Raw genomic sequence first — 56,991 nt, 5'->3', positions numbered from 1 at the left:
CGACGCGAATCGCTCGTCGGAGAGATCGGGGTAGAACGGCTCGAGTTGAAGCGTCGTGACCATGCCCTTGTAGGTCACCGTGCGCGAGGAGAGCGACATGAAGTAGACCTCGAGCTCACGCTCCGCACGCTTGCGAAGGCGGTAGGTCAGCCGGTCGAGGACGAGTCCGCTCAGAGGAGTGCCGTCGGCGTCGTGGTGTGTGCTGGTGACGAAGAGCTGCCAGATCGCCGGCATCGCGGCACGGGCGAGGCGACCGAGCTCTTCGGGTCGGATCGGGACCTCGCGCCAACCGAGGATGCGGAGATCCTCGGACTCGGCGATCTCGGCGATGCGCGCCACGATCGTGTCGCGTTCGACCGAGTCCGTCGGGAGGAAGGCATTGCCGACCGCGTACTGGCCGACGGGGGGCAGCTCGGCCGGCCCCACGGCACGGAGGAACTCGTCTGGGATCTGGGTGAGGATTCCCGCCCCATCGCCCGTTCCCGCGTCGGAGCCGATCGCGCCGCGGTGTTCGAGATTGCGAAGCGCGCCAAGGGCGGTGTCGATGATGTCGTGCCCCGCCGTGCCGCGGAGGGTCGCGACCATGGCCAGGCCACAGGCATCCTTCTCTGCGGCGGGGTCGTACAACCCCTGCGCGACCGGGACGGAACTGAAACGGGAGTGCGGGGGCTGTTCGGACTGTGGCTGCTGGGACAAGGAAGTGCCGTCCTCTACGTGATTACTTAAGGATCTGGGACGCCGCTGGCCCATGAAGGAGAGTGCCGCGATGCCCTGTCGGGTCGTGTCGGCTGTAGCGATGTTCGGAAGCTGAGGACGCGAGTTGCGCGACTGTCGAGTTCAGTTCGTGGATGTCGCACCGACGACGCTTGTGGCGTCTGATGCGACGGATTCTTTCTCGCGAGATTCGGTGGCCCCATCGCCTCTGAGCTCGTCGTCCGAGTAAGTGTCGCTCGATTCTACCCCAGCGCCCGCGGGCACCCACTCTGCTCCGGGGCGATACGGTCCGGGCTCGGCGCCCGGGTGCTCTCGGCGCTGGATGAGAATGATGAGGAGGCCGACCAGGATCGCGAGAAGAGCTCCCCACACGTTGGTGCGAACGCCGAAGAAGATCTCGCTCGGGTCGACGCGCATCGTCTCGAAGACGGTGCGTCCGATGCCGTACCAGATGAGGTAGACGCCGAAGGCCTTGCCCCACTGCAGGCGCAGCTTGCGCTCGAGCAAAATGATCACGGCGACACCGGCCAGGTTCCAGATGACCTCGTAGAGGAAGGTCGGGTGGAACAGGGTGCCGTCGGCGAGTCCGACAGGGATCGCCGCATTCGGCTTCGGGATCTCGAGGCCCCACGGCAGATCGGTGGGGGTGCCGAACAGTTCGTGGTTGAAGTAGTTGCCGAACCGACCCGCCGCCTGGGCAAGCAGCATGCCCGGAGCGAGTGCGTCGGCGAAGGTCCAGAAACGGATGCCGCTCAGACGGCACCCGATGTACGCGCCAACCGCTCCTCCGATCAGAGAGCCGAAGATGGCGATGCCGCCCTCCCAGACCGCGAAGACCTTCCACCACTCGATTCCTTCGCCGAAGTAGTCGCCCGGGTGCGTGAGCACGTGGTAGATGCGCGCCCCGATGATGCCGAAGGGAATGGCCCACAGGATGATGTCGAGCACGACGCCCGGCTCGGCTCCACGCGCCGTGAGACGGCGGGAGGTGAGGATTGTGGCGAGCACGATTCCCGCCAGGATGCACAGCGCGTATGCGCGAATCTCCAGCGTGTCTGCGTACTGCGGGAGCCCGAGGCTGTGCAGCCACCCGGTGAATCCGCTGATGTCGATACTGAAGCCCTGCCACGAGGGGCTGGGGATGCTAGTGGGGGCGAAGACCAACGGTTTCGACCTTTCATCGTGTTGTGCTCGTGCGGGCGCCTGTTCGCTCGCCGAAGCGGGAGATCAGACGTAAGAGGGGCTGATGCTTATTGTAGGACGGCGGGAGAGTCGCTCAGCGACCGGTGCCCGTGGCCAGTTGCGCGGCGAGGCGTGCGACCCCGGCGACGCCGTCTTCTGCAAGCGCGCGGACCAGCGCTGATCCGACGATGGCGCCATCGGCATAGCCGAGGATCTCGGCGATCTGATCTGCTGTCGAGACGCCGATGCCCACGCAGGCGCTGGTCGATCCGACGGAACGCAGGCGGCCCACGAGCTTCTCCGCCGCGAGGCCGAGTTCGGCACGAGCGCCCGTCGTCCCCATCGTGGAGACGGTGTAGACGAATCCGCGGCTGTTCTCGACCGCGAGCCGCAGGCGTTCGTCTGTCGACGTGGGAGCGGCGAGAAAGACGCGGTCGAGGCCGGTGCGGTCGCTCTCGACCAACCAGTCCGCTCCGGAGTCGACCGTGAGGTCGGGTGTGATGAGTCCGGCTCCCCCGGCGGACAGGAGGTCGTCGGCGAAGCGGGCGACGCCGTACTGCACGACCGGGTTCCAGTACGTCATGAGTAGAACCGGGGCATCGACCCGGGCCCTGATCTTCTCGACGGCCGTGAAGGCATCACGAAGTCGGAAGCCCGCGTCGAGCGATGCTTGCGTCGCCTTCTGGATGACCGGGCCGTCCATGACCGGATCGGAGTACGGGATGCCGAGTTCGAGCACATCGACGCCGTTCTCGACCAGAGCGACGGCTGCGTCGATACTCTCGTCGAGAGTCGGAAAACCGACCGGAAGGTAGCCGATGAGGGCTCCCGCGCGGGCCTGACGGCTCGCCTCGATTGCGGATGCGACGGGAGATTCGATGACGCCGGCGGCGGTCATGCGCCGGCCCCGGCATCCAGAACGCCGAAGTAGGCGCCCGCGGTCTCGACGTCTTTATCGCCGCGACCGGACAGGTTGATGAGGATGGTCGCCTTCTCGCCGAGCGTGCGCCCGAGCTCGATGGCGCCGGCGAGGGCGTGCGCCGACTCGATGGCCGGAATGATGCCCTCTGTCTGGCAGAGCAGGCGGAAGGCCTGCATGGCCGCGGCGTCGGTGACCGGCGTGTACGTGGCACGACCGATCGACGCGAGCCATGCGTGCTCCGGTCCTACTCCCGGGTAGTCGAGACCGGCCGAGATGGAGTGCGAGTCGACGGTCTGGCCGTCTTCGTCTTGCAGCATGATGCTTCGCGACCCGTGCAGCACCCCGGGGCGACCCATGGTGATGCTGGCCGCGTGACGCAGCGTGTCGACCCCGTCGCCGCCGGCCTCGAAGCCGTGGAGCGCGACCTCGGGGTCGTCGAGGAACGCGTGGAAGATTCCGATGGCGTTCGAGCCGCCGCCGACGCAGGCCACGACGGCGTCGGGCAGAGCACCCGTCATATCGATGACCTGCTGGCGAGCCTCTTCGCCGATGATCTTGACGAAGTCGCGCACCATGACCGGGAAGGGATGGGGGCCGGCGACGGTGCCCAGGAGGTAGTGCGTGTTCTCGACGTTGGCGACCCAGTCGCGGAAGGCCTCGTTGAGTGCATCTTTGAGGGTGCGCGTGCCGGTGGTCACCGGGATGACCTCTGCTCCGAGCAGGCGCATGCGGGCGACGTTCAGCGCCTGCCGTTCGGTGTCGACCTCGCCCATGTAGACGACGCACTCCATGCCGAACAGGGCTGCGGCAGTCGCCGTGGCCACGCCGTGCTGACCCGCACCTGTCTCGGCGATCAGCCGGGTCTTGCCGATGCGCTTGGCGATCAGGGCCTGTCCGAGCACGTTGCAGATCTTGTGCGAACCGGTGTGGTTCAAATCTTCGCGCTTCAACAGGATGCGGGCGCCACCGGCGTGCTCGGCGAAACGGGGAACCTCCGTGATGATGGAGGGGCGTCCCGTGTAGGTGCGGTGCAGCTCGGCGAGCTCCCGGTGGAACTCGGGGTCAGCCTTCGCGTCGTCGTATGCGGCGGAGAGCTCGTCGAGAGCCGCGATGAGGGACTCCGGCATGAACCGCCCCCCGAACTCGCCGAAGAACGGCCCGGTCTCGTCGCGCAGGTGGGTGGGGTTCGCTTCGATCGTCATGAGGATACGCTCAAGAATTCTGTGAGGGTTTCGCGAGGACTGCCGTGAGTGACGAGCGCCTCGCCGATGAGCACCACGTCTGCGCCTGACCGGCGGTAGTGAGCAACGTCGGCGGCGGTCTTCACCGCAGACTCCGCGATACGGATGGTGCCGTCGGGGATGCTGCCCGCGAGGCGACCGAAGAGATCGGGATCGAGTTCGAAGGTGGTGAGGTTGCGCGCGTTGACCCCGATCACACGGGAGCCCAGGTCGATCGCTCGGCTGAGTTCGTCGGCCGAGTGCGTCTCGACCAGCGCGGTCATGCCGAGTTCGGTAATCAGCTTGTGCAGTCGGGTGAGCGTCTTCGTGTCGAGCGCGGCGACGATGAGAAGAACGAGGTCGGCGCCGGCGGCCCGCGCCTCGAACACCTGGTATTCGAGGCCGATGAAGTCTTTGCGCAGAACCGGGATGCCGACGGCAGCGCGCACGGCGCGCAGGTCGTCGAGGGAACCCCCGAAGCGTCGACCCTCGGTGAGCACGCTGACGGCGCTCGCTCCACCCGCCTCGTAGTCACGGGCGAGAGCCTGGGGATCGACGATCTCAGCGAGAGCGCCCTTGGACGGGCTCGAGCGCTTGATCTCGGCGATCACCTTGACGCGGTCGGCGGGGGCGAGGAAGGACAGGGCGTCGAGCGGTGCCGGCGCGGAGAGCGCGGCAGCTTCGACGGACGCGAGACTCACGGTCTGCTGTCGCGTCTCAGCATCCTCGATAGCGCCGGCGAGGAGCTGGTCGAGCACCCTCTAGTGTCCTTTGCCGGCGTAGCGCGGGCTGTACGCCCCGAAGCCTGCCACCGACAGCACCTTGCCGAGGATCGCTCCCACGACGAGAAGGCCGGCAGAGGCCCAGACGAGCCACTGCACGTCGAAGAAAAAGGCGACGGTGCCGATGCTGAAAGCGATCAGCATCACGATCACGGCGGTCCAGGCGGCCGGCGAGTGACCGTGTCCAGGTTCTTCAGAAACGTTGCTCATGGAACTCCTCTTGTTCGGAATCAATAGTAGTCGAAAGGAAAAGCGCGTTCCTGTGTCCTCGCGCTACGCGGTAGGGTCTGTCCCCCGGCTCAGGCTGTCCCAGTTGTCGACCGAGGCTGCCTTCCGGCGCACCGCCGCGTCATCCGGACTCTCGTCGGCGTGGGGCGAGGCCGAGCCGGCGTCGTCTTCCTCGCTGTCGAGATCCAGCAGGTCGTCGGCGTCGAGAACGCGGCCGTCTTCGGAGGCGAAACGCACTGCCTGATAGCGGCGGCCCGAGACGGGCCAACGGGTCGTCGTGACGGCCACGGCGACGCCGAGCAGGGCCAGCAAGACGCCCAGCAGGATGGCGACGACGGGCCAGGCCGTGACGGCCTCGCTGCGCGCGATCGTGCGGATCGACTCGGTTCCGGCGACGCCCGTCGCGGTGGTCACCACGGGCGCGCCCGAGGAGACCGGGTCGACCAGCGGACCGGTGCCCGAGAGAACGATGCTGGCACCGAGGAGCACCTGGAGGACGCCGAGCACGATACGGATGACAGGACCGGCGATGGCGAGGGCTGCGGCGCTGGCCAGGCCGGCCAGGCCGAGTGCGGCCAGGGCGGGCGCGGCGGTCGCCCCGGGGACGTCGAGGCTGCGGGTCGATCCGCCATCGACCGTGACGCCGAGCGTTCCCCACGACTGCGACCACGCGAGGAAGACGAGGCCGCTCACGGCGAGCACGCCGAGGATCATCAGGCCCTTCAGTCGTGCGGATCCCTGCTTCGGCGGCGTGGCCGCATTGTCGGCGGTCGTCATACAATCCGTCGCATGGCGTTCGCGATGGCGACCGCCCGCAGAGGGGCTGCCGCCTTGTTCTGCGACTCGAGGAACTCGGAATCCGGATCGGAGTCTGCCACCAATCCCCCACCCGCCTGCACGTGGGCGACGCCCGACTCGATCGTGGCGGTGCGGATGGCGATGGCGAGATCCGCGTCACCGGCGAAGCCGAAGTAGCCGACGACACCCCCGTACACGCCGCGTTGGGCGGGCTCGAGGTCGTCGATGATCTGGAGAGCCCGGGGCTTGGGTGCTCCCGACAGGGTGCCCGCGGGGAAGGTCGCGCTGAAGACGTCAATCGCCGTGACTCCGGGCCGGATCACGCCCTCGACGGAGGACACGATGTGCATGATGTGGCTGAAGCGCTCGATGCGCATGAACTCGGTCACCTCGACGGAACCCGCCACGCAGACCTTCAGGAGGTCGTTGCGGGCGAGGTCGACGAGCATGAGGTGCTCCGACTTCTCCTTCTCGTCACCGAGGAGTTCGTGTTCCAGCTCGATGTCGCGCTCGACCGTCGCGCCACGCGGACGCGAACCCGCGATGGGGTGAGTGAAGGCGCGACCGTTGTCGACCTTGACCAGAGCCTCGGGGCTCGACCCGACGATCGTGTAGGGGGTGCCGTCCGGGCGCTCGAGGGCCAGCAGATAGAGATAGGGACTGGGATTCAGCGTGCGCAGAACCCGATAGACGTCGATGGGTTCTGCGGAGGTCTCGAGATCGAACCGCTGCGAGATCACCACCTGGAACACGTCGCCGTCGCGGATGTGCACCTTGGCGCGCTCTATGGCGTCGAGGAAATCGCCTCGTTCGGTGCGTGCGACGGGCTGGCCGACCGTATCGAAGTCGGCGTCGTCGAGCCGGGTGTCGGTGGGTTTCGCCAGCTCGGCCTGCATGTCGTCGAGGCGGGACTGCGCGTCGCGCCATTGTGCATCGGCGTCGCCGCGAGGATCCGCGAGCACGGCGGAGATCAGCTGCACGGTGCCCGTCAGATGATCGATCACGACTAGGTCGCGCACGAATCCCATCGCCTGGCTGGGCACGGAGTAGTCGGCGGGCGGGCGGTGTGGCAGATGCTCGATCTGCCGGATGGTCTCCCACCCGATGAACCCGACGAGTCCCCCCGTCAGAGGCGGGTGGCCGGGGATCATGGGCGTCTGCCAGGTGTGGAAGAGGGAGGAGAGGGCCGAGAGCGGCTGTTCGGGCAGCCCATCGGGAAACGCCTCCGACTCCGAGAGACCGAGGTCGACCCAGACCGCCCGGTCGTCGTCGCTGGTGAGCACCCCGTAGCTCGAGACGCCGATGAACGAGAACCGTGACCAGACGCCGCCCTGTCCGGCGGATTCGAGCAGGAACGAGCCGGCCCGGCCTCGAGCGAGCTTGCGGTAGACGCCGACGGGAGTCTCTCCGTCGGCGAAGAGGGTTCGCAGCACGGGCAGAACACGATGGCTGCCGAGACGTTCGTCGAACTCCTGCCGAGTCGTCGACGCGACGCGCCCGCCGATCATGCCGAGGCTCCGGCCGAGCCGACGACGGGATCGAGCGGATCGACGTCGAAGCAGGCCCTGGCACCCGTGTGGCAGGCCGCCCCGATCTGCTCGACCTGCACCAGCAGAGTGTCGTCGTCGCAGTCGAGTGCCGCGGCGCGCACGTACTGCGCGTGGCCGGAGGTGTCGCCCTTCCTCCAGAATTCCTGGCGTGAGCGAGACCAGAACGTGACGCGACCCTCGGTGAGAGTGCGGCGCAGGGCTTCGGAGTTCATGTACCCCAGCATAAGAACGTCCTTGGTGTCCCACTGCTGGATGATCGCGGGGAGAAGGCCGTCCGCAGCGAAGTTCGCGCGAGCGAGGACGGCCTCGACGTCGTCTGCTGTCTGTGTCATCGGATCAGTGCCCCGTCTTGTCTCAGTTCGTCTTTGACCTGGCCTATTGTCAGCTCGCGATTGTGGAAGACGCTCGCGGCGAGCACCGCGTCGGCGCCCGCTCGGATGGCCTCGGGGAAGTGCTCGAGACGGCCAGCGCCTCCCGATGCGATCACGGGCACGCGGCTGATCGAGCGCATCAGGCCGATCAGCTCGAGGTCGAAGCCGTCCTTCGTTCCATCGGCATCGATCGAGTTGACCAGCAGTTCTCCCGCGCCGCGCTGGATGGCCTCGGCGGCCCAGTCGAGTGCGTCGAGTGTCGTCTCTCGTCGGCCTCCGTGCGTCGTCACCACGAAACCGGATGGCACGGTGTCGCTGCGCTTGACGTCGAGCGACAGCACGATCACCTGCGCTCCGAACCTGTCGGCGATCTCGTCGATCAACGCGGGCCTGGCGATGGCGGCGCTGTTCACGCCGATCTTGTCCGCGCCGGATGCGAGGAGTCTCGCCACGTCGTCGGTCGAGCGCACTCCCCCGCCGACCGTCAACGGAATGAAGACCTGCTCCGCGGTCTTTCGCACCACGTCGTAGGTCGTCGAGCGATCGTCGACCGTGGCGGTCACATCGAGGAAGGTCAACTCGTCGGCCCCCTGCTCCGCGTAGATACGCGCCAGCTCGACCGGATCGCCCGCGTCGCGGAGGTTCTCGAATTTGACGCCCTTGACGACGCGACCGGCGGCCACGTCGAGGCACGGAATCACCCGGATGGCGACGCTCACGGTCAGATCCGGGCGGCGTGGATGGGGCTGACCAGGATCGCGCGCGCGCCGACGTCGTACAGCGCGTCCATCACGTGGTTGGTGTCTGCGAGCGGCACCATCGACCGTACGGCGACCCAGTCGGGGTCGCGCAGCGGCGAGATGGTGGGTGACTCGAGGCCCGGCGTGATCGCAGCCGCCGCATCGAGCTTCGCCAGCGGTACGTCGTAGTCCATCAGCACGTATTGACGGGCGACCAGCACGCCCTGCAGCCGACGCAAGAGGGTATCGGCGCCGGGCTTGTCGATGCCCGACGAGATGACCACGGCTGAGGATTCGAGGATCACGGGGCCGAAGATCGTGAGACCGGCCTTCTTGAGAGTCGAGCCGGTCGACACGACATCGGCGACGGCGTCGGCCACGCCGAGACGAACGGCAGATTCCACCGCGCCGTCGAGGCGCACGAGCGTCGCCGAGACGGAGTGCTGAGCCAGGAACGCCTTGACGAGTCCGGGGTAGCTCGTCGCGACCCGCCGGCCCTCGAGTTCGGACACGCCGGCGAAGCCGCCATCCGGCCCCGCGAAGCGGAACGTCGACTCGCCGAACTGCAGGGAGGCGATCTCCTTGGCGGGCGACTCGGAGTCGAGGAGCAGGTCGCGCCCGGTGATACCGATGTCGAGAGCGCCGCTGCCCACGTACGTGGCGATGTCGCGGGGGCGCAGGTAGAAGAACTCCACTCCGTTCCGCTCATCGACGAGGTGCAGCTCGCGCGTGTCGCGTCGGGTCTGATACCCCGATTCGGCGAGCATCTGAACGGCGGTTTCGGACAGGGAGCCCTTGTTGGGCACCGCGATCTTGAGCATAAGAGTCTTTCGAATTGTCGACTGGCGGGCGAGAGCCGGCGTCAGTCTGAAGAGCTATGAGAACGAACGGATGCGGCCGTGCTCACAGATGTCGGTAGACGTCAGCCGGGGTCAATCCCTTGGCGATGAGGAGCACCTGGAGGTGGTAGAGCAGCTGGGAGATCTCCGCGGCCATCTCGTCGTCGGACTCGTATTCCGCCGCCATCCAGACCTCGGCGGCCTCTTCGACGATCTTCTTGCCGATGAAGTGGACCCCGGCGTCGAGCTCGCGAACAGTGCCGGAACCGTCTGGGCGCTCGAGCGCCTTGGCGCTCAGCTCGGAGAACAGCTCATCGAAAGTCTTCACGTGAAGAGTTTAGGCGACGTGGGTGTGCTCGAGTGCCCTCTGGCGGAGCAGCTGCACCTGAGCGCCCGCGTCGTCGGCGCCGAACACGCTCGAGCCCGCGACGAAGGTGTCGGCGCCGGCCCTGGCGGCGACCTCGATGGTCTGCTCGTTGATGCCGCCGTCGACCTGCAGCCACACGTCGAGACCGCTGCGCGTGGCCACCTCGCGTGCCGCGACGAGCTTGGACATCGTCTCGGGCATGAACGACTGCCCGCCGAAGCCCGGTTCGACCGTCATGACCAGAAGCTGATCGAACTCTCCGAGCACCTCGAGGTACGGCTCGACGGGGGTGCCGGGCTTGATCGCGAGACCGGCCCGCGCACCGATCTGGCGCAGACGACGGGCCAGAGCGACGGGCTCGTCGGTGGCCTCGGCGTGGAAGGTGACCGAGAAGACGCCGAGCTCGGCGAAGGTCGGTGCCCAGCGGTCGACGTCGGTGATCATGAGGTGCATGTCGAGGGGAAGCTCGGTGACCTGGAGGAGGCGCTCGACCACAGGGATGCCGAACGTCAGGTTCGGAACGAAATGGTTGTCCATCACGTCGACGTGCACCGCGTCGGCCGACGAGATGCGGTCGAGTTCCGTTGCGAGGTGGGCGAAGTCGGCGGCCAGGATGCTGGGGTTGATACGCGCAGGCATGGTCCTCAGCTTATCCAGCGTGACGGGGCGTTCGACGGCGGCTCACGGTGTCACGCGGCTTTGCGGAAGAGCGCGATGAACATCGCGTCGGTCGCGTCGATGTGGGGCCACAGCTGCACCTGCGACGCGTCGGACGCCCGCTCGCCGGTCTCGCCGGAGATCTCCGCGACCACCGTGCCGGTGTCGAGGGCTGTGAGCCGATCTCCCCACCGAGAGAGGGCGCCGGCCACCTGGCCTCGTGTCTCGGCCACATGGGGTGAGCAGGTCACGTAGGCGAGGATGCCGCCGGGTCGCAGAGCGTCGACCGCGGAGTCGATCAGTCGCTCCTGCAACTGCACGAGGTCGGCGACATCGCGCGGGCTCTTACGCCAGCGGGCTTCGGGCCGGCGCCGGAGGGCGCCCAGACCGGTGCACGGCGCGTCGACCAGGATGCGGTCGAACGACTCCGGGTGCAGGGCGCCGATGGTCGTGCCGTCGAGCTGCAGGACCTCGGGTGGATCGTCGAGCGCTTCGAGGGCGTTGCGTACGAGTTGTGCCCGGGCCGGAACCGGCTCGTTCGCCGTGAGAACGGCCCCGCCCAGACGTGCTTCGGCCGCCAGCAGCGCGGACTTTCCCCCGGGGCCGGCGCACAGGTCGAGCCATTTCTCGCCCGGGGCGATCGATGCGGCGCGGCTCAGGGCGAGAGCCGCGAGCTGCGATCCCTCGTCTTGCACTCTGATCGTGCCGGCACGCACCTCGGCGATGTCGCTGGGGTCTCCGCCGGTGGCGGAGAAGCCGATGGGAGAACGACGCGTCGGGCGGCCGGGAATGGCGATCTCGTCGCGATCGGCCAGACCGGGGAGAGCGACGAGGCCCAGTCTCGGCGGCACGTTGTCGGAATCGAGAAGATCGCGCAGCTCGTCGTCGAGGGCATCGGCCGACACGCCCGCTGCCGACAGCGAGCGACGGAACGCGCGGATGATCCAGGTGGGGTGCGAGTATTCGGCGGCGAGACGCGAATCGTCGTCTTTGGCCTCCGCGATCACACGTTCGCGCCACGCCTCGGGTTCGCTCCGGGTGATGGAGCGCAGGACTCCATTGACGAAGCCGGTCGCCGAGCGGGAGCTCACGAGGCGGGCGAGTTCGACGGACTCGTTGACCGCGGCGTGGCTGGCGGTGCGCATTCCGAGCAGTTGATGGGTTGCGAGTTCGAGCACGTCGAGAACGGCAGGATCGATCTTCTCGACCGGCCGTCCGGCCGCCAGCGAGATGACCCTGTCGTAGTAGCCGCGCATGCGGAGCGTGCCGTACGTGAGCTCGGTCGCCAGGGCGGCGTCATTGGTGTGGAGCTTCGCGCGTGCCAGCTTCGTGGGCAGAAGCAGATTGGCGTAGGCGTCGTCTTCACGAACGGCGGTGATCACCTCGAGGGCGATCCGGCGCGCCGGCTGCACGATCTGAGAGGAGCGGGGCCTGGAGTTCATGGTGTGTCGAATCTGTTCGTAGTGGGGGTGTCTGCGACGTGAGCCTGGGCTGGAGCGAGACCGCGCCACCAGTCGGCCGCGGGCATCGGCTTCTTGCCGGCGGGGTGCACCTGCAGCAGCTCGATGGGCGTCGTCGCCGTGCCGATGAGGATTCTGCCGCCGTCGTTCTCGAGCGAGCCGGGGCTGAGAGACGCGGTGTCATAGGCGGGCGCTGCGCGCAGGATCTTGAGTCTGAGGCCGTCGACGACGGCGAAGGCGCCCGGCTCGGGCGTCGTGGCCCGGATGCGACGGAATACGACGTCGGCGGCCTCGCTCCAGTCGATGCGGGCGTGGTCGAGGGTGATCTTCGGGGCCAGCGTGACCTCGCCCTGCTGCGGTTCGGAGCGGGCGGTGCCGGCCTCGAGGTCGTCGACGACCTTCGCGGCGAGTGCCGCTCCCTCGTGGGAGAGCGCCTCGAGAAGGTGGCCCGAGGTCTCGTGGGCTCCGATGGGCCGCGAGAGGCGCGCGAACTCCGGACCGGCATCGAGGGCGGCGACCAACTGGAAGACCGAAGCCCCCGCCTCGCTGTCGCCGCTCATGATCGACCACTGCACCGGTGCCGCACCCCGCCACCGGGGCAGCAGGGAGAAGTGCAGGTTGATCCAGCCGAGGCGTGGCGTCTCGAGCAGAGGGCTGCGAACGAGCCCTCCGTACGCGACGATCACCCCGAGGTCGGGCTGCAGATCGGATACCTGCCTCGTGACGTTGTCGTCGAGTTTGTTCGCCCGGATCGTGGGAATGCCGAGTTCGGAGGCCCGGGACGCGACGGGCGAGGGAGTCAGTACGCGCTTGCGCCCGAGCGGGGCGTCCTCACGAGTAATGACCGACACGATCTCGTGACGTGCGGCGAGAATGTCGAGGGTAGGCAGCGCCACTGCGGGAGTGCCGGCGAAGACGAGTTTCATTCCATGATCTCCGTGTCGTCGAATCGAACCCTGAGCACAGGCGGAGGCCTGAAGCTGGTCTTGGTGCCGGTCGCCTTGCTCGTCTGACGCTTCGTTCGCCCGGTGGAATTGCGGATGATCGACGAGCGCAGACTTCGGGCGACCTCGGCCCCGAACGCGTAGTCGAAGCGGATCGTGGCACGAACGAGGCCGTCGCCGGCGTCGACCGGGCCGAGCACGTCAATTGTCGCTGATTCGTGCCCCTCCACCGAATCGGGCAGGGTGGAGATGGCCTGTTCGACGGTCTCGGGGCGCCCCGTCACCGTGGCGAGCCGCACCATGGGGGGAAACCGCAGAGATCGCCTGTCGGGCAGTTCGGCCGCAGCGAAACGGTGTTGGCTCCATGTGACGAGTGCGCGGGCGAGGGCTCCTCCGACGCCGACGATGATGGCCGGTGCGCGGGGAGCGGCCAGCGCGATGGCGTTCGACCACCAGCGCAGGCAGTCTTCGGCCACGGTCAGGGACTCCCGAGCGAGCATGCGCTCGCCGTCGAGGAGGAGGACGGCTCGGTATCCCCCGGCTGCCACGGGCTCGGCCCCTCGAGTGGCGACGACCAACGCCGGTCGCGCATCGACCGTGAGGTGGGGCCTCTCCCCGTCGGAGACGATGACGCGGGTTCCGGGGAACGCGCGGCCCAGCTCCTCGGCTGTGCGGCCGGTGCCGGCGGTGACGAGTCGGATGCGCGTGGATTCGCAGTGTCGGCAGTGCCAGTCGGCGGCGATCGCCCCGCATAGCTCGCACGACGGGGTCTGCCGGGCGCCGCCGATACGGAGGGTGCCCTCGCAGACGCGGCAGCGCGCGGGAGTGCGGCAATCCTGGCACGCGAGCACCGGGGCGTATCCCGGTCGGGCCACCTGAACGAGAACGGGCCCGTCTTCGAGCGCGCGCCGTGCGGTGTTCCAAGCCGTGGACGGAATGCGGGCGTTAGCCGCGGCATCGGCGCCCGGTTGGTCTGCGGTGGGGACAACGTGCGGGAGGACGGCGGGATCGGGTGCACGCGGCGTCACATAGCCGATCTCGACGAGCCTCTCGAGCCAGGTACTGCGGGAGTGCGAGGCGAAGAGCAGAGCGCAGCCGGACTGCTCCTGGCGCACCAGCGCGACGTCGCGGGTGGAGGCATACGGGCTCAGGGGCTCGTTGTGCAGGGGGTCGGCGTCGTCCCAGACCGCGATCAGGCCGAGATCTGATGCGGGAGCGTAGACGACCGAGCGATTGCCCACGATCACGCGTGGGGCCGCTTCGAGACAGCGCAGGAAGGCGCGATAGCGGTCGGCATTCGGCTGACGCGCGTCGAGCTGTGAGATGCGGTCGAGCGGCACGAGAACGGCGAGGGCTTCGATGAGCTGTTGCTGATCGCGATAGTCGGGAACGGCGACGATGGCGCTGCGCCCGGACGCGAGCGTGCGGGCTGCCGCTTCGGCGAGCGTCACGGCCCACCGTCCGACCCAGACGCCGGGAGACACCTCGTGCACGGCCGGTATCGCGGCCAGGGCGACGCGATCGCCCGAGTCGACAGCGGAGTCGACGACGCGCTCGCCATACCCGGTCACCGTGGGATTCCCACGGTACTCGACGGGAGGATTGCCGGACTGCTGCTCGAGCTGCCAGGTCTTCTCGACCCGCACTTGACGGGGAGGAACGGCCAGGCGCACCACGTCGCTCGCGCTTCCTGCTGCGCGTTCCGACACACGACGGGCGAGATTCCAGACCTCCGGCGTCAGCACGGGGACCGTCGACGTGACCTCGTCGATCTCGCTGAGGGTTCCCGAGTACTCGACGGCCTCGGTGATCTCGACGATGTAGCCGCGCGCGATGCGTCCGGCAGACCGCAGGGGCACTTTGACGCGCACGCCGGGTTTCGCCTGCTCCCGCAACGCGGGTGGCACGGCGTAGTCGAAGAGCCTGTCGAGCTGTGGAAGGGGCGATTCGAGCATCACCCGCGCGATGAGCAGCTGCTCCGGCGCGGTCTGCGCGGCCATCACCTAGATGCGAGCGGCGGCCTGCAGGTCTGCGACACGGTCGAGCTTCTCCCACGTGAAGTCGGGAAGCTCACGACCGAAGTGACCGTACGTGGCCGTCGCGCCGTAGATGGGGCGCAGCAGATCGAGGTGCTGGATGATGGCCGCCGGGCGAAGATCGAAGACCTCGTTGATGGCATCGATGATCTGGTCGTCGGGGAGCTTTCCGGTTCCGAAGGTCTCGACGTAGAGGCCGACGGGTGCGGCCTTGCCGATGGCATAGGCGACCTGAACCTCGAGTCTGTCGGCGAAGCCGGCGGCGACCGCGTTCTTGGCAACCCAGCGCATGGCGTAGGCGGCCGAGCGGTCGACCTTCGACGGGTCTTTGCCCGAGAAGGCTCCGCCGCCGTGGCGCGAGGCTCCCCCGTAGGTGTCGACGATGATCTTGCGACCCGTGAGGCCGGCGTCGCCCTGAGGACCGCCGACGACGAATCTGCCGGTGGGGTTGATGAGCAAGTCCGCGGAGCGGGAATCGAGATCGCTGTCGGCCAGAACCGGCTTGATGACGAGTTCTTCGATGTCGTGGAACAGATCGGCGTTCGTCACCGACTCGGTGTGCTGGGTCGAGAGCACGACCGTCTCGATGGTCTTCGGCACGATGCCCTCGTAGCCGATGGTGACCTGGGTCTTGCCATCGGGACGCAGATAGGCGAGCTCCCCGGACTTGCGCACCTCGGCGAGCCGCTCGGCCAGTCGGTGCGCGAGCCAGATGGGCAGCGGCATGAGCTGAGGGGTCTCGGTGGTGGCGAAGCCGAACATGATGCCCTGATCGCCGGCACCCTGCAGGTCGAACGGGTCGGTGCGCGTCTCGCCCTGTCGGTTCTCCCAGGCGTTGTCGACGCCGGCGGCGATCTCGGGCGATTGGGCGCCGATCGAGACAGATACTCCGCAGCTCGCGCCGTCGAACCCGACGTCGCTCGACGTGTAGCCGATCGACGACACCGTGTCGCGCACGATCGTGGGGATGTCGACGTAGCCGGAGGTCGTGACCTCGCCCGCGACGTGCACGAGGCCTGTGGTCACGAGGGTCTCGACGGCGACCCGGCTCGCGGGATCTACCTCGAGGAGGGCGTCGAGGATGCTGTCGGAGATCTGATCGCAGATCTTGTCGGGGTGTCCTTCGGTGACGGACTCGGACGTGAAGAGGCGAAGGCTCGTCATGGTGCTCCAGGGAGGTCTGAGGGGGTGCGGTGCATGTCTTCGGGCAGTCGCTCGGCCAGCACAGACAGGATCTCATCGGCCACCGACAGCTTGCTGCCCTGGGCCTCGATCACTATAGACCCGGCCCGGTCGAGGACCATGACCGTGTTTCCTTGCGTGGCGAAGCCCTCGTTCCAGCCGACCCGATTGACCACGAGATAGTCGCAGCCCTTGCGCGTGATCTTGGCCCGCCCCAGTTCGAGCAGGGCCTCATCGGTATCGGCCGTCTCGGCGGCGAAGCCCACGACGAGCTGGTCGGCGGAGGCACGCGCTGCGACGCCGGCGAGGATGTCGGGATTCTTGACGAGTTCGAGCGTCAACGTGTCGCCGACGGTCTCTTTCTTGATCTTGGCGTTCGACACGGTGGCCGGCCTGTAATCGGCAACCGCCGCCGCCATGATGACGATGTCGTTCCCGCGAGTGTGCGCCTCGACGGCGTCGGCCAGCTGGGCTGTCGTCTCGACCGACACGACGGTGGCCCCGCCGGGAAGCGGTACCTCGACGTGGGCCGCGATCAGGGTCACCTGCGCACCTCGGGCGAGCGCCACCTCGGCCAGCGCCGCACCCTGCCGACCGCTCGAGCGATTGCCGATGAAGCGCACGGGGTCGAGTGGCTCGCGGGTTCCGCCGGCGGTGATGAGCACACGCACCCCGTCGAGATCGCGGCGGGGTTCCGGGTGTGCGGCCGCGGCGACGGCCAGGGATGCGGCGACGATGTCGTCGACCTCGGCCATCCGACCGGCACCGGAATCGGCGCCCGTGAGCTGGCCGCTCGTCGGCCCGACGAAGTGGATGCCGCGGGAGGCCAGAAGGGCGGCATTCGCCACGGTGGCCGGGTTCTGCCACATCTCGGTGTGCATCGCGGGAGCCACGACGATCGGCGCCTTCGAGGCGAGCACGGTGTTGCCGAGCAGATCGTCGGCGAGACCGGCCGCCATCTTGGCGAGCGAATTCGCCGTGGCCGGGGCGATGACGATGAGGTCGGCCGACTGGCCGATCGACACGTGTCGTACCTCCGACACCGCCTCGTAGAGGTCGGTGTGCACGACGTTGCGGGAGATCGCCTCGAGTGTCGGCTTGCCGACGAAGCGCAGGGCGTGCTCGGTGGCGACGACCTGCACGTCGTGACCGGCCAAGACGAAGGCGCGCACGACGCCCACGGCCTTGTACGCCGCGATGCCACCGGTGATTCCCACCACGATGCGCAGCCGCTTCTGCGGGTGTGTCACGTCAGTCCTGCCCCTTCGCCATGCATGCTCGCGCCCTTAACGAACGAATCCGCTCCCCGGCCGTTCGGGCGCTGGCCCGACGACAGCCCGGGGAACGGACCTGCATTCGCTGCTGCTATTCGGTTGCCGCGATCGGCTTGACCGTGAGCTTGTCCTCGTTGATCTCGTGCATCGCGACCGAGAGGGGCTTGTCGTCGATCGTCGAGTCGACCAGGGGTCCGACGTTGTCGAAGAGGCTTCCCTCGTGCAGGTCGGCGTAGTAGTCGTTGATCTGTCGGGCGCGCTTCGATGCGAAGATCACGAGCGCGTACTTGGATTCAACCTTCGACAGCAGTTCGTCGATGGGGGGATCGATGATGCCCTGAGCCCTGTTGACCATGGTGATACTCCTTGAGTGGCCTCGCCGGCCGGATTGAGAAAAGATCGTGCGGTGATCGTGCGGGGTTCACCGTGCACAAGTAGACAAGTCTACCTCGAATAAGCCGCTAATCTCTCGGATTCACTTCATGAGCTCCACGACGTCGCGTGCGGCTGTCTCGACATCGTTGTTGACGATCAGGTAGTCGAACTCGTTCTGCGCGGCCAATTCGACCTCGGCCGTCGCCAATCGACGCTCCTGCTCCTCGGCCGTCTCCGTACCGCGGCCGGTGAGCCGTCGCACGAGTTCTCCCCAGCTCGGAGGCAACAGGAACACGAGTCGGGCCTCGGGCATAGCCTCGCGTACCTGACGTGCACCCTGGATGTCGATCTCGAGCAGCACGCTCTTGCCCTGTGCCAGCGCCTCGTCGATCGGTGCGCGCGGGGTGCCGTAGCGCGAGGAGTTGTGCACGACGGCCCATTCGAGGAACTCGCCGGCAGCGATCATGCGATCGAACTCGGCGTCGTCGACGAAGTAGTAGCTGACGCCGTCGATCTCCCCCGGTCTCGGGGCCCTGGTCGTGGCCGAGACCGAGAGCAGCACGCCCGGCACGTTCTCCCGGATCCATGTCGAGACAGTGCCTTTGCCGACGGCCGTGGGACCGGCGAGCACGACCAGTCGCGACGCGTTCTCATCGCCGGAGAAGGGCGCGCGTTTCTCGAGGTAGGCCCGCAGACGATCACGCTGAAGCGCGCCGAGGCCACCCAGACGCTTGCTGGGTGAGATCGACAGTCGCTCGATGACCCGCTCGATCCGAACGCGGCCGAGTCCAGGGATTCCCTGAAGCAGCTCCGTGACGCGCATGCCGGCCTCGAGGCTGTCTGGATGCTTCGAGGCGCGGTCGAGAACACCGGTCGCGCTGCGGCGCTGCTCGGTCACCGCCTTCTTGATGGCTGCGCGGGCACGTCGAGCGGCGATGGCCGCCCGGGATCCGGCCGCACGATCGACGTCGGGAACGGTCATGACAGGGCTCCGGCTAGTTGGGCCGACTGATCGGCGAGCGTGTCTCTGAGGGCGGAGGGCCCGGCGGCGAGGGCGGCCCTCGATGTGCTCACGACGGTGCCGGCCGAGAGGGGCCCGTAGATCGAGCGGATGTCGTCGAAGCGAGCGCCCTGGTGCCCGAAACCCGGTGCGAGAACGGGCATCAGCGGAGTCGCCTCGCCGAGCGAGAGCGCGTCGACGCCGTAGTCGAGAAGGTTCTTCGTCGCACCGAGCACGACTCCGATGCTACCGAGTTCGCGGCCCTCGCCGTCGCAACGGGATTCGTGTGAGCGGTTCCACTCGTCTATCTCGGCTGCGACGAGACCGGCGACGCTGAGACCCGCTCGTTCTCCCCCGGTCACCGTCGCGGTCTGCAGCGTCTGCGACTCCGGATTCGAGGTGGCGGCGAGCACGAACGCGCCCTTGCCGTGACGCTCAGCGAGATCGAAGACTCCGGCGAGTGCGCCCGTTCCCGTGTACGCCGCCAGGGTGACGGCGTCGGCTTCGAGCGGAGAGCCCGGCGTGAGCCAGGCGTCGCCGTATGCCTCGACGCTCGACCCGATGTCGCCGCGCTTCGCATCGGCGATCACGATCAGCCCGGCGGCACGTGCAGCCGCCAGCACCTCTTCGAGTGCGGAGAATCCGGCCGAACCGAACACCTCGAAGAAGGCGACCTGCGGCTTGACGATTCCGATCGTGCCGCTCGCGGCATCGATCACCCTCAACCCGAACTCGCGCAGGCCGGCGGCCGTGCGGGGCAGACCCCAGGCATCCAGGAGGAAACCGTGGGGATCGATGCCCACGCACAGCGGACCGAGCTGGTCGATGCTCTCGTGCAGGCGCTGGCCGAACGTGCGGGTCACAGGCGTCCGGCCCTGGCGATGGCGTATTCCTGCAGGCTCGACACGTCGAAGCCCTCCCGGGTCGCCTCGAACGACGCGACCGCCGCACCCAGCTGGGCGATGGTCGTGAAGAGGGGCTTGTCGGCCGCCACGGCCGCCGCCCGGATCTCGTATCCGTCGGCTCGCGCGCTCGACCCGCTGGGGGTGTTCACGACGATGTCGACCTCGTTGCGGTTGATGAGATCGACCACCGTCGGCTCATCGCCATCGGTCGAGGCTCCCTCGCTGTACTTGCGCACGATGCGGGCGGTGATGCCATTGCGGTTGAGGACCTCGGCGGTTCCCGCCGTCGCGAGGATGTCGAAGCCCAGCTCGAGCAGTCGGAGCACGGGCAGCACGATGGCACGCTTGTCGCGATCGGAGACCGAGACGAAGACCGTGCCCGATGTCGGCAGGCCGCCGTACGCCGCTTCCTGGCTCTTGGCGAACGCGCGAGGGAAGTCGCGGTCGATACCCATGACCTCGCCCGTGGAGCGCATCTCCGGGCCGAGCAGCGAGTCGACGATCAGCCCGTCTTTCGTGCGGAAGCGCTTGAACGGGAGCACGGCCTCCTTGACGGCGATCGGCGAGTCCATGGGCACGATCGAGCCGTCGACGACGGGCAGCATGCCCTCGTCCTTCAGCTCGGCGATCGTCGAACCCACCATGATGCGCGACGCTGCCTTGGCGAGCGGAATTCCCAGAGCCTTCGCGACGAACGGCACGGTGCGCGACGCACGCGGGTTGGCCTCCAGAACGTAGAGGATGCCCTGACCGATGGCGAACTGCACGTTGAGCAGGCCCTGCACACCGATGCCCTGGGCGATGGCGAGCGTCGCGATGCGCACGCGATCGATCACCTCTCGGCCGAGGGTGACCGGGGGCAGTGTGCAGCTCGAGTCGCCGGAGTGGATGCCCGCCTCCTCGATGTGCTCCATGATGCCGCCGACGTAGAGCTCGTGGCCGTCGTAGAGCGCGTCGACATCGATCTCGATCGCGTCGTCGAGGAACCGGTCGACGAGCAGCGGGTGGCTCGGATCGATGATTCCCTGACCGGCCATGCGCGAGAAGTAGTCCTCGAGCGAGGGAGAGTCGTAGACGATCTCCATGCCTCTGCCGCCCAGCACGTAGGACGGGCGTACGAGAACCGGGTATCCGATGTCTTCGGCGATGGTGACGGCGCCGGTGAAGTCGCTCGCCGTTCCGTTCTTCGGGGCCAGGAGATTGGCGTCGTCGAGGATCTTCGAGAAGAGTCCGCGTTCTTCTGCGAGGTCGATGGCCTCGGGCGTGGTGCCGAGGATCGGGACTCCCGCTGCCTTGAGTCCCTTCGCGAGGCCGAGGGCGGTCTGGCCGCCCAACTGCACCACGACGCCGACGAGTTCGCCGGACTGGCTCTCGGCGTGAATGACCTCGAGCACGTCTTCGAGCGTAAGCGGCTCGAAGTACAGCCGGTCGCTCGTGTCGTAGTCGGTCGACACGGTCTCGGGGTTGCAGTTGATCATGATCGTCTCGAAGCCCGCGTCGCTCAGGGCGAACGACGCGTGCACGCAGGAGTAGTCGAACTCGACTCCCTGGCCGATGCGGTTCGGGCCCGAACCCAGGATGACGACCTTGCGGCGTTCGGAGGGCTCGACCTCCGTCTCCTGGTCGTAGCTCGAGTAGTGATACGGCGTGAGCGCAGGGAACTCCCCCGCGCACGTGTCGACCGTCTTGAACACGGGACGCACGCCGAGGATATGGCGGACCTCGCGCACCTCCTTCTCGCCGAAGCCGCGGAGGGCGGCGATCTGGGCGTCGGAGAATCCGTGCTCCTTCGCGAGGAGGAACATGTTCGTGTCGGCGTTCTCACTGGAGGCGATGGCCTCGGCCACCTCGTTGATGAGCACGATCTGGTCGATGAACCAGGGGTCGATCTTCGTGGCCTCGAAGGCCTCCTCGGCCGTCGCACCGGCGCGAAGCGCTTGCTGCACGGTGACGATACGGCCGTCGGTGGGCACGCTGGCCAGGGCCAGAAGCTCGTCTTTGGATGCGTCGAGTGGCTCCCAGTGGAACGACGAGCCGCGCTTCTCGAGCGACCGCAGAGCCTTCTGCAGGGCCTGCGTGTAGTTGCGGCCGATGGCCATCGCCTCGCCGACCGACTTCATGGTCGTGGTCAGCGTCGTGTCGGCGGCGGGGAACTTCTCGAAGGCGAAACGGGGAACCTTGACGACCACGTAGTCGAGCGTCGGCTCGAACGACGCGGGCGTCACCTTGGTGATGTCGTTCGGGATCTCGTCGAGGTGGTACCCGATCGCCAGTTTGGCGGCGATCTTGGCGATGGGGAAGCCGGTGGCCTTGGACGCGAGGGCGCTCGAGCGGGAGACGCGGGGGTTCATCTCGATGACGATGACCCGGCCGTTCGCCGGGTCGATGGCGAACTGGATGTTGCAGCCGCCCGTGTCGACGCCGACGGCCCTGATGATGTCGATTCCGATGTTGCGCATGTTCTGGTACTCGCGGTCGGTCAGCGTGAGCGCCGGCGCCACCGTGATCGAGTCGCCGGTGTGCACACCGACCGGGTCGACGTTCTCGATCGAGCACACCACGACCGTGTTGTCTGCCGTGTCGCGCATGAGCTCGAGCTCGTATTCTTTCCAACCGAGGATCGACTCCTCGAGCAGCACCTCGGTGGTGGGGCTCTGGTGCAGACCGTCGCCGACGATCCGGCGCAGCTCCGTCTCGGTGTAGGCGAATCCGGATCCCAGCCCGCCCATGGTGAAGGAGGGTCGAACGACCAGGGGGTAACCGAGGTCGAGGGCGAATTCCACGGCCTCCTCGACCGTGTGCGCGATGTGGGAGCGGGCGACATCGGCACCGGCATCCAGGACCAGCTGCTTGAAGATCTGCCGATCCTCGCCCTTGTTGATCGCCTCGAACGAGGCGCCGATGAGCTCGACGTCGTACTTCTCGAGGATGCCGTGCTTGTGCAGATCGATGGCCGCGTTCAGCGCCGTCTGGCCACCCAGCGTGGGCAGGATGGCGTCGGGCTTCTCTTTGGCGATGATGGTCTCGATGACCTGCCAGGTGATGGGCTCGATGTAGGTCGCATCGGCGAAGTCCGGGTCGGTCATGATCGTGGCCGGGTTCGAGTTCACCAGGATGACGCGCACGCCCTCCTCGCGGAGGACGCGGCACGCCTGGGTTCCGGAGTAGTCGAACTCGCACGCCTGGCCGATGACGATCGGCCCGGAGCCGATGACCAGGACGCTCTTGATGTCTTCCCTGCGAGGCATTACTGGTTCTTCCCGTCGATGATGGAGTGGATCTCTGTCTGCGGCTCGCCCTTGTCGATCGCGAGCACCATGTCGCGGAAGCGATCGAAGAGGTACATGGAGTCGTGCGGACCTGCAGCCGCCTCGGGGTGGTACTGAACGCTGAACGCGTCGATGTCGAGGCAGCGGATGCCCTCCACCACGTTGTCGTTCAGGCTGAGGTGGCTGACCTCGACACGGCCGAAGCCGGCCGGGCTGTCGACGACGCCCTCGCGCGGCGCATCCACGGCGAAGCCATGGTTCTGGCTGGTGATCTCGACCCTGCCGGTGGTCTTGTCGAGCACGGGCTGATTGATTCCGCGGTGACCGAAGGGCAGCTTGTAGGTGCCGAAGCCGAGGGCACGCCCGAGGAGCTGGTTTCCGAAGCAGATGCCGAAGTACGGGATCTTCTCGGCGAGAACGTCGCGCAGCAGCTGCACGTGGCGTTCGGATGCCTCGGGGTCGCCGGGTCCGTTCGAGTAGAAGAGGGCACTCGGCTCGAGGGCCACGACCTCCTCTGTCGTTACCGACTCGGGCAGGACGACGACATCGAAGCCGCGCTGAGCGAGATAGCGCAACGTCGAGGTCTTCACACCGAGGTCGAGGACGGCGACGCTTCCGATGCGCTCCCCCACCGCGTCGATCGTGTACCGCTCGGGGGTCGACACCTCTTTGGAGAGGTTGCGTCCGGCCATGTCCTCGGCGTCGCGCACGATGGCGAGCTGTTCCGAATCGCTCAGCTCGAAGTCGTCGCCAGAGAAGATTCCGGCGCGCATGGCCCCGAGTGAGCGGAGGTGCCGAGTGATAGCCCGAGTGTCGACGCCGGAGATGCCGACGATGCCGCCGGAGACGAGGTCGTCGTCGAGGCTGCGGGTGGCGCGGAAGTTCGAGACCATGCGAGAGGGATCGCGCACCACGTACCCCGCGACCCAGATCTTCGCGGATTCGAGGTCGTCATCGTTCGTGCCCGTGTTGCCGATGTGCGGCGCGGTCTGCAGAACGATCTGGCCGGCGTACGACGGATCGCTGAGGGTCTCCTGGTATCCGGTCATGCCGGTGGCGAAGACGGCCTCTCCCAGAGTGCGTCCGCGGGCGCCGTAGGCGCGACCTGCGTAGCGCTTGCCGTCTTCGAGTACGAGGACGGCGGGTTCTGTTGAGATCACGCGAGGGATCCTTCCTGGTCGGGGTTGGCGGGGCCGTTCGACGGCGCGAGTGCGGTGATCGCCTCGATGAGGCGGGAACTCTGTTGGGGATTCTCGATGCGGAAGAAGCTCTCGACATCGGCGGACGGCATGGCAGATGCGGATTCGAGGGTCCAGTCGAGGCGGACGAGGCCGCCCTCTTCCACCACCCTGTCGATCGTCCAGGTCGAGGTGCCGACCGAGCGGATGCGATCGGCTGCGACGAAGATCTGCGGCTCGCCGGTCACGGCGATGACGACCCCGGCGTCGAAGACGGACACCGCTGCGCGGCCCCGAAAACCGAGGCCGGGCAGCGTGACTCTGTCGAGGGGCGCCCCGGCGGTCGTGGTCGAGACGTAGAGACCGGTGACGGCGACACGCAGCTCGCCGAGCAACTCGTCGGTGGGAACGGCCGCGGTCGAGAGGGCCGACTGGCGGCGGCCGCGGGCGCGCCACCCGAGCACCATGAGGATCAGGAGTCCGATGACTCCGACGATGATGATCGAACCGGGCAGGATCCTATCCACGGGACACCCCCGCGAGGGCTGCGGCCGCGACCTCGGATGCTTCCACGACGACGCCGTCGAGCACCGTCGGGTATCCGCGGTGGAAGGTGTGCCGCACCGATCCGGGAAGGGTCATTCCGAGGTACGGCGAGTTGTGGCTCTTGCCCGCGAGTCTGTCTATCGAGAAGGTGCTCGACGAGGCAGGGTCGAGCAGTACGAGGTTGGCACTCGCACCGATCTCGAACGAGTGGCTGTGACCCTCGAGCCGGCCGATCGCGGCCGGTGTGTGCGAGAGCACGCGAGCGACATCCGCCCAGCCGAAGAGGCCGGTGTCGACCATCGAGGCCTGCACGACGGACAGCGCGGACTCGAGGCCCACCATGCCGAACGACGCGTGGTCCCACTCGCAGTCCTTCGACTCCTCTGGATGCGGCGCGTGGTCGGTGGCCACGATGTCGATCGTGCCGTCGACCAGACCCTCGCGGAGCGCACGTACGTCGTCGTCGCGACGAAGCGGTGGGTTCACCTTGTAGCGCGCGTCGTAGCTGCGGATCAGTTCCTCGGTGAGCAGGAGGTGATGCGGCGTGACCTCCGCCGTGACCTCGATGCCGCGGGCCTTGGCCCAGCGCACCACGTCGACCGAGCCTGCCGTCGACAGGTGGCAGATGTGAAGACGCGCTCCGACGTGCTCGGCGAGCAGTACATCGCGGGCGATGATCGACTCCTCGGCGACGGCCGGCCAGCCCTTGAGTCCGAGCTCGCTCGAGAGAGCGCCCTCGTTCATCTGCGCGTTCTCGGTCAGCCGCGGATCCTGGGCGTGCTGGGCCACGACGCCGTCGAAGGTCTTCACATACTCGAGGGCGCGTCGCATCAGCAGCGAGTCGTGAACGCACTTGCCGTCGTCGGAGAACACCCTCACGCCGGCGCGGGAGTTCGCCATCGCACCGATCTCCGAGAGTCGCTCCCCCGCGAGGCCGACGGTGACGGCGCCGATGGGGCGCACCGTGGCGTACCCCGCTGCGTCTCCCAGAGCCTGCACCTGCTCGACGACCCCGGCGGTGTCTGAGACGGGCATCGTGTTGGCCATGGCGAACACGGCGGTGAAGCCGCCCGCCGCCGCGGCCCGCGTTCCCGACAGCACGGTCTCGCTCTGTTCGAATCCGGGCTCGCGAAGGTGTGTGTGCAGATCGACGAGACCCGGGAGCGCGACCAGGCCCGCGGCATCCAGAACGCGCGCGCCGGCGGGCGCGGTGAGCCCGGCCCCGCGCTCGGCGATCACGCCGTCTGCGATCAGAAGATCGGTCGTGGTTCCGTCGGGCAGTGTCGCCCCATTGATCAGGGTCGTTGTCATGATCTGGCCTCCCGGTCGCCGGACAGCAATGAATACAACACGGCCATGCGGATCGACACCCCGTTGGCCACCTGCTCGATGACGGTGGACTGTGCCGAGTCGGCTGCCCGAGACGAGATCTCGAGTCCACGGTTCATGGGCCCGGGGTGCATCACAATGCTATCGGGGCGCAGGGCCAGCAGACGCTCGTCGTCGAGGCCCCACTGCCGCGCGTATTCGCGGGTCGTGGGAAAGAATGCGGCGTTCATGCGCTCCTGCTGGATGCGCAGCATCATCACGACGTCCGGCCGCACCTCCGCGAGGGCCGCGTCGAGGTCGTACCGGATGTCCGCCGGCCACGTCGACGCTCCGACGGGAACCAGAGTGGCCGGCGCCACGAAGGTGACGTGGGCTCCGAGGGTCTCGAGGAGCCAGAGGTTGGAACGCGCTACCCGGGAGTGCAGAACGTCGCCGACGATCATCACGCTCACGCCGTCGAGGTCGCGACCGCGCGCGGCGTCGCCGTGGATGCGCCGCCTCATCGTGAATGCGTCGAGCAGAGCCTGGGTCGGATGCTCGTGGGTGCCGTCGCCCGCGTTGACCACGCCGGCATCGATCCAGCCGCTCTGAGCGAGCACCTGCGGGGCGCCGGATGCGGAGTGTCGGATGACGACGCCGTCGGCTCCCATCGCGGCGAGGGTCTGTGCCGTGTCTTTCAGGCTCTCGCCTTTCGACACGCTCGACCCCTTGGCCGAGAAGTTGATGACATCGGCCGAGAGGCGCTTCGCAGCCACCTCGAACGAGGTGCGGGTGCGGGTGGAGTCCTCGAAGAAGAGGTTCACGACCGTCTTGCCGCGCAGAGTGGGAAGCTTCTTGACCTCGCGGTTCTGCACCTCGCTCATGTCTTCTGCGATGTCGAGCAGGCCGATGGCGTCATCCCGGATCAGGTCTCGGGTCGAGAGCAGGTGCCTCATGCGCCGACTCCTGTCGCGAGGTCGATGCTGACCTCTTCGCTGCCGTCGATCTCGGCGAGACGGACGTTGATGCGCTCGTCGGTGGAGCTGGGCAGGTTCTTGCCCACGAAGTCGGCTCTGATGGGAAGTTCGCGGTGACCGCGGTCGACGAGCACCGCCAGACGCACGGCGCGGGGTCGGCCGAGGTCTCCGATGGCGTCGAGCGCGGCGCGGATGGTGCGTCCGGAGTACAAGACGTCGTCGACGAGCACGACCGTCTTGCCGTCGATCCCCCCTGCGGGAACGCGCGTGGGCTGCGGCGCCCGGGTCGGGTGATGCGCGAGATCGTCGCGATACATGGTGACGTCGAGAGAGCCCACGAGATCTGCCGGAGCTCCGGTCTCGATCTGGCGGATCTGCGCGCCGATCCGATCGGCGAGGATGACTCCGCGGGTCGGGATCCCGAGGATCACGAGGTCGTCGGCCCCCCGATTGGACTCGAGGATCTCGTGGGAGATCCGAGTCAACGCTCGGGTGATGTCAGAGTCCTGCAGCACTATTCGAGCCACGAGCCTGACCTCCTTCCCCGTCTCACAGGACGGATGGTTAAAGGATGTCTGTTTCGCCGATGAGCATATCAGCCGCGTCCTTCGCGACCGGCTGGATGCCCCCACGTCACGGCCAGCGCTCAGCCTTTGGACTGCTGCACGCGCCCCAGGATTCCGTTCAGGAAGCTGCCCGAGTCGTCGGTACTGAGCAGCTTGGCCGCGTCGACGGCCTCGTTGATGGCCACGCCGTCGGGAACGTCGTCGTTGAAGAGGACCTCCCAGATGCCGATGCGCAGGAGAGCGCGGTCGATGATCGGCATCCGCGCGAGCGTCCACCCCTGGGCGTAGGTCTCGATGAGTTCGTCGATCTCATCTCCGTGGTCGACGACCCCGTCGATGATCTCGCGGGCGTAGAGCCACGATGCCTCGCGAGCGGGTTCGCTCAGCGCCCGGGTGGCCTCGGCGGCGAGGGCCTCGTTGATCGAGATCTGCCGGACATCGGCGACGTAGAGCACGTCGAGGGCGCGCTTGCGAGCTTTGGTGCGTGCACTCATGTCGTTACCGCTCCGGGTCAGTCGTTCACGCGGCCGAGGTAGTCCCCCGTGCGCGTGTCGACCTTGACGCGGGTGCCCTGCTCGAGGAACAGCGGAACCTGGATCTGGTAGCCGGTCTCGACGGTGGCGGGCTTGGTGCCACCCGTCGAACGATCTCCCTGGAGACCGGGCTCGGTGTAGGTGATCTCGAGCGTGACGCTCGCGGGCAGTTCGACGTAGAGCGGGAGACCCTCGTTGAGCGCGACCGTGACGGCCTGGTTCTCGAGCATGAAGTTGGCCGCGTCGCCGACGACGGCAGCCGTCACGGTGAGCTGGTCGTAGTCTGCGGTGTCCATGAAGACGAAGTCGTTGCCGTCTTTGTACAGGTACTGGAAGTCGCGACGGTCGACATTGGCCGTCTCGATTTTCGCCCCTGCGTTGAACGTCTTATCGACGACCTTGCCGGTGAGTACGTTCTTCATCTTGGTGCGCACGAACGCGCCGCCCTTACCAGGCTTGACGTGCTGGAAGTCGATGACCGCCCAGAGCTGGCCGTCGATCTTGAGGACGGCGCCGTTTCTGATGTCGCTGGTTGAAGCCATGGAAAAACTGTTCCGTTCGAGTGAAGAATTGTGGAGGCGCGGAAAATGGCCCTCAGTGAGTGTACCGTCTGCCGGCTTGCGGCCTAGTTGAAGCCGATGACGGCCTTCAGCGCCAGCCTGTAGGAATCGAATCCGAAGCCCGCGATGACGCCGGTCGCAACGCCGGAGATGACGCTCGTGTGACGGAACGTCTCCCTGGCATGGGGGTTCGAGATGTGCACCTCGATGAGAGGAATATCCGCTTTCGTCACCAACGCGGCGGCGTCGCGCAATCCGTAGCTGTAGTGCGTGAAGGCGGCGGGGTTGAGGATCACCGGCGTCGAAGAGTCGACCGCCTCGTGGAGCCAGTGGATGAGTTCGGCCTCGTCATCGGTTTGGCGCAACTCGATGGTTGCCCGATCGGCCGCATCCTCCGTGAGGACGGCGCGAAGGGCCTCGAGATCCTGTGATCCGTAGACGTCGGGCTCCCTGCTGCCGAGACGCGAGAGGTTTGGTCCGTTCAAGACGAGCACAGTGGTCATGACGCCTAACTCTAGCGACGAGCAGACAGCCGCGCCTTCATCATGCGGAGCCCATCGTCGTGTACGAGATAGATCGCGAACACGTCGACCGCTTCGTCCTCGGCCGCGGAATGCAGGCCGTCGGCCCACAACTCGTCGAACCCGTGGGGCGTCTCGTCACCCGGCCGCTCGAGGGCGAAGAGGATGCTGCCGCCCGGGCCGTACTCGTCGAGCACCTGCCCGAGACTCGACACGATCGAACGCAACTCTTCGTCGCTCGGACTGGCCGGAATGCCGTCGATCGGGATCACGATAGGCAGTTGGCGTCCGTTCGAGGCCAGCAGGAACGCCCAGAGCTGGCGCCTGAGCGCGGGGCCGAGCAGTGTCGAGAGCAGCTCGCGCGCGTCGGCGTCGGTCGCGATGATCGCGTCGGGGTCGGGTGTCGAGGAGGGAGTCGTCATGCAGACACCCTCTCGTCTTTCACGCGTCGCGGTCTGGACTTCTCCCCAGGAGGGGCGTCCTCTCCTGCACAGCCCGCGTCAGGAGCCGATCTCCTGGTAGGCCGCGAAGAGAAGCGCCGTCTCCGGGCCGGCGAGAACGGACGGTTTCGCGAGATCGTCGAGAACGATGAACCGCAGCATTCCCGCCCGGGCCTTCTTGTCGCGCTGCATGGTCGCGAGCAGTGTCTGCCACCGACCGACCGGGTAGCTGACCGGCAGGGTCAACGAGGTCAGGATGCTTCGGTGGCGCTCGACGACCTCGTCCGACAGTGCTCCGGTGAGACGCCCCAGCTCCGCGGCGAAGACCATGCCCACGGAGATCGCGGCGCCGTGCCGCCATTGATAGCGCTCGGCGTGCTCGATCGCGTGCCCCAGCGTGTGCCCGTAGTTCAAGATCTCGCGGAGGCCCTGCTCGGTGAAGTCTTCACCGACCACGCGGGCCTTCATGGCGATAGAGAGTTCGACGACGCGCCTGAACTCGGGGGTCGACGGGTCGGTGGCGCGGTCGACGTCGGCCTCGATGATGTCGAGGATCTCCGGCTCCGAGATGAACCCGGCCTTCACGATCTCGGCGAATCCGGCGAGGATCTCGTTGCGCGGAAGGGTGTCGAACGTGTCGAGGTCTCCCACGACGGCGCTCGGCGCGTAGAACGTGCCGACGAGATTCTTTCCCTCGGCCGTGTTGATCCCGTTCTTTCCCCCGACGGCGGCGTCGACGAGGCCGAGAACGGAGGTCGGTACCTGCACGAGCCGCACACCGCGCAGCCAGGTCGCCGCGACGAAACCGGCGAGATCGGTGATCGCTCCCCCTCCGAAGCCGATGACGGCATCGGAACGCGTGAAGTCGGACTGCCCCATGACCTGCCAACAGAACGCCGCGACCTCCACGCGTTTGGCCTGTTCAGCATCCGGCACCTCGGCGAGAAGCACCTCGTAGCGATCGAGCAGACTCTCGCGCATCGCGGCGGCCTTCGCCGCCAGCGTGGGGGCGTGCACGATCAAGACTTTTCGAACACCCTGGCCGAGGAACTCCGCGAGGTCGTGCGTCTGCCCTCGCCCGATCACGATGTCGTACGGGTCGGTGCCCGAGACGGAGATCCGGGTGACGGGGGTGCTGTCGGTCATGGGGTGTCCTTCTGGGGTCTGTATTCGCGCGCCCACCGGGCGATATCGGTCGCGATGACGTCGGTCGGGCGGCGAGAGGTGTCTATCGAGAAGTCGGCGAGGGATTCGTAGAGCTCACGCCGCGAGTCGACGAGTGCCTGCCACGATTCGATCGACGAGATGAGAGGCCGCTTGCCGTTCGCCAGCCGCGCCGCGACAGCCGAGGCCTCGACGGTCAGTAGCACCACGGGCAGCGCCGCGATGTCCGCCTGAGTCCTCGGATCGAGCACCGCTCCCCCGCCGAAGGCCACGACGCCTGTCTTCGTGAGCGCGTGTTCGACGGCGATGCGCTCGAGCGTTCTGAAGTGGGCTTCGCCGTGGGCGGCGAACAGATCGGAGATCGCACCGTGCTGGCGCACGATCTCTGTATCGGTGTCGATGAACGGCACGCCCAACGTGCGGGCGACCTTCTTGCCGATCCGGGACTTTCCGGCCGCGGGCGCGCCGATCAGCACGAGGAGCATGGGGGGCGGCCTCAGTCGGTGCCGTCGATACCGGCGGATGCGAGACGGTCGGGGATGTGCGCGAGGTACGACTCGAGGTTGCGCTTGGTCTCGGCCACGGAGTCGCCCCCGAACTTCTCGAGCACCGAGTTGGCGAGCACGAGCGCCACCATGGCCTCGGCGACGACGCCCGCCGCCGGGACGGCGCACACGTCGGAGCGCTGGTGATGGGCGGCCGCGGCCTCGCCGGTGGCGACGTCGACGGTGCGGAGCGCATGGGGAATCGTAGCGATCGGCTTCATTCCGGCGCGAACACGCAGCACGGTGCCCGTGCTCATGCCGCCTTCGGTGCCACCGGCCTTGTCGCTGAGTCGCGTGATGCGGCCGTCCGACTGCACGAGCTCGTCGTGGGCATCCGATCCGCGGCGCGTCGTCGTGAGGAACCCGTCGCCGACCTCGACGCCCTTGATCGCCTGGATGCCCATCAGAGCGGCAGCCAGCGCGGAGTCGAGGCGTCTGTCCCAGTGCACGTACGATCCCAGGCCGGGCGGAACGCCATAGGCCAGAACCTCGACGACGCCACCGAGCGTGTCGCCGTCTTTGTGCGCCGCATCGACCTCCGCCACCATGAGGGCGCTGGTCGTCTCGTCGAAGCAGCGCAGAGGATCGGCGTCGAGCGCCGCGACGTCGCGAGGCACAGGCAGCGGGCTGTCTTCGGGAACGCGCACCGGGCCGATGGAGAGCGTGTGGCTGACCAGGGAGATGCCGAGTTCCGAGAGGAAGCTTCTCGCGACGGCGCCGAGGGCGACCCGCGCCGCGGTCTCCCGGGCGCTGGCGCGCTCGAGAACAGGCCGGGCCTCGTCGAAGCCGTACTTCTGCATGCCCACCAGATCGGCGTGACCGGGGCGCGGACGCGTGAGAGGCGCTCCGCGGCCACGGCTCGCGAGATCGGCGTCGACGGGCTCGGGGCTCATGACCTCGACCCATTTCGGCCACTCGGTGTTGCCGATGCGGATGGCGACAGGGCTGCCGAGCGAGTAGCCGTGCCGGACGCCGGCCGAGATCGTCAGCTCGTCTTGTTCGAACTTCATCCGTGCCCCGCGGCCGTAGCCGAGCTTGCGCCGGGCGAGGTCTGCGCGGAGCGCGTCCATCAGCACGGGTACGCCGGCGGGCAGCCCCTCGATGGTGGCGATGAGTTCGGGGCCGTGCGATTCTCCGGCGGTGATCCAACGAAGCATATGAGGGCTGTTCCTTCAGGCGGCAGGATGGGCGACGGCGGCCGGTGACCGGCGGCCAGACGTGTCGGCGTGCGGACAGCCGACAATCGATCCTCCCATAGATCGCCTCCGGCCTCCGGCGGGGAGCTACCGCTCTCGTGGCCCGTCGACGCTCTCGACCGACGACTCCATCGCCGCCAGCACGGCAGCCTCGTCCGGCAGGGGAAGCGCCGGGTCGGAGTTCGCGAAGATGCGGATCTGAAGGAGCGCCTGATGGAGCAGCATGCGCAATCCCGAGACGACCGTCCGATCCGAGGCGCTCCAGATCGCGCCGAGCGCGCTCGGCCACGGATGGTAGGCCACGTCGAGCAGATCGGATCGGCCGGGAAGCGTGCTGTCGCCGAGAAGCCCGGCGGCCTCCGCGGTCCCCGGAAGTGTCGAGATCACGAGCGAGGCGTCGATCACGTCCAACGACGCGACGGTGAGCGGAAGGATCGCGATCGATGTGCCGGCGGCGTGGCCGATCTGCTCGAGGTCTGCCGCCTTCTCCGGGCTGCGCGCGAGGATGCTCACGTGCTCCGCCCCGAGTTGGGCCGCGGCCACGACGGCGGACGCTGCTGTCGCCCCCGCGCCCAGGATGGCGACGTGCCGGGCCGACGCGATCGCTTTCTCGTCGAGCGCCCGCACGATGCCCCCGACATCGGTGTTGAATCCGTCGAGGCGGCGTTCGCCACCGCTGAGGCTGAAGCGCACCGTATTGGTCGATCCGGTGAGCACGCTCAACTCGTCACGACTGTCGAGCAGGGGCCGGATGCTGTTCTTCAGTGGCATGGTCAGCGAGAGTCCGAGCCACTCGTCTCCGCGGCCCGTGACGAAGGGGTCGAGATCGCTCTCGGAGACGTCGATGGCGTCGTAGCGCCAGTCGAGCCCGAGAACGGCGTAGGCCGCCGCGTGCAGACGTGGAGACAGGGAATGCGCGATCGGCGAGCCGAGGACGGCCAGGCGCCTCGACGATGCCGTGGGCACGTTCACGTGGGTCATCGGCGTCAGTGGTTGGCTTGGTACTGCTGGACGGCCTCGTCGTGCTCCTCCTGCGTCACCGAGAACACGGTCTCGCCGGTGTCGAGGTTGACGGTGACGAAGTAGCGCCAGTCTCCCTCGGCGGGGTGCAGGGCGGCATCGATCGCGTCGTCGCCGGGGTTGGAGATGGGCCCGACCGGCAGGCCGGGATTCGCGTACGTGTTGTACGGGTTCGACGCGTCTTCGCGTTCGGCCTCCGTGGTGTCGACTTCCCCACCGCCTGCGCCGTACCGCACGGTCGCATCCGACTGGAGGTTCATGCCGTCGGCGATGCGATTCTGGAAGACCCGCGACACCTTGTACATGTCGTCCTTGCTGCCGGACTCGCTCTGGATGAGTCCCGCGAGAGTCAGCACGTACAGACGCTGATCGGGCGCGACGCCCGCGGCATCGAGGGCCTGATACGTGCGGTCGACCATCGTCTTGAGCATCTCGGCGGCCGTCTGACCGGGCTGGAACTCGTAGGTGGCCGGGAACAGGAACCCTTCCACGCTCGGCGCCTCGGCCGGCACCCCGAGCGAGACGAAGTCGGCTCCTGCCGCCTTGAAGTCGTCGAACGAGAGCCCCGTCACGTCGGCCAGCGACTGGTAGATGCCCGAGGCCGTGGTGCCCTCGGGGATCGTCACGGTGTAGTCGACCTTGTTCGCCGGGTCGAGCAGAGCGGCGAGTGCGGACTTCGAGCTCATCTTCGCTGCGAGCTTGAACGTGCCGGTCTGAAAGACGGGCTGCGGGTTCTCTTTGAGCAGGAGCGAGTAGAAGGTGTCCGAGCTCTTCACCACGCCGGCCTCTTGCAGCTTCACACCGATGGCGTCGCCGAATTCGCCGTCGGCGATCTTCACCATGACCTCGCCCGATCCGTCGCCGCTGTAGTCGTCGGTGGATTTCGGGCTGAGCATGGCGGTGATCTGGGGCTCGAACGTCGAGTAGACGAACGCACCTCCTCCGGCGAGGAGACCGAGGATGACGACCGTCACGATCACGCCTGTGAGCGCTCGCCGCCGTCGCCGCGGCGTCTTCGCCGTGTGCTGCACGGAGCCGTGCGTCTCGCGCCGCTCCCTGCGAGAGTTCGGCTGGGCCCCGGGCTTCGACGTCGAAGCGGGCTCACGCAGGAACTCGGAGAACGGGTGGTCTTCTGGTGGCTGACGGTCAGTCACGGTAATCCCCCTGTGGATCGGGTCCCAACTCGGATGCGGCGATCCCGGGCGGGTTTCCCGTGGATGCCTCCGAATCGAGGGCATGCTGCAAAAGTATAACCGCGGCGATCTGGTCGATCACGGGACGCGAACCTTTCACGGCGCGGCCGGAGGTGTGCAACGCGGCCTGAGCCGACACCGTCGTGAGTCTCTCGTCGATCATGCGCACGGCCCTGCCCGTGGCGATCGCGAGTCGACCCGCGAACGCGATCGCGTCATCCGTCGAGGGCGTCGTGCCCCCCGACAGCGACAGTGGCAGGCCCACGACGATCTCCGCACAGTCCAGTTCGTCGCAGAGGACCGTCAGCCGATCGAGGTCTGCCGTGCTGTCGCCTGCCGCTCGAGCAACGGTCTCGAGCGGGGTCGCCAGCATGCCGTGGAAGTCGCTGCGCGCGACGCCGATGCGGGCCTTGCCCACATCGACGCCGAGGCGAACGCCCGACCGCACCCGATCAGCCCAGAACCGTCTGCGACACCGCCGCGAGGGCGCTGTCGATGGCGCTTGCGTTCGTGCCGCCACCCTGGGCGAGGTCGTCCTTGCCGCCGCCCCCCCCGCCGAGAACGGATGCGGCCTGCTTGGCGAGAACACCGGCCCGGTGTCCGAGCGCGCGAGCCGCATCGTTGGTCGCGACGATGACGACAGGCTTGTCGGCGACGACAGCCGCGAGGGCCACGACGGCCGGAGCGGATCCGAGCCGCTCGCGTACCCCGGTGACGAGGGCTCGCAGGTCGTCGGACGACGACAGCGCTCCCGCGTCGGCGGCCACGAGCCGGAGCTCGCCGACCGTACGGGCGGTGTCGACCAGCGAGGGAACCCGATCGCTCAGGGCGCTCGCCTCGTAGGCCGCGAGCTTCTTCTCGGCCGCCTTGAGGTTCGCGACCAGATCCTGGATGCGTGCGGGCACGTCTTCGCGGGGAGCCTTCAGTGTGGTCGCCAGCTGCGTCACCACGCTGCGCTCGGCCGTGAACTGGCGGAACGCCTCGATACCGACCAGCGACTCGACTCGACGGTTGGTCGAGCCGATCGACGATTCGCCGAGGATGTTGATCATGCCGATCTCCGAGCTGTGCTGCACATGCGTTCCGGCGCAGAGCTCGCGCGACCAGGGGCCCCCGATGTCGACGACACGCACGACGTCGCCGTACTTCTCGCCGAACAGGGCCATGGCGCCCAGGGCCTTCGCCTCGTCGAGGGGCAGCTCACGCGTGACGACCTCGAGGTCGCTGCGGATCGCGAGATTCGAGATCTCTTCGATCTCGGAGCGGGTCTCGGTCGACAGGGGCTGATTCCACGAGAAGTCGAGACGCAGGTATCCCGCCTTGTTGTACGAGCCCGACTGGTGAGCCTGCGGGCCGAGCGTCTGGCGGAGTGCTGCGTGCACGAGGTGGGTACCAGAGTGGGCCTGGGTAGCACCGCGGCGCCACTCGGGATCGACCACGGTGGTCGCCGCGTCGTCGACCGACACCTGGCCGCTCGTGACGTGGACACGGTGGCTGATGAGCCCCTTGACGGGCTTCTGCACGTCGAGCACCTCGAGTTCGAAGCCGTCGCCCCGGATCGTGCCGGAGTCGGCCTCCTGCCCACCGGACTCGGCATACAGCGTGGTCTCGGCGAGGATGACTTCGAGTGTCTCACCGGCGACGGCGCTCGTCACCGACTGTCCGTCGATGATGAGCCCGAGAATCTTCGATTCGGTGACGAGCTCGTCGTAGCCGAGGAACGTGGTCTCTCCGATGGCGCGGAACTGGCTGTACACGCCGAGGTCGGTGATCCCCAGCTTCTTGGCCTTGGAATCGGCCTTGGCGCGCTGCTTCTGCTCGCTCATCAGCGACTCGAAGGCCACGCGATCGACCGCAAGCCCAGCCTCTTCCGCCATCTCCATCGTGAGATCGATCGGGAATCCGTAGGTGTCGTGCAGCTGGAACGCGGTGTCGCCCGCCAGAGTCTTGGCGCCCTTGTCCTTGGCCGAGTTCACGGCCAGGTCGAGGATGTTGATGCCGCCGCTGAGGGTGCGCAGGAACGACTCCTCCTCGGCATATGCGGTTCGCGATATGCGGTCGAAGTCGGTCTCCACCTCGGGGTAGGCGGCTTTCATGGCGTCGCGAGATGCCGGGAAGAGCTCGGGGAAGACCGCCGTGTCGACGCCCAGCAGACGCATGGAACGGACCGAGCGGCGCAGCAGGCGCCGCAGGATGTATCCCCTGCCCTCGTTCGACGGCATCACGCCGTCGGACATCAGCATCAACGCGCTCCGAACGTGGTCGGCGACCACGCGCATCCGGACGTCGTCTTCGTGGTCGGCGCCGTACCCGCGGCCGGAGATTTGCGACGCGGTGTCGAGCACGGGGCGCACCTGATCGATCTCGTAGAGGTTCTCGACTCCCTGCTTGAGGAAGGCGACGCGTTCGAGGCCCATACCCGTGTCGATGTTGCGGCTGGGCAGATCGCCGAGGATCTCGAAGTCGTTCTTGCCCGTGCCCTCGCCGCGCAGGTACTGCATGAAGACGAGGTTCCAGATCTCGATGTAGCGGTCGTCGTCGGCCGCCGGTCCGCCCTCGCGTCCGTAGGCGGGACCGCGGTCGAAGAAGATCTCCGAGCAGGGACCTGCAGGTCCCGGCTGGCCGGTCGACCAGTAGTTGGAGTCCATTCCGAGCCGCTGGATCCGCTCGTCGGGAAGGCCGGCCGTCTTCTTCCAGTACTCGATGGCCTCGTCGTCGTCCTCGTAGACCGTGACCCACAGATCCTTCTCGTCGAAGCCGAGTCCGCCGTCGGCCTCGGGAGTGACGAGCAGCTCCCAGGCATAGCGGATCGCCTGCTCTTTGAAGTAGTCGCCGAAGGAGAAGTTGCCGTTCATCTGGAAGAACGTGCCGTGACGGGTGGTCTTGCCGACCTCTTCGATGTCGAGGGTCCGAATGCACTTCTGCACGCTCGTCGCGCGCGGATACGGCGCGGGCACCAGGCCTGTCAGATAAGGGATGAACGGCACCATGCCCGCGACGGTGAAGAGCAGGGTCGGGTCGTCGCTGACGAGCGATGCGCTCGGAACGACCGTGTGCCCTTTGTCTGCGAAGAAGGTGAGCCAGCGTTGGCGGATGTCGGCGGTGTTCATGAGTTCCGTTGCGTTCGGTGCGTCGGACTGCGATCGATCGCAGTGCCCGACGCGGAAGGGAAAAGTCTTAGCGGCCGGTCGAGGCGATGGTGTCGCCGGCGTCGGAAAGGACGGCGCGGAGCTCGGACTCCCGTTCGCGGTACCCGTCGACGACCGACTCGGTGAACCCCTTGGTGCGCTTGTCGAGATCGGAGAAGAACCTCTTGCCCTCAGTGGTCTGGTTGACCTGATGGGCGACAACGAATCCGAGGGCGACTCCGAAAGCGAGCCACAGAATGTTCTTCATTGTTCTCTCCTCGAGAAGCGGATTGGGCTTGTGGATGAAGTCGAGTTTAGTCGGCACGCACGGCCAGAGCCGTTGCCCGCCGGGAGACCTCGTCGTTGAGTCTCTGTCGCCACACGGCGTCGAGCGTCGAGTCGTCTGTGTCGTCGTCGAGAATCGTCAGCCATGCAGACAGCTCCGCGTCGAGCCATTCGAATTGGCGAACGGATGCCGCCAACACGTCACGCGGGGCGCCGTAGCTCTCCCACGACACGGCGATGCGATTCAGCACCACATAGATCCACACCTGGTCGAGTACGGCGTCATCGGGGTCGCCGCCCGCGCTCTCGGCGAGAACCGCTTCGAGCGTCGCGACATCGTCTCGCAGGGCTGCGACCCGGGCCGCTGAGTCGAGACGCGCATCGCTGGAGCCGGCCTTTCCGGCCGCGACGATGCTGCACGCCTCGTCGCCGGTCACGAGCTCGCGGCGGAGGCCCTGCAGAAGCTCTGGCAGTGTCAGGCGCAGCCCATCCGGGATGTCGTAGCGGGTGATCGGATGCCGTCCGCCCGGATTGCCGAACACCATTCCGACCTCCATGGGAGCGACCGCGGGCGCTGCCTGGTCGCCGAAGGGCGCGTCGACGACGGCGGGAACGGTGTCGGTCTCGACGGGGGTCCCCCGGGCCCCCACGCGCCCGAAGATGTAGTCGGCCTGGGGATTCACTCCCACATCGGGGTCGGAGGAGGCATCGCTGTACCGGATGTAACGCACCGTGGAGCGCACGATGAAGAACAGGCCGACGGCGAGGCCGATGGCGAGGACGATCAGAAAGAACGTCACTGACCGACTACTTCGACCTGCGGCTGCGGGCGGACGGCTTCTTCGGGCCTCGGAAGCTCAGGATGCCGGCTCTGACGGCGGCGCTGAATCCGGCCACCTTGATGAGCGGTCCGCCGACGGAGGCCGCGAAGAGGGCGACGAGGCTCGTGACGTTTCCGGTGACCTCGGCGACGTTCTTCGTGATCGTGTCGACGCGGGCGATCTGCTTGTTCGCCTCCTGGATCGTCACCGTCGATTCCTCGAGGATCGGGGTGACGTTGTCGCTCAGCTCCTTGATGGCGGAGCGCGTCTCGTCGAAGACGCCGCCCAGCTTGATGAGCGGCAGCGCGAGGAACGCCACGAGGATCGCGAAGACTCCGGCTGCGATGAGTCCGGCGATGTCTCCACCTGACATAGAAAACCTCCTGCTTGTTTCGCTGCACCATGAGCGAACGATGTGTCTGAGTTCGCCCGTGAACGACGAAAGGCGGGCCACCGAAAAAATCGGTGACCCGCCCTCAGCGTACCCAATGGGCACGCGATGAATCAGCGTGCGGCGTAGTACTCGACGACGAGCTGCACTTCACAGGTCACGGGGACCTCGGCGCGCAGCGGACGACGGAGCAGGCGAGCCTGCAGCTTGTCGATCTCGACCTCGAGGTAACCCGGCACCTTGGGGAGCACATCGAGGTGACCACCGGCGGCGGCTACCTGGAACGGCTCGGTTCCTTCGCTCTTGGGCTTGACGTGGATGAGCTGTCCCGGCTTGACGCGGAAGGAGGGACGGTCGACGAGCTGGCCGTCGACGAGGATGTGACGGTGCACGACCAGCTGGCGAGCCTGCGCGGTGGTGCGGGCCAGGCCCGAACGCACGACGAGGGCGTCGAGACGCATCTCGAGCAGCTCGACGAGGTTCTCACCGGTCAGGCCCTTGGCGCGACGTGCCTCTTCGAAGATGATCTTCAGCTGGGCTTCACGAATTCCGTACTGGGCGCGCAGACGCTGCTTCTCCCGCAGACGCACGGCGTAGTCGGAGTCGGTCTTGCGCTTGGTGCGACCGTGCTCGCCCGGAGCGTAGGGACGCTTCTCGAGGTAGCGTGCGGCCTTCGGGGTCAGGGCGATGCCGAGGGCTCGCGAGAGGCGGGTCTTGCTGCGTGTACGTGACTTGGTAGACATGTACATCCTTTCAGTGAATCGTCGTGCTGGATGAGGTGCGAACAGAGTGTCTGTCCGCACAGAGAAATCACCGCGATCGGAGACTCGATCCGTGGGGATCAGCCTCGTCTGCGGAGGAAAATGAGGGGATGTGCCGAGGTCGGTTCGGCTACAGAACACGACCATCTTCGCTGAATGGATTCGCAGCCGCACGAAAGCCACCCGGAACAGGCGTATCGACACTACCACAGACGAACAGGGAAGCGCGGCTCCCGGCGGCCGGTGGGTGCAAGGATCTATCGGCCGCGGGTGATCTGACGGATCTTGGCCAGGCGAGCCGACACGTCTCGCTCGTTTCCGTGCTCAGTAGGCCGGTAGTACTCGGTCTGGCCCAGTTCGTCTGGCAGGTACTGCTGGGTGAGCACTCCCCTGTCGTCGTCGTGCGGATACTTGTAGCCCTTGCCGTGGCCGAGTCTCTTCGCGCCCGGGTAGTGCGCGTCGCGGAGATGCTTCGGCACGCGTCCGAACTTTCCCGCTCTGATATCGCCGATGGCCTGGTCTATCGCCAGGTACGAGGCGTTCGACTTGGGTGCGGTCGCCAGATAGACCGTGGCCTCGGCGAGCGGGATCCGACCCTCGGGCATTCCGATGAACTGCACGGCGTCGGCCGCAGCCACGGCGACGACCAGCGCCTGCGGGTCTGCCATGCCGATGTCTTCGGAGGCGGAGACGATGAGCCGGCGGCAGATGAAGCGTGGGTCCTCGCCGGCTTCGATCATGCGAGCCAGGTAGTGCACCGACGCGTCGACGTCGGACCCCCTGATCGATTTGATGAACGCGCTGATGACGTCGTAGTGCTCGTCGCCGTTGCGGTCGTAACGCAGGAGGGCACGGTCGACCGCCTGCGCGACGGTCTCCTCGGTGATGAGGGGAGCCTCGTCGGCGTCGGCTTCCTCATCGTCATCGTCATCGGCGTCATCGGCGTCGTCGGTGGCGTCGCTCGCGCTCGGCGGGACCGACGCGAGAATCGACCCCGCGGAGGCCTCGAGGGCTGTGAGCGCGCGACGCGCGTCTCCGGATGCCAGGCGCACGATGGCCGAGCGCGCGTCGGGATCGAGACGGACGCGGCCGGCGAGACCGCGGGCATCCGTTACCGCACGATCGACGACGATGCCGAGATCGTCGTCGCTGAGCTGCTCGAGAGTGAGGAGTAGGGACCGGGAGAGCAGTGGCGAGATGACAGAGAACGACGGATTCTCGGTCGTGGCGGCGACCAGGATGACCCAGCCGTTCTCGACGCCGGGAAGGAGTGCGTCTTGTTGCGCTTTCGTGAAGCGGTGGATCTCGTCGAGGAAGAGGACGGTCGACAGCCCATAGAGATCACGGCTTCGAAATGCCTCCTCCATGACTTGACGCACGTCTTTCACGCCAGCGGTGACCGCGGAGAGTTCGACGAACTTGCGACCGGAGCTGTGCGCGATCGCTTGAGCCAGAGTGGTCTTTCCTGTGCCGGGAGGACCCCAGAGGATGACGGAGACGGAGCCCTGCGTGCCCTCGGTGTCTGACGCCAGGTTCACCAGGGGCGAGCCAGGGCGCAGAAGGTGCTTCTGCCCGGCCACCTCGTCGAGCGAGCGGGGGCGCATGCGCACGGCGAGGGGAACCGATCCGCTGTGCAGACCGGGCTGAGAGGTGACCATCAAATAAGGCTACCGGCAGCATCCGACAGCGACCCCGCGAGCTCCGGGTTGGGGCGGAGGGGCCGTGGCCCGTAAAGTTCAGGAGGGATTCACGCGCGCGACGCGATCCCGTCGAACCCAACATACGAGTGTTCGTCCGATCCGTCGGGCGATGGAGGATCCGTGGCACCGAGGAATCAGGACCGAGAGGCCCGCGCCGCACGTCAGCGTCTGCGCGACTACCAGGCGCGGCAGACGATGCACGCCTCGAAGATCGCCCGACGCAGGCGCGACAACGTCGTGGCCGTGCTCGTGGCGGTCCTCGTCGTCGCCGCCGCGGTCGTCGTGCAGGTCTTCTACTTCTCGGGCGGCCCGGGAACGCCCACGCCGTCGCCCAGCTCGACCGCGGCATCCACCGACACGCCCGCACCGACGTCGACCCCGAACTCGGCCGACGTGCCCGACCCCGCAGCGGCCGAGGGCCGGACGTGGACCGGCGAGATGACGGTCAACGACGTTCCCCTCGGAATCTCCCTCGACGGCGCCGCCGCTCCCCAGGGCGTTGCCAACTTCGTGACCCTGGCCCAGAAGGGCTTCTACAACGGACTCACGTGTCACCGGCTGACCACCTCCCCCGGATTCGGCGTACTGCAGTGCGGCGATCCGAACGGCGACGGCTCCGGCGGCCCCGGCTACAGCTTCGGCCCCATCGAGAATGCCCCTGAGGGCGACGTGTACCCGGCGGGAACCATCGCGATGGCGCGCCAGGGAGGCAACGGCTCCAGCATGGGAAGCCAGTTCTTCATCGTCTATGAGGACACCACGATCCCCTCCGATGCCGCCGGCGGCTACACGGTGCTCGGAACGGTCACGAGCGGGCTCGACGCTCTCAAGGCCGGAGTCGTCGATGCCGGTACGGCCGACGGTTCCGCCGACGGCAAGCCCGCGATTCCCGTTACCATCGGCTCTATTGCAGTTCAGTAACCTCCTGCCACCGTGCAATAGGGTTGAATAGCGCATTCCGAACAACGTCGACAGGGTGAATTTCGTGACCAGTAGTGCTGAGCATCCATTTGGACGCGTAGATGAGACCGGAACGGTCTATCTCCGCGAGGCGTCCGGCGAGCGTGTGATCGGGCAGTATCCCGACGGCACGGCCGAGGAGGCCCTCGGGTACTTCGAACGCAAATACACCGATCTCGCCGGCCAGGTGACCCTGCTCGAGCAGCGCGCCAAACGCGGCGCCTCTGCCGCCGACATCGGCAAGGCCGTCAAGGCTCTGAGCGAGGCCGTGTCGAGCGCTAACGCACTCGGTAATCTCGAGGCCCTCTCCACCAGGCTCGCGGCGCTCACAGAGACGCTGGGCGCACTGAACGAGCAGCAGTCCGCCGAGGCGAAGGCGCAGCTGGCCGAGGCCGTCGAGTACCGCACCGCGATCGTCGTCGAGATCGAGGCCCTGGCAGCCGAAGACCCCGCCAAGGCTCAGTGGAAGCAGGTGACCAGCACGCTGGACTCGCTCTTCTCCCGTTGGCAGAAGCATCAGCAGGAGGGCCCACGCCTTCCGCGTGCCGAGGCCAATGAACTCTGGAAGCGATTCCGCGACGCTCGCACGATCATCGAGCAGCACCGCAAGGCGTTCTTCTCCGAGCTCGACAATGCCCACCGCGACGCGCGCACGAAGAAGCAGCAGCTCGTCGTCGCGGCCGAGGCCCTCGCAGAGAAGGGTGCCGACGGCGTCAACGCCTACCGCGACCTCCTCGACGAGTGGAAGAAGGCGGGCCGGGCCGGCAAGCGCTACGACGACTCCCTCTGGGAGAAGTTCAAGGCGGCTGGCGACGTCGTCTATGGCGCACGCAGCGAGATCATCGCGAAAGACGATGAGGAATTCGCCGGAAACCTGCAGCTGAAGCTCGCTCTCCTCACCGAGGCGGAGCCCCTGCTGACCGAGACCGACCGCACGCGGGCGAAAGACGTCCTCACCGGCATCCAGCGTCGATGGGACGAGATCGGCAAGGTACCCCGCGACCAGGTGAAGCCGATCGAAGATCGACTTCGCAAGGTCGAGGCGGCGGTGCGCAAGCTCGACGAGGATTTCTGGCAGCGCAACAACCCCGAGAAGAAGGCCCGAGCCGAGGGCCTCGCCGGCCAGCTGCACGATGCCATCGAGAAGCTCGAGGTGGAGATCGCCGCGGCGAAGGCCGCCGGAGACGCCCGCAAGGCGAAGGAACTCCAGGAGTCCCTCGACGCGCGGAAGGTCTGGCTCGACGCTCTGGGTTGACGGCTTCGAGTTGACGGCGTTGGGTTGATCACGAGTTCTCCACAGATCTGCGACGACTTCGATCGCTCGGCCGACGGGCGCTCACACTGGGCTTATGACGCGCCTCGAATCCGTTCTCACCGAAGACGATCTGCCCTTGAGCGAGTTGTGGGCGGCCTGTCGCGACGGCGAACTCGTGCCGCTGTCGTCGTCGGCCTTCGTCTTTGCCGACGTTCCCCAGACTCCGGTCGTCCGTGCACTCGCCGTACGACCGGTTCTGGCGCGTCGCACGATCATCGAGCGCCACAGCGCAGCCTGGGTGCACGGGGCTCTGACGACCCCACCGCGACTGCACACGATCGCCGTGAGGTACGCCAACAGGTCGAGCGCCTCTCGTCGGCTGGCCATCGTGCGCGAGGTGGCACTGAGGCCCGGCGACACGATGACGATCGGGGGAATCGAAGTCACCACTCCCCTGCGTACGGCTATCGACCTCGCGCGCGATCGGGCGTTCGACGCTCAGCGCGACTCCCCCGTGATCGCGAGGCTGCTGGCGTCGTCAGGGCTGCCCGAGTGTCGCTCCTATTTCGAAGCCGCCCGCAACCTTCCCCACAAGGCGCGCGCGCTCGATCGCATCACGGACGCTCTGCTCGTCGAAGCGATGTCGCGGTGATGCGACCGAACAGCGCGCCAATCAGCCGTCGCTGACCCGGTAGACGTCGTACACGGCGTCGATGCGGCGCACAGCGTTGAGCACGCGGTCGAGGTGGGTGGTGTCGCCCATCTCGAAGACGAACCTGCTGATGGCCAGACGGTCGCTCGACGTGTTGACCGTGGCCGAGAGGATGTTCACGTGGTGCTCGGAGAGAACTCGCGTCACATCCGACAGCAGCCCCGAGCGGTCGAGCGCTTCGACCTGGATCTGCACGAGGAAGAGACTCTTCGACGAAGGCGCCCATTCCACGTCGATCATGCGCTCGGGCTCGTTAAGCAGCGAGGCCACGTTGTGGCAATCGGCCTGATGCACCGACACACCGGATCCGCGGGTGACGAAGCCCACGATCTTGTCGCCCGGCACGGGAGTGCAGCACTTGGCCAGCTTCACCAGGATGTCGGGGGCGCCCCTGACGAGCACGCCCGAATCGCTGAGTTTGCTGCGGCGACGACCGTGCACCACCACGTCGAGATCGGAGTCCTCGCTGATGGCCTCGTTCTGCAGGCCGGCAAGCACCTTCTCGATCACGGACTGGGTGGACACGTGACCCTCACCGATGGCCGCGTAGAGACCCGACACGCTGTCGTATCGCATCTGCGATGCAACCTCGGCGAAGGAGTCCTGGCTCATGAGCTTCTGCAGGGGCAGATTCTGTTTGCGCATGGCCCGAGCGATGGCATCCTTGCCCTGCTCGATCGCCTCGTCGCGTCGCTCCTTGGTGAACCACTGGCGGATCTTGTTGCGGGCACGAGGGCTCTGCACAAACGAGAGCCAGTCCTGACTCGGGCCGGAGTCGGGGTTCTTCGATGTGAAGACCTCGACCGAGTCACCGCTGTTGAGCGTCGACTCGAGTGGAACGAGACGGCCGTTGACCTTGGCACCCATCGTGCGGTGTCCGACCTCGGTGTGAACCGCGTAGGCGAAGTCCACCGGTGTCGCGCCGGCGGGAAGGCCGATGACCTTCCCCTTCGGCGTGAAGACGTAGACCTCCTTCGCGCCGATCTCGAATCGGAGCGAGTCGAGGAACTCCCCCGGGTCGACCGTCTCGGCCTGCCAGTCGGAGATGCGCGCGAGCCAGGCCATGTCGTTGTCGGCGGTCTGATCGACCTGGGCTGTGCGCCCGCCGTTCACCCGCTCCTTGTACTTCCAGTGAGCGGCGACTCCGTACTCGGCCTGGCGGTGCATCTCGTGGGTTCGGATCTGGATCTCGACCGCACGCCCGTCTGGACCGATCACCGTGGTGTGCAGCGACTGATAGAGATTGAACTTCGGCGTCGCGATGTAGTCCTTGAACCGGCCGGGAATGGGGTTCCATCGTGCGTGGATCGATCCGAGGACCGCGTAGCAGTCTCGAAGCGAGTTCACGAGAACCCTGATTCCGACGAGGTCGTAGATCTCGTCGAAGTCACGACCTCGAAGAATCATCTTCTGGTAGATCGAGTAGTACTGCTTCGGGCGACCGACGACCTTGCCCCGGATCTTCGAGCTCTTGAGGTCGTCGTTCACCGAGTCGATGACCTGCTGCACGTAGGCCTCGCGTTGAGGCGTGCGCTGGCGAACGAGGTTCTCGATCTCGACGTAGAGCTTGGGATACAGCACCGCGAAGCTCAGGTCTTCGAGTTCCCATTTGATGGTCTGGATTCCGAGACGGTGCGCCAGAGGAGCGTAGATCTCGAGGGTCTCCTTGGCTTTGCGTTCCGCGGATGCCGCGGGCACGAATCCCCAGGTTCGAGCGTTATGCAGGCGGTCGGCGAGCTTGATGATGAGAACTCGGATGTCTCTCGACATCGCGACGATCATCTTGCGCACGGTCTCGGCTTGCGCACTGTCGCCGTACTTGACCTTGTCGAGCTTCGTCACGCCGTCGACCAGCATCGCGACCTCGTCGCCGAAATCGGCACGCAACTGATCGAGCGAGTACTCCGTGTCCTCGACCGTGTCATGAAGGAGGGCGGCGGCCACGGTCTTCGACCCGATACCGAGTTCGGCGAGGATCTGAGCCACGGCGACGGGGTGCGTGATGTAGGGCTCGCCGCTGCGTCGCTTCTGGCCGTCGTGTGCCCGCTCGGCGACCGCGTAGGCCCGCTCGATGACGGTGAGGTCGGCCTTGGGATGGTTCAATCGAACCGTGCGAATGAGGGCATCGACGGCACCCGTTGGCTGGGCCCGCGAGAAAATGCGGGGAACCAGACGGCGCAGGCTGGCATTCGACGTCGTTGTGCTGTCCGTCATAGTGGGGCCTCCGCTGTCAATTATCCCCCGTGCCGGACCCTGTCGAGAACCAGGCCGTTACGCCGTGGGCTGACCTTCCACCACGGCATCCGTCGGACGGCCCGCTGCGGTCGCGCGTGCGCGCTCGGCGAGCGTCCGTTCGTTCTGCTTCGCGATCTTCGGCTCACGCTCCCGCAGCTGCGCATAGAGCGGTGCGGCGACGAAGATCGTGGAGTAGGTTCCCACGAGGATTCCGACGAGAAGAGCGAGCGAGATGTCGCGCAGCGTGTCTGCACCGAGCACGAAGGCGCCGATGAAGAGAATCGCTGCAACCGGCAGCGCAGCGACCACCGCGGTGTTGATGGAGCGAACGAGCGTCTGGTTCACCGCCAGGTTCACGGCCTCGCCGAAGGTCAGATGGGAGTCCTTGCCGAGTCGGGCGGTGTTCTCACGAACCTTGTCGAACACGACGACCGTGTCGTACAGCGAGTATCCGAGGATGGTGAGGAAGCCGATGACCGCCGCGGGCGTGATCTCGAACCCTGTCGCGGCGTACACACCGGCGGTGAGCACGAGGTCGTGCAGAAGCGCGAGCATGGCGGCGGCCGACATCTTCCAGGTGCGGAAGTAGATGGCCATGGCGATCCCGGCGAGGATCAGGAACACGACGAGGCCGCGGATGGCCTGGCCCGTCACATCGGATCCCCACGAGGCGCCGATGAACGAGGCGGTGATCTCTGTTTCGGGAACCTTGTAGGCCTCGGCGAGTGCCGTGCGGACCTCGTTGGTCTCGGCGCCGGTCAGCTGATCGGTCTGAACACGAACGCCGGACGCGCCCAGGGTCGAGACGCGGGCCACGGCCTGAGGAACAACGGAGGCGACGGCGTCTTCAGCCGCGGACTGCGGGGTATCGGCCACATCACTGACGACGAACTGCGAGCCGCCCCGGAATTCGATTCCGAAGTTGAACCCACCCTTGGCCAGCGGGATGGCCACCGAGGCGACCATCAGCACGATGGCGATCGTGTACCAGATGCGTCGGTGCTTGATGAAGTCGAAGGAGCGCTTGCCTGTGTAGAGGTCGTTTCCGAACTGCGCGAAACTGGCCATCAGGAGTCCTTCCCGTCTTTCTTGGTATCGGCGGGTTTCTCGGCCGTGAGTTGAGCAGCCTTGCGCTCTGCGATGGTCTGGCGAAGGGCAGCCTCGCGACCGGCTCCGGTCTTCTTGGTGGCGACCGAGTCGACCGGCTTGCGGAATTCGGCGCGTCCCCGATAGATGGCCCCGAGGGCCGTCGGGTCGAGACCCGAGGCCTTGTGTCCGCTCGAGAAGAACTTCGTCGCCGCAAGCAGACGCAGCACGGGGTGGGTGAAGAGGATGACGACGAGCACGTCGATCACGGTCGTCACCCCGAGCGTGAGCGCGAATCCGCGGACGTTACCGACGGCGAGCACGTAGAGCACCACGGCAGAGAGGAGGTTGACCGCCTTGGCCGCGTAGATGGTGCGCTTGGCGCGACGCCATCCTGCCTCGACCGCAGACGCGAGTCCCTTGCCGTCTCGGAGCTCATCTCGGATGCGCTCGAAGTAGACGATGAACGAGTCGGCCGTGAAGCCGATCGCCACGATCAGACCCGCGACGCCGGCGAGCGACAGTCGGAAGTCGATTCGCCACGACATGAGCGCGATCACGAGATACGTCATGATGCCGGCCACCACGAGCGATGCCACGGTGACGAGGCCGAGAGCGCGGTACTGGAAGAGCGAATAGATCACCACGAGGATGAGACCGATCAGCCCGGCGATGAGGCCGCTGAGCAGCTGCGACGATCCGAGGGTGGCCGAGACAGAGTCGTTGCTCTGCACGGTGAAGCCGATCGGCAGCGCGCCGAACTTCAGGTTGTCGGCGAGCGTCTTGGCGGAGTCCTGCGTGAACGACCCCGAGATCTGCGGGCGACCGTCGGTGATGACCGCGTTGGTCGTGGGGGCGGAGATGACCTTGCCGTCGAGAACGATGGCGAACTGGTTCTGGCTGCCCTGAAGAGCGTTGAGGCGGGTGGTGACGTCGGCGAACTTCGACGTTCCCTCGTCGTTGAAGATGATGTTGACGACCCACTGGCCGGTCGAGGCTCCGGTCTGCGTCTGAGCGACACCGCTCGTCGCATCGGAGATCATCTCGCCCGTCACCTCGACGGGGCCGAGGATGTACTTCGCGGCGTTGTTCTCATCGCAGGCGAGCAGCGGCTTGTCGGCCGGTGCCTGACCGGCGTCCTTCGCCCCGTCCGAATCGCAGCTAAAGTTCGTGAACTGATCCTGCAGAGCGGGCGTGACCCAGTTGAGGTCGCTCGCGTTCGTCGGTGCGACGGTCGGGGTGTCCGACAGGCCCTCAGCGGGCGTCGCCGTGGGGGTGACCGCAGCGGTCGGCGCCGCATCGGCGACGAGCACCGGACGGAACTCGAGCTTGGCCGACGACTCGATGCGGTTCAGCGTGTCCTGATCGGGCGTACCCGGAATCGAGACGACGATGTTCTGGCCGCCCTGAGTGCTGATCTCCGCCTCGGACACTCCCGACGCGTCGACTCTCTGCCGGATGATCGACACGGCCTGCGAGAGCTGGTCCGAGTTGACCTGCTGGCCGCTCTCGAGCTTGGGCGCGAGGATGATCTGCGTTCCGCCCTCGAGGTCGAGACCGAGCTTGAGTCCCCACCCCGCGCCCGGCGCGCTGAACAGCACACCGCCGGCGATGGTTCCTGCGAGCACTGCGAGGACTACGACGAGCCAGATGAGCGTTCGCCACGCCTGCTTGACCGCGGAAAGAGTTGATGCCACCGGCGAACTCAGCTTTCTTTAGCGCACGTCCGACGCCGGAGCGGTCAGGTGGTGTACGCGAGGGGTTGGAAAAGAGGGAGGTTACTCGTCGACTTTGTCGGTCTTCGACAGGGTCGGGCCCGAGGTGGCGGGCTTCGAGTCGGGAGTGGTCTCCGCGCTCTCCTCGAGACGCTCGCCGAATGCGGGCTCGGTCGTCGAGGCAACGGTATCGGTCTCGTCGTTCTCGGCCACGACGTCGTGGTCGTCGATGACCCGCGTGACAACCTGGCGGTGCACCGTGATGACGGTACCGGGCGACGTCTCGAGCTGAACCTTGTTGTCTTCTTCATCGATGTCGAGGATCGTTCCGAAGAGGCCGAAGTTGGTCATGACATCGGCACCGACCTGCACCTTCTGCTGCAACTCTGCAGTTTCGCGCTGGCGCTTGCGGCTGTTGCGGAACATGAAGAACACGAGGATGGCCAGTACCGCCAGCATGCCGATGGTGAGGGGATCAAGAACCATGAAAAAGTCGTGCCTTCCAGCAATGGGGGGTGATTGTCGGCTTCATACTAGTGACGCCGCCTGAAGACGGGCCTATGGGCCACAGTGAATTATAGGTCATCGCCGAACAGCGAGTCGGACGGGCGTCCGATTCCCATGTGCCGCCATCCCGCGGGAGTGGCCACGCGGCCTCTCGGCGTGCGGGTGATCAGACCGACCCGCACGAGGAAGGGTTCGACGACGCTCTCGATGGTCTCGGCCTCCTCCCCGACCGAAACGGCGAGGGTGCTGAGGCCGACGGGGCCGCCGTTGAAGCGCGTGATCAGGATGTTCATCACGGCCCGGTCGAGCCGGTCGAGTCCCAGAACGTCGACGTCGTAGAGTTCGAGCGCCGCGTCGACGACCGACGTGCTGGCCCGCCCGCCGTGCACCAGCGCGTAGTCGCGCACACGCCGCAGGAGGCGGTTGGCGATGCGCGGCGTTCCTCGCGATCGCTGAGCGATCTCGACGAGCGCCGACTCGTCTATCGACAACTCGATGAGAGCTGCCGCGCGGCGGAGGACGTGGACGAGCTCGTCCGTCGAATAGAACTCGAGATGCGCGGTGAAACCGAAGCGGTCGCGAAGCGGATTCGGCAGCAGACCCGAACGCGTGGTCGCCCCCACCAGGGTGAACGGTGCGAGATCCAGCGGGATCGACGTTGCGCCCGCACCCTTGCCGACCATGATGTCGATGCGGAAGTCCTCCATGGCGAGGTACAGCATCTCTTCTGCCGTGCGCGCCATGCGGTGGATCTCGTCGACGAAGAGCACCTCACCCGGTACCAGCGACGACAGGACCGCCGCGAGATCGCCGGCATGCTGGATGGCCGGACCGCTCGTGAGTCGGAGCGGACGGTCGCTCTCGTGCGCGACGATCATGGCGAGGGTGGTCTTGCCGAGGCCGGGCGGCCCGGCGAGCAGGATGTGGTCGGGGGTGCGATTCTGGATACCGGCCGCTTCGATCAGAAGCTGCAGCTGTCCTCGCACGCGGGCCTGGCCCACGAATTCTGCGAGGCTCTTCGGCCGGAGCGCGCCCTCGAAGGCGATCTCGCCTTCGGAGAGCGGTTCGGGATTCACGATCGGACTCGCGTCGCGCGGCATCCCCGAGTCGGCGGCGGTCATCGCGAGCCACCCGGATTGCGCGGGCCGAGTTCGGTCAGCGCGAGTCGCAGCAGAGCCTGAACCGACGCCGTCTCGTCGTCGGATGCATGCAGCAGCACGGCATCCAGGCCGGCCTCAGCCGCCTTCTCGTTCCACCCGAGCCCGACCAGAGCGGCGAGCACATCGTCGCGAATGCTGCCGGAGACGTCTTTCGCGACCGCGGGCGCCGCGGCGAAGACGCTGACCTTGCCCGCAAGAGAGAGAACGATGAGCTTGGCGGTCTTCGGCCCGATTCCCGATACTTTGCGGAACACGGCGTCGTCTTCCTGCGAGACGGCGACGGCGATCTGGGCGGGCGACAGCTCGGCGAGCACCCCCATGGCCGACTTCGGTCCCACGCCCGTCACTCCGGTGAGAAGGGTGAAGAGATCGAGGGAGTCGTGGTCGACGAAGCCGAACAGCGAGAGCGAGTCCTCGCGCACGATAAGGCTGGTGACGACGGATGCCTCGTGCCCCACCCGCAGAGACAGTGTGTGGGCGGGGGTCAGGGTCACATCGAATCCCACTCCCCCGACCTCGATGACAGCGGACGAGCCGCTCACGCGGAGGACAGTTCCTCGAAGGGCAGAAATCACCGTGTCAGCCTACGGGCAGTGCCCGCCGCTTTCTCCGCGGCGCGCCACGCCTGTTGGGCGCGGGTCATTCCCGAACCGGATGCCGAGCCGTCGGGCGCGTGGGCGCTCCGCGTGGCGGGCGAGCGCCACGCGTGACAGATGGCGAGAGCGAGAGCATCCGCGGCGTCGGCGGGCTTCGGAATCTCGGCGAGACCGAGGATCTTGGCGACCATGGTGCCCACCTGTTTCTTCTCCGCCTGCCCGTAACCGGTGATCGACGCCTTCACCTCGGTCGGCGTGTGCAGGCTGACCGGGATCCCGTGGCGGGCCGCCGCGAGGAGGGCGATCCCGCTGACCTGAGCCGTGCCCATCACCGTGCTCACATTGTGCTGGGCGAACACGCGCTCTATCGCGATGCTCTCGGGGCGGTGTTCGCCGATGAGCTCGTCGAGGCCGAGCGCGATCCCGAGGAGCCGCTGATCGAGATCCATCGTGGGAGGGGTACGCACCACGGTGACCGCGACGAGCGTCGCCACCCGGTTCGCCGTGACATCGACGACGCCGACGCCGCAGCGCGTGAGCCCTGGATCGATTCCGAGAACACGCACGTCGGGGTAGGCCCTACTCCTCGTCGGTGTCGAGTTCGGCGCGGACCTCGTCGCTCAGATCGACATTGCTGTAGACGTTCTGGACGTCATCGCTGTCTTCGAGGGCGTCGATGAGCTTAAAGACCTTGCGGGCGCCCTCCGCGTCGACGTTGACCTTGAGCGAAGCGACGAACTCGACGTCGGCGGAGTCGTACTCGATGCCCGCGCTCTGCAGAGCCTCGCGGTTGGCCACGAGCTCGCTGGGGTCGGTGACGATCTCGTACTGTGCGCCGTGGTCGATGACCTCTTCGGCGCCGGCGTCGAGCACCGCGACGAGAACGTCGTCCTCGGTGAGCGCGTCCGCGTGGGGAACGGCGATGACGCCCTTGCGGGCGAAGTTGTACGCGACGCTTCCGGGGTCGGCCATCGCGCCGCCGTTGCGGCTCATGGCCGTGCGCACCTCGGCCGCGGCCCGGTTGCGGTTCTCGGTGAGGCACTCGATCAGCAGTGCGACGCCGTTGGGGCCGTAGCCTTCGTACATGATCGTCTGGTAGTCGACCGACTCGCCGGTGAGGCCCGCGCCGCGCTTGACCGCGCGGTTGATGTTGTCGATGGGCACCGAGGTCTTCTTGGCCTTCTGGATGGCGTCGACGAGGGTGGGGTTGCCGTTGAGGTCAGCGCCGCCGATCTTGGCGGCGACCTCGATGTTCTTGATCAGCTTGGCGAACGACTTTGCTCGGCGCTGGTCTTTGACGGCTTTTTGGTGCTTGGTGGTCGCCCACTTGGAATGCCCGGACACTGTTCTGCTCCCTGCGTGCTCTATTCGATCAACGTCCAGTCTAAGTGAGCGCCGTGTTCTGCCTCGGAGAACCGCCGCTCAGGACATCCGTACCCCCGAGGCGCGCAGCTCCAGTGCCGCGAGAGCCCTGATGGCTGCAGCGTCCTGGCGGCGCCAGGCTCCGGCCGGATCGGGGTGCGCCGCGAGCAGAAGTGTGAGCTTCCTCCTCGATAGGGCGCGGCAGGCCAGCAGATCCCTCCCGGCCGCCGACATCGCGGCGTCGCGCGCGAGGCGGGCGCGGCGGGCGAATCTCATCCGCGGAATCAGCCAGCACAGCAGGATCGCCACGACAGGCAGGATCGCGGTGATCAGGCCCGCGGCGACGGCGAGCTGCTCCGTCGCCTGCTGCTGCCACAGCCCGACCTCGTTGAGCGTGCCGCCGGCTCCCGACGCCTCGTCGAAGGGGCCCCGGATACCGGAGCCGATCAGCGGTACCTGGCTGAGACGGTCGCTGATCTCCGTCATCGTCGATTCGAATCCGCTGCCGGCATCCGCCAACCGCGCGCCGATGGCCTGAAGGGACAGGATTGCGTTGTGCACGATGACGCCCAGCACGATGAAGAGGGCGATGCCGAGGATGGCAGCCGCGTCGGCGATCATCTGGCGTGCTCTGCGGAACGGGAAGTCGGAGTAGAGGATCATCCGACTATCTTGGCGACGATCGCTCGCCGCCGGGCTCAAGCGCGCGCGCGCTCCATGTGGTCTCGCACCTTGTCGAGGAAATACCGGTGGAATCTGGTGTCTCCCGTGACCTCCGGGTGGAAGGCCGTTCCGAGGAGATTGGCCGACTCGACGGCCACGACCCGTCCATCCGTGAGGCTGGCCAGCACCGTCACGTCGTCGCCGACAGACTCCACGACGGGGGCGCGGATGAACACGGCGTGCACGTCCGGCGCTCCCAGCTGAGGGATGTCGAGATCCGTCTCGAAGGAGTCAAGCTGGTTACCGAAAGCATTGCGGCGAACCGCGATGTCGAGGCCGCCGAGACTCCGTTGCCCGGGAATCGCGTCGAGGACGGTGTCGGCGAGCATGATGAGCCCGGCGCACGTTCCGTAGACGGGCAGTCCGGTATCGATCGCGTGACGCAGGGGCTCGGCCAGACCGAACGTCCGAGACAGCTTGTCCATGACGCTCGACTCCCCGCCGGGGATCACCAGCGCGTCGATCGACGCCAATTCCTCGGGTCTGCGAACCGAGACGGGCTCGGCACCGAGGGCGCCGACCACGCGCAGATGCTCCCGAAAGTCACCCTGGAGGGCGAGAACACCGACGCGCGGAGCGGCGGACCGACTACCAGCCACGCTCGGAGAGACGGTGCGGCGCGGGCACGTCGGCGACGTTGATGCCCACCATCGCCTCACCGAGACCACGCGAGACCTCGGCGACCACGGTGGGGTCGTCGTAGAAGGTCGTAGCCTTGACGATGGCAGCCGCGCGCTCTGCCGGGTTGCCCGACTTGAAGACACCCGATCCGACGAAGACGCCGTCGGCGCCGAGCTGCATCATCATCGCAGCGTCGGCGGGAGTCGCCACTCCGCCGGCGGTGAACAGCACGACCGGAAGCGTTCCGGTCTCGGCGATCTCGACGACCAGATCGTAGGGAGCCTGCAGTTCCTTTGCGGCCACGTAGAGCTCGTCTTTCGACATCGACGACAGGGCGGCGATCTCGGACTTGATCTTGCGGATGTGCTTGGTGGCTTCGGAGACGTCTCCGGTGCCCGCCTCGCCCTTGGACCGGATCATGGCCGCGCCCTCGTTGATGCGGCGAAGGGCCTCGCCGAGGTTGGTGGCGCCGCAGACGAAGGGAACCTGGAACTTCCACTTGTCGATGTGGTTCACGTAGTCGGCGGGGCTCAGGACCTCGGACTCGTCGATGTAGTCGACACCGAGGACCTGGAGCACCTGCGCCTCGACGAAGTGGCCGATGCGCGCCTTCGCCATGACGGGGATGGAGACGGCGCCGATGATGCCGTCGATGAGGTCGGGGTCGCTCATGCGCGCGACGCCGCCCTGCGACCGGATGTCGGCGGGAACGCGTTCCAGCGCCATGACGGCGACGGCACCGGCTTCTTCGGCGATCTTCGCCTGCTCGGCATTGACGACATCCATGATCACGCCGCCCTTAAGCATCTCGGCGAGACCGCGCTTGACGCGGCTCGATCCGTGCTCGGTGCGGCCAGTCTGGGAAGGTGTTTCGTGGGTGCTCATTGTGTCCTCTCGAACCCGATTCTACTCGGGGTGCTGGTGTCTAGGCTGACTCGGGCCAGGCTGCTGCGATAGACGCGCGCACGTCTCCGAGCAATTGCGGAAGTGCTTTCGTCTTGGCGATGATCGGAAAGAAATTCGAGTCCTGAGACCATCGTGGAACGACATGCTGATGAAGATGGCCAGCGATTCCCGCGCCCGCTACCGCACCCTGATTCATTCCGATGTTGAAGCCGTGGCACTGGGAGGTCTCGCGCACGACCCGCATCGCGGTCTGCGTGAGGGCCGCGATCTCCACGACCTCGGCCTCTGTGGCGTCGTCGTAGAGCGAGACGTGGCGATAGGGGCAGACCAGCAGATGGCCGCTGTTGTAGGGGAACAGGTTCAGAAGAACGTATGCGTGCTCTCCGCGATGCACGATGAGGGCCTCCTCGTCGCTCAACTGCGGAGCCCGGCAGAACGGGCAGGTGTCGTCACCCGTCACCGGGCCGTTCTCGATGTAGACCATGCGGTGGGGCGTCCAGAGACGCTGGTAGGCATCCGGGACACCCGCGAAATCGGCCGAGCTCTCGATCGGAACCTCGGGGAACTCCTGATCTGCGGGAATCACGCCTGGCCCTGGCTGGTGACCTGCAGCCGCGAATCGATAGCGGCCCGGATGCGGGCGACGGCCTCGGCGATCGGCACGCCGTTCTCCTGCGTGCCGTCGCGGAAGCGGAAGCTCACCGACCCCTGCGCGCGATCCTCTTCTCCTGCGATGAGCAGGAACGGAACCTTCTGCAGGGTGTGATTGCGGATCTTCTTCTGCATGCGGTCGGCAGACACGTCGAGCTCGGCCCGCACACCCTGCTTCTTCAGCGTCGAGACGACCTCGGCGAGGTAGTCCTCGTACTGCTCGGCGATCGGGATGCCCACGACCTGCACGGGTGCCAGCCACACGGGGAATGCGCCGGCGTAGTGCTCCGTGAGCACGCCGAAGAAGCGCTCGATCGAGCCGAAGAGGGCACGGTGGATCATCACCGGGCGCTTCTTCGTTCCATCGGATGCCGTGTACTCGAGCTCGAACCGCTCGGGCAGGTTGAAATCGAGTTGAACCGTCGACATCTGCCAGGTGCGGCCGATGGCGTCACGCGCCTGCACCGAGATCTTGGGTCCGTAGAACGCGGCTCCTCCAGGATCGGGCACGAGCTCGAGGCCGGACTCCGCGGCGACCTCTGCCAAGGTCGACGTCGCTTCCTCCCAGACGTCGTCGTCTCCGACGTACTTCTCCGGGTCCTTGGTCGACAGTTCGAGGTAGAAATCGGTCAGGCCGTAGTCGCGCAGCAGCGCAAGGATGAAGTTGAGTGTCTTGGTCAGCTCCTCCTTCATGTTCTCGCGAGACGTGAAGATGTGTGCGTCGTCCATCGTGAGACCGCGCACGCGGGTGAGACCGTGCACCACACCCGACTTCTCGTTGCGGTACACCGTTCCGAACTCGAAGAGGCGAAGAGGGAGATCCCGGTACGAGCGTCCTGATGAGCGGTACACCA

The 56,991-nt window shown here is 66.8% G+C and carries 59 protein-coding genes (2 of these 59 cut by a window edge); 3 read left to right on the top strand and 56 right to left on the bottom strand.

The window, feature by feature from the left end:
- The 43 genes from gltB to ASE64_RS13175 form a co-directional block, all read right to left on the bottom strand.
- Nucleotides 1-750, bottom strand: partial view of a glutamate synthase large subunit gene (gene gltB, locus ASE64_RS13385; protein WP_082466283.1) — the 5' end (the start) only. It extends 3,897 nt beyond the left edge of the window; the window shows 750 of its 4,647 coding nt (coding positions 1-750); it begins with the start codon at nt 748-750; the stop codon falls past the left edge of the window.
- Between the two features lie 87 nt (nt 751-837).
- Nucleotides 838-1,800: a prolipoprotein diacylglyceryl transferase gene (gene lgt, locus ASE64_RS13380; protein ID WP_235480643.1), complete on the bottom strand. Its 963-nt coding sequence runs from the start codon at nt 1,798-1,800 to the stop codon at nt 838-840.
- Nucleotides 1,801-1,990: 190 nt separating this feature from the next.
- Nucleotides 1,991-2,794, bottom strand: coding sequence for a tryptophan synthase subunit alpha (trpA, locus tag ASE64_RS13375; protein ID WP_055781348.1), 804 nt, complete (start codon nt 2,792-2,794; stop codon nt 1,991-1,993).
- Complete coding sequence (trpB, locus tag ASE64_RS13370) at nt 2,791-4,020, bottom strand: tryptophan synthase subunit beta (RefSeq protein ID WP_055781345.1); 1,230 nt, start codon at nt 4,018-4,020, stop codon at nt 2,791-2,793. The genes trpA and trpB overlap by 4 nt, the downstream gene beginning before the upstream one ends.
- A complete protein-coding gene (gene trpC, locus ASE64_RS13365; RefSeq protein WP_055781342.1) occupies nt 4,017-4,796 on the bottom strand; it encodes an indole-3-glycerol phosphate synthase TrpC in 780 nt (259 codons plus the stop codon). Before trpC ends, trpB begins: the two co-directional genes overlap by 4 nt.
- A gap of 3 nt (nt 4,797-4,799) precedes the next feature.
- Nucleotides 4,800-5,030 carry a DUF6704 family protein gene (locus ASE64_RS13360; protein ID WP_055781339.1) on the bottom strand — a complete coding sequence of 77 codons (231 nt, stop codon included), beginning with the start codon at nt 5,028-5,030 and terminating at the stop codon, nt 4,800-4,802.
- Between the two features lie 63 nt (nt 5,031-5,093).
- Entirely contained in the window at nt 5,094-5,825 is a 732-nt protein-coding gene (locus ASE64_RS13355) for a Trp biosynthesis-associated membrane protein (protein ID WP_055781337.1), read from the bottom strand.
- The gene (locus ASE64_RS13350) at nt 5,822-7,354 is read right to left on the bottom strand and encodes an anthranilate synthase component I (RefSeq protein WP_055781334.1); all 1,533 of its coding nucleotides are present in this window, start codon (nt 7,352-7,354) and stop codon (nt 5,822-5,824) included. The genes ASE64_RS13355 and ASE64_RS13350 overlap by 4 nt, the downstream gene beginning before the upstream one ends.
- Nucleotides 7,351-7,728: a phosphoribosyl-AMP cyclohydrolase gene (gene hisI, locus ASE64_RS13345; protein ID WP_055781332.1), complete on the bottom strand. Its 378-nt coding sequence runs from the start codon at nt 7,726-7,728 to the stop codon at nt 7,351-7,353. Before hisI ends, ASE64_RS13350 begins: the two co-directional genes overlap by 4 nt.
- Nucleotides 7,725-8,486, bottom strand: a complete 762-nt coding sequence (hisF, locus tag ASE64_RS13340; protein ID WP_055781329.1) for an imidazole glycerol phosphate synthase subunit HisF — start codon at nt 8,484-8,486, stop codon at nt 7,725-7,727. Before hisF ends, hisI begins: the two co-directional genes overlap by 4 nt.
- 2 nt (nt 8,487-8,488) lie before the next feature.
- Nucleotides 8,489-9,328 (bottom strand): ATP phosphoribosyltransferase, encoded by an 840-nt coding sequence (hisG, locus tag ASE64_RS13335; protein WP_055781328.1) that lies wholly within the window; start codon nt 9,326-9,328, stop codon nt 8,489-8,491.
- An 82-nt stretch (nt 9,329-9,410) separates the two neighbouring features.
- A complete protein-coding gene (locus ASE64_RS13330) occupies nt 9,411-9,674 on the bottom strand; it encodes a phosphoribosyl-ATP diphosphatase (RefSeq protein ID WP_044438370.1) in 264 nt (87 codons plus the stop codon).
- Nucleotides 9,675-9,683: 9 nt separating this feature from the next.
- Complete coding sequence (rpe, locus tag ASE64_RS13325; RefSeq protein ID WP_055781325.1) at nt 9,684-10,352, bottom strand: ribulose-phosphate 3-epimerase; 669 nt, start codon at nt 10,350-10,352, stop codon at nt 9,684-9,686.
- Nucleotides 10,353-10,402: 50 nt separating this feature from the next.
- Nucleotides 10,403-11,812, bottom strand: a complete 1,410-nt coding sequence (locus ASE64_RS13320) for an RsmB/NOP family class I SAM-dependent RNA methyltransferase (RefSeq protein ID WP_055781322.1) — start codon at nt 11,810-11,812, stop codon at nt 10,403-10,405.
- A complete protein-coding gene (gene fmt, locus ASE64_RS13315; protein WP_055781319.1) occupies nt 11,809-12,756 on the bottom strand; it encodes a methionyl-tRNA formyltransferase in 948 nt (315 codons plus the stop codon). Before fmt ends, ASE64_RS13320 begins: the two co-directional genes overlap by 4 nt.
- Nucleotides 12,753-14,774: a hypothetical protein gene (locus ASE64_RS13310; protein ID WP_055782056.1), complete on the bottom strand. Its 2,022-nt coding sequence runs from the start codon at nt 14,772-14,774 to the stop codon at nt 12,753-12,755. The genes fmt and ASE64_RS13310 overlap by 4 nt, the downstream gene beginning before the upstream one ends.
- Before the next feature lie 3 nt (nt 14,775-14,777).
- Entirely contained in the window at nt 14,778-15,974 is a 1,197-nt protein-coding gene (gene metK, locus ASE64_RS13305) for a methionine adenosyltransferase (RefSeq protein ID WP_055781316.1), read from the bottom strand.
- Nucleotides 15,971-17,221, bottom strand: a complete 1,251-nt coding sequence (coaBC, locus tag ASE64_RS13300; RefSeq protein WP_055782053.1) for a bifunctional phosphopantothenoylcysteine decarboxylase/phosphopantothenate--cysteine ligase CoaBC — start codon at nt 17,219-17,221, stop codon at nt 15,971-15,973. The genes metK and coaBC overlap by 4 nt, the downstream gene beginning before the upstream one ends.
- A 136-nt stretch (nt 17,222-17,357) precedes the next feature.
- The gene (gene rpoZ, locus ASE64_RS13295) at nt 17,358-17,621 is read right to left on the bottom strand and encodes a DNA-directed RNA polymerase subunit omega (RefSeq protein ID WP_044438377.1); all 264 of its coding nucleotides are present in this window, start codon (nt 17,619-17,621) and stop codon (nt 17,358-17,360) included.
- A 120-nt stretch (nt 17,622-17,741) separates the two neighbouring features.
- Entirely contained in the window at nt 17,742-18,623 is an 882-nt protein-coding gene (gene gmk / locus ASE64_RS13290; RefSeq protein ID WP_055781313.1) for a guanylate kinase, read from the bottom strand.
- A complete protein-coding gene (gene pyrF, locus ASE64_RS13285; RefSeq protein ID WP_055781310.1) occupies nt 18,620-19,504 on the bottom strand; it encodes an orotidine-5'-phosphate decarboxylase in 885 nt (294 codons plus the stop codon). Before pyrF ends, gmk begins: the two co-directional genes overlap by 4 nt.
- Nucleotides 19,501-22,794 (bottom strand): carbamoyl-phosphate synthase large subunit, encoded by a 3,294-nt coding sequence (gene carB / locus ASE64_RS13280; RefSeq protein ID WP_055781307.1) that lies wholly within the window; start codon nt 22,792-22,794, stop codon nt 19,501-19,503. The genes pyrF and carB overlap by 4 nt, the downstream gene beginning before the upstream one ends.
- Nucleotides 22,794-23,975, bottom strand: a complete 1,182-nt coding sequence (gene carA, locus ASE64_RS13275) for a glutamine-hydrolyzing carbamoyl-phosphate synthase small subunit (RefSeq protein WP_082466282.1) — start codon at nt 23,973-23,975, stop codon at nt 22,794-22,796. The genes carB and carA overlap by 1 nt, the downstream gene beginning before the upstream one ends.
- A complete protein-coding gene (locus ASE64_RS13270) occupies nt 23,972-24,520 on the bottom strand; it encodes a PH-like domain-containing protein (RefSeq protein WP_055781303.1) in 549 nt (182 codons plus the stop codon). The genes carA and ASE64_RS13270 overlap by 4 nt, the downstream gene beginning before the upstream one ends.
- A complete protein-coding gene (locus ASE64_RS13265) occupies nt 24,513-25,850 on the bottom strand; it encodes a dihydroorotase (protein WP_055781300.1) in 1,338 nt (445 codons plus the stop codon). Before ASE64_RS13265 ends, ASE64_RS13270 begins: the two co-directional genes overlap by 8 nt.
- Nucleotides 25,847-26,803, bottom strand: coding sequence for an aspartate carbamoyltransferase catalytic subunit (locus tag ASE64_RS13260; RefSeq protein ID WP_055781297.1), 957 nt, complete (start codon nt 26,801-26,803; stop codon nt 25,847-25,849). The genes ASE64_RS13265 and ASE64_RS13260 overlap by 4 nt, the downstream gene beginning before the upstream one ends.
- Complete coding sequence (gene pyrR, locus ASE64_RS13255) at nt 26,800-27,351, bottom strand: bifunctional pyr operon transcriptional regulator/uracil phosphoribosyltransferase PyrR (RefSeq protein WP_055781295.1); 552 nt, start codon at nt 27,349-27,351, stop codon at nt 26,800-26,802. Before pyrR ends, ASE64_RS13260 begins: the two co-directional genes overlap by 4 nt.
- 119 nt (nt 27,352-27,470) lie before the next feature.
- Entirely contained in the window at nt 27,471-27,884 is a 414-nt protein-coding gene (gene nusB, locus ASE64_RS13250; protein WP_044438391.1) for a transcription antitermination factor NusB, read from the bottom strand.
- A gap of 17 nt (nt 27,885-27,901) precedes the next feature.
- Nucleotides 27,902-28,465: an elongation factor P gene (gene efp, locus ASE64_RS13245; RefSeq protein WP_055781292.1), complete on the bottom strand. Its 564-nt coding sequence runs from the start codon at nt 28,463-28,465 to the stop codon at nt 27,902-27,904.
- A gap of 83 nt (nt 28,466-28,548) precedes the next feature.
- Nucleotides 28,549-28,986, bottom strand: coding sequence for a type II 3-dehydroquinate dehydratase (locus tag ASE64_RS13240; RefSeq protein WP_055781289.1), 438 nt, complete (start codon nt 28,984-28,986; stop codon nt 28,549-28,551).
- 11 nt (nt 28,987-28,997) lie between these two features.
- A complete protein-coding gene (locus ASE64_RS13235) occupies nt 28,998-29,426 on the bottom strand; it encodes a hypothetical protein (protein WP_055781286.1) in 429 nt (142 codons plus the stop codon).
- 78 nt (nt 29,427-29,504) lie between these two features.
- Nucleotides 29,505-30,590 (bottom strand): 3-dehydroquinate synthase, encoded by a 1,086-nt coding sequence (gene aroB, locus ASE64_RS13230; protein WP_055781283.1) that lies wholly within the window; start codon nt 30,588-30,590, stop codon nt 29,505-29,507.
- Entirely contained in the window at nt 30,587-31,093 is a 507-nt protein-coding gene (locus tag ASE64_RS13225; protein ID WP_055781282.1) for a shikimate kinase, read from the bottom strand. Before ASE64_RS13225 ends, aroB begins: the two co-directional genes overlap by 4 nt.
- Nucleotides 31,094-31,104: 11 nt before the next feature.
- Nucleotides 31,105-32,310 carry a chorismate synthase gene (gene aroC, locus ASE64_RS13220; RefSeq protein ID WP_055781279.1) on the bottom strand — a complete coding sequence of 402 codons (1,206 nt, stop codon included), beginning with the start codon at nt 32,308-32,310 and terminating at the stop codon, nt 31,105-31,107.
- 126 nt (nt 32,311-32,436) lie between these two features.
- Nucleotides 32,437-33,330 carry a shikimate dehydrogenase family protein gene (locus ASE64_RS13215; protein WP_055781276.1) on the bottom strand — a complete coding sequence of 298 codons (894 nt, stop codon included), beginning with the start codon at nt 33,328-33,330 and terminating at the stop codon, nt 32,437-32,439.
- Nucleotides 33,331-33,335: 5 nt separating this feature from the next.
- On the bottom strand, nt 33,336-34,523 hold the full coding sequence (gene mltG, locus ASE64_RS13210) for an endolytic transglycosylase MltG (protein WP_235480621.1): 1,188 nt from the start codon (nt 34,521-34,523) through the stop codon (nt 33,336-33,338).
- Complete coding sequence (ruvX, locus tag ASE64_RS13205) at nt 34,516-35,010, bottom strand: Holliday junction resolvase RuvX (RefSeq protein WP_055781274.1); 495 nt, start codon at nt 35,008-35,010, stop codon at nt 34,516-34,518. The genes mltG and ruvX overlap by 8 nt, the downstream gene beginning before the upstream one ends.
- A 4-nt stretch (nt 35,011-35,014) precedes the next feature.
- Nucleotides 35,015-37,672 carry an alanine--tRNA ligase gene (gene alaS / locus ASE64_RS13200; protein ID WP_055781271.1) on the bottom strand — a complete coding sequence of 886 codons (2,658 nt, stop codon included), beginning with the start codon at nt 37,670-37,672 and terminating at the stop codon, nt 35,015-35,017.
- Nucleotides 37,673-37,739: 67 nt separating this feature from the next.
- Nucleotides 37,740-37,958: a hypothetical protein gene (locus ASE64_RS13195; protein ID WP_055782044.1), complete on the bottom strand. Its 219-nt coding sequence runs from the start codon at nt 37,956-37,958 to the stop codon at nt 37,740-37,742.
- Between the two features lie 46 nt (nt 37,959-38,004).
- Nucleotides 38,005-38,775 (bottom strand): hypothetical protein, encoded by a 771-nt coding sequence (locus ASE64_RS13190; protein ID WP_055781269.1) that lies wholly within the window; start codon nt 38,773-38,775, stop codon nt 38,005-38,007.
- Nucleotides 38,776-38,782: 7 nt separating this feature from the next.
- Nucleotides 38,783-39,169, bottom strand: a complete 387-nt coding sequence (locus ASE64_RS13185; RefSeq protein ID WP_055781267.1) for a DUF948 domain-containing protein — start codon at nt 39,167-39,169, stop codon at nt 38,783-38,785.
- Between the two features lie 131 nt (nt 39,170-39,300).
- Complete coding sequence (gene rpsD / locus ASE64_RS13180; RefSeq protein WP_044439195.1) at nt 39,301-39,930, bottom strand: 30S ribosomal protein S4; 630 nt, start codon at nt 39,928-39,930, stop codon at nt 39,301-39,303.
- Nucleotides 39,931-40,205: 275 nt separating this feature from the next.
- The gene (locus tag ASE64_RS13175; RefSeq protein ID WP_082466281.1) at nt 40,206-41,606 is read right to left on the bottom strand and encodes a replication-associated recombination protein A; all 1,401 of its coding nucleotides are present in this window, start codon (nt 41,604-41,606) and stop codon (nt 40,206-40,208) included.
- A gap of 162 nt (nt 41,607-41,768) precedes the next feature.
- On the opposite strand from ASE64_RS13175, the gene ASE64_RS13170 reads away from it, so the two are divergent.
- From ASE64_RS13170 to ASE64_RS13160, 3 genes are all read left to right on the top strand, one after another.
- On the top strand, nt 41,769-42,569 hold the full coding sequence (locus tag ASE64_RS13170; RefSeq protein WP_055781264.1) for a peptidylprolyl isomerase: 801 nt from the start codon (nt 41,769-41,771) through the stop codon (nt 42,567-42,569).
- A gap of 64 nt (nt 42,570-42,633) precedes the next feature.
- Entirely contained in the window at nt 42,634-43,863 is a 1,230-nt protein-coding gene (locus ASE64_RS13165) for a DUF349 domain-containing protein (protein WP_055782039.1), read from the top strand.
- Between the two features lie 94 nt (nt 43,864-43,957).
- Nucleotides 43,958-44,515 (top strand): type IV toxin-antitoxin system AbiEi family antitoxin, encoded by a 558-nt coding sequence (locus ASE64_RS13160; protein WP_055781262.1) that lies wholly within the window; start codon nt 43,958-43,960, stop codon nt 44,513-44,515.
- Nucleotides 44,516-44,536: 21 nt separating this feature from the next.
- Here ASE64_RS13160 and ASE64_RS13155 read toward each other — a convergent pair whose 3' ends face one another.
- The 13 genes from ASE64_RS13155 to thrS form a co-directional block, all read right to left on the bottom strand.
- Nucleotides 44,537-46,789, bottom strand: coding sequence for a RelA/SpoT family protein (locus ASE64_RS13155; protein WP_055781258.1), 2,253 nt, complete (start codon nt 46,787-46,789; stop codon nt 44,537-44,539).
- A gap of 57 nt (nt 46,790-46,846) precedes the next feature.
- Nucleotides 46,847-47,878, bottom strand: coding sequence for a protein translocase subunit SecF (secF, locus tag ASE64_RS13150; RefSeq protein ID WP_055781255.1), 1,032 nt, complete (start codon nt 47,876-47,878; stop codon nt 46,847-46,849).
- Nucleotides 47,878-49,593 (bottom strand): protein translocase subunit SecD, encoded by a 1,716-nt coding sequence (gene secD, locus ASE64_RS13145; RefSeq protein WP_055781251.1) that lies wholly within the window; start codon nt 49,591-49,593, stop codon nt 47,878-47,880. The genes secF and secD overlap by 1 nt, the downstream gene beginning before the upstream one ends.
- Nucleotides 49,594-49,674: 81 nt before the next feature.
- Complete coding sequence (yajC, locus tag ASE64_RS13140) at nt 49,675-50,097, bottom strand: preprotein translocase subunit YajC (RefSeq protein ID WP_055781249.1); 423 nt, start codon at nt 50,095-50,097, stop codon at nt 49,675-49,677.
- Between the two features lie 89 nt (nt 50,098-50,186).
- A complete protein-coding gene (gene ruvB / locus ASE64_RS13135) occupies nt 50,187-51,218 on the bottom strand; it encodes a Holliday junction branch migration DNA helicase RuvB (RefSeq protein WP_235480642.1) in 1,032 nt (343 codons plus the stop codon).
- A gap of 17 nt (nt 51,219-51,235) precedes the next feature.
- Nucleotides 51,236-51,853 (bottom strand): Holliday junction branch migration protein RuvA, encoded by a 618-nt coding sequence (gene ruvA / locus ASE64_RS13130; RefSeq protein WP_055781244.1) that lies wholly within the window; start codon nt 51,851-51,853, stop codon nt 51,236-51,238.
- Nucleotides 51,850-52,440 carry a crossover junction endodeoxyribonuclease RuvC gene (gene ruvC / locus ASE64_RS13125; RefSeq protein WP_055781241.1) on the bottom strand — a complete coding sequence of 197 codons (591 nt, stop codon included), beginning with the start codon at nt 52,438-52,440 and terminating at the stop codon, nt 51,850-51,852. The genes ruvA and ruvC overlap by 4 nt, the downstream gene beginning before the upstream one ends.
- Nucleotides 52,441-52,453: 13 nt before the next feature.
- On the bottom strand, nt 52,454-53,218 hold the full coding sequence (locus ASE64_RS13120; protein ID WP_055781239.1) for a YebC/PmpR family DNA-binding transcriptional regulator: 765 nt from the start codon (nt 53,216-53,218) through the stop codon (nt 52,454-52,456).
- A 78-nt stretch (nt 53,219-53,296) separates the two neighbouring features.
- Nucleotides 53,297-53,899, bottom strand: coding sequence for a hypothetical protein (locus tag ASE64_RS13115; RefSeq protein ID WP_055781236.1), 603 nt, complete (start codon nt 53,897-53,899; stop codon nt 53,297-53,299).
- A gap of 35 nt (nt 53,900-53,934) precedes the next feature.
- A complete protein-coding gene (gene pdxT, locus ASE64_RS13110) occupies nt 53,935-54,558 on the bottom strand; it encodes a pyridoxal 5'-phosphate synthase glutaminase subunit PdxT (RefSeq protein ID WP_055781233.1) in 624 nt (207 codons plus the stop codon).
- On the bottom strand, nt 54,548-55,465 hold the full coding sequence (pdxS, locus tag ASE64_RS13105) for a pyridoxal 5'-phosphate synthase lyase subunit PdxS (RefSeq protein ID WP_055781230.1): 918 nt from the start codon (nt 55,463-55,465) through the stop codon (nt 54,548-54,550). Before pdxS ends, pdxT begins: the two co-directional genes overlap by 11 nt.
- A 40-nt stretch (nt 55,466-55,505) precedes the next feature.
- The gene (locus tag ASE64_RS13100) at nt 55,506-56,072 is read right to left on the bottom strand and encodes an HIT family protein (protein ID WP_235480620.1); all 567 of its coding nucleotides are present in this window, start codon (nt 56,070-56,072) and stop codon (nt 55,506-55,508) included.
- On the bottom strand, nt 56,069-56,991 hold the end of the coding sequence (gene thrS / locus ASE64_RS13095; protein ID WP_235480641.1) for a threonine--tRNA ligase. It continues 1,000 nt past the right edge of the window; the window shows 923 of its 1,923 coding nt (coding positions 1,001-1,923); its start codon lies off the right edge, out of view; its stop codon occupies nt 56,069-56,071. The genes ASE64_RS13100 and thrS overlap by 4 nt, the downstream gene beginning before the upstream one ends.

This window comes from Agreia sp. Leaf210, from assembly GCF_001421485.1.
In the GTDB taxonomy this organism is placed as follows: domain Bacteria; phylum Actinomycetota; class Actinomycetes; order Actinomycetales; family Microbacteriaceae; genus Agreia.
The sequence above is the reverse complement of the archived record's forward strand: the minus strand, read 5'-3'. Positions and strand labels throughout refer to the sequence as shown.

Excerpts from the sequence above, each read along its gene's own strand:
- trpA (WP_055781348.1), bottom strand. The coding sequence starts at position 2,794 with ATGACCGCCGCCGGCGTCATCGAATCTCCCGTCGCATCCGCAATCGAG.
- trpB (WP_055781345.1), bottom strand. The coding sequence starts at position 4,020 with ATGACGATCGAAGCGAACCCCACCCACCTGCGCGACGAGACCGGGCCG.
- ASE64_RS13360 (WP_055781339.1), bottom strand. The coding sequence starts at position 5,030 with ATGAGCAACGTTTCTGAAGAACCTGGACACGGTCACTCGCCGGCCGCC.
- ASE64_RS13355 (WP_055781337.1), bottom strand. The coding sequence starts at position 5,825 with ATGACGACCGCCGACAATGCGGCCACGCCGCCGAAGCAGGGATCCGCA.
- ASE64_RS13350 (WP_055781334.1), bottom strand. The coding sequence starts at position 7,354 with ATGATCGGCGGGCGCGTCGCGTCGACGACTCGGCAGGAGTTCGACGAA.
- hisI (WP_055781332.1), bottom strand. The coding sequence starts at position 7,728 with ATGACACAGACAGCAGACGACGTCGAGGCCGTCCTCGCTCGCGCGAAC.
- hisG (WP_055781328.1), bottom strand. The coding sequence starts at position 9,328 with ATGCTCAAGATCGCGGTGCCCAACAAGGGCTCCCTGTCCGAAACCGCC.
- rpe (WP_055781325.1), bottom strand. The coding sequence starts at position 10,352 with ATGCCTGCGCGTATCAACCCCAGCATCCTGGCCGCCGACTTCGCCCAC.
- ASE64_RS13320 (WP_055781322.1), bottom strand. The coding sequence starts at position 11,812 with ATGAACTCCAGGCCCCGCTCCTCTCAGATCGTGCAGCCGGCGCGCCGG.
- fmt (WP_055781319.1), bottom strand. The coding sequence starts at position 12,756 with ATGAAACTCGTCTTCGCCGGCACTCCCGCAGTGGCGCTGCCTACCCTC.
- ASE64_RS13310 (WP_055782056.1), bottom strand. The coding sequence starts at position 14,774 with ATGGCCGCGCAGACCGCGCCGGAGCAGCTGCTCATCGCGCGGGTGATG.
- metK (WP_055781316.1), bottom strand. The coding sequence starts at position 15,974 with ATGACGAGCCTTCGCCTCTTCACGTCCGAGTCCGTCACCGAAGGACAC.
- rpoZ (WP_044438377.1), bottom strand. The coding sequence starts at position 17,621 with ATGGTCAACAGGGCTCAGGGCATCATCGATCCCCCCATCGACGAACTG.
- gmk (WP_055781313.1), bottom strand. The coding sequence starts at position 18,623 with ATGACCGTTCCCGACGTCGATCGTGCGGCCGGATCCCGGGCGGCCATC.
- carB (WP_055781307.1), bottom strand. The coding sequence starts at position 22,794 with ATGCCTCGCAGGGAAGACATCAAGAGCGTCCTGGTCATCGGCTCCGGG.
- ASE64_RS13265 (WP_055781300.1), bottom strand. The coding sequence starts at position 25,850 with ATGACAACGACCCTGATCAATGGGGCGACACTGCCCGACGGAACCACG.
- ASE64_RS13260 (WP_055781297.1), bottom strand. The coding sequence starts at position 26,803 with ATGAGGCACCTGCTCTCGACCCGAGACCTGATCCGGGATGACGCCATC.
- nusB (WP_044438391.1), bottom strand. The coding sequence starts at position 27,884 with ATGAGTGCACGCACCAAAGCTCGCAAGCGCGCCCTCGACGTGCTCTAC.
- efp (WP_055781292.1), bottom strand. The coding sequence starts at position 28,465 with ATGGCTTCAACCAGCGACATCAGAAACGGCGCCGTCCTCAAGATCGAC.
- ASE64_RS13240 (WP_055781289.1), bottom strand. The coding sequence starts at position 28,986 with ATGACCACTGTGCTCGTCTTGAACGGACCAAACCTCTCGCGTCTCGGC.
- ASE64_RS13235 (WP_055781286.1), bottom strand. The coding sequence starts at position 29,426 with ATGACGACTCCCTCCTCGACACCCGACCCCGACGCGATCATCGCGACC.
- aroB (WP_055781283.1), bottom strand. The coding sequence starts at position 30,590 with ATGACCGACAGCACCCCCGTCACCCGGATCTCCGTCTCGGGCACCGAC.
- ASE64_RS13225 (WP_055781282.1), bottom strand. The coding sequence starts at position 31,093 with ATGCTCCTCGTGCTGATCGGCGCGCCCGCGGCCGGAAAGTCCCGGATC.
- aroC (WP_055781279.1), bottom strand. The coding sequence starts at position 32,310 with ATGCTTCGTTGGATCACCGCCGGAGAATCGCACGGCCCCGAACTCATC.
- ASE64_RS13215 (WP_055781276.1), bottom strand. The coding sequence starts at position 33,330 with ATGACCCACGTGAACGTGCCCACGGCATCGTCGAGGCGCCTGGCCGTC.
- alaS (WP_055781271.1), bottom strand. The coding sequence starts at position 37,672 with ATGAACACCGCCGACATCCGCCAACGCTGGCTCACCTTCTTCGCAGAC.
- ASE64_RS13195 (WP_055782044.1), bottom strand. The coding sequence starts at position 37,958 with ATGAAGAACATTCTGTGGCTCGCTTTCGGAGTCGCCCTCGGATTCGTT.
- ASE64_RS13185 (WP_055781267.1), bottom strand. The coding sequence starts at position 39,169 with ATGTCAGGTGGAGACATCGCCGGACTCATCGCAGCCGGAGTCTTCGCG.
- rpsD (WP_044439195.1), bottom strand. The coding sequence starts at position 39,930 with ATGTCTACCAAGTCACGTACACGCAGCAAGACCCGCCTCTCGCGAGCC.
- ASE64_RS13175 (WP_082466281.1), bottom strand. The coding sequence starts at position 41,606 with ATGGTCACCTCTCAGCCCGGTCTGCACAGCGGATCGGTTCCCCTCGCC.
- ASE64_RS13160 (WP_055781262.1), top strand. The coding sequence starts at position 43,958 with ATGACGCGCCTCGAATCCGTTCTCACCGAAGACGATCTGCCCTTGAGC.
- ASE64_RS13155 (WP_055781258.1), bottom strand. The coding sequence starts at position 46,789 with ATGACGGACAGCACAACGACGTCGAATGCCAGCCTGCGCCGTCTGGTT.
- secF (WP_055781255.1), bottom strand. The coding sequence starts at position 47,878 with ATGGCCAGTTTCGCGCAGTTCGGAAACGACCTCTACACAGGCAAGCGC.
- yajC (WP_055781249.1), bottom strand. The coding sequence starts at position 50,097 with ATGGTTCTTGATCCCCTCACCATCGGCATGCTGGCGGTACTGGCCATC.
- ruvB (WP_235480642.1), bottom strand. The coding sequence starts at position 51,218 with ATGCCGCGCGACGCGAGTCCGATCGTGAATCCCGAACCGCTCTCCGAA.
- ASE64_RS13115 (WP_055781236.1), bottom strand. The coding sequence starts at position 53,899 with ATGATCCTCTACTCCGACTTCCCGTTCCGCAGAGCACGCCAGATGATC.
- pdxS (WP_055781230.1), bottom strand. The coding sequence starts at position 55,465 with ATGAGCACCCACGAAACACCTTCCCAGACTGGCCGCACCGAGCACGGA.